Below are 57,671 nucleotides of genomic sequence, written 5' to 3' on the forward strand. Positions count from 1 at the left end.
TCGTGCCGATGATCGCGAGGCTGGCGATGACCGCGCGTGTGGCCGCGTCGAGGGTCGGCTGGTCGCGGGTGATCCACAGCGCGAACAGGCCGGCCGCGATGCCGAGCAGGCCGGCGCGCAATGGTGTGGCGGAACGGGGCGGGCGGTCCGGGACCGCGGCGATGCCGTCGATGGTGGAATTCATGATCGAATCCTCGTCGGGATGAGGGCCGGCGCCCCCGCTTGGCGGGTGACGCCGGCCGTCGGCCGGGCATTGGATTGGTACGCGCCCGGCCATTGGCCTGTGGTTTTGATAGGTGAAGCGTTACTTCTTCGGGGTGGCGCCGAGCAGACCGCCGAGCAGGTTCGTCACCGGCGCGAGCAGATTGTTCGTGCTGCCCGCGGCACCGGTCGAGCTGCCGGTCAGGCCGGTCGCGACGGTGCTGCTGCCGGTGGGCGTCGTCACCGTGCCGGCCGCGCCGCTCGGGCTGGCCGTGCCGAGCGCGCCCAACGCGCCGGCCGGCGACGTCAGCGAACCCGTCAGCGTGCCGACGGGGCCGCTCGTCAGCGCACCGCCGAGGTTGCCTGTCAGGCCGCCGCCCGGCGTCGTGACCGTGCCGGTCAGGCTGGCGCCGAGCGGGGTCAGCGAGTTGACGAGGCCGGTGACCGGCGCAAGCAGGCCGCCGACACCCGAGCCGCTGGTGCCGCTGGTGCCACTCGTTCCACTCGAGCCGAGGCCGCCGAGCGCACCCGTCACCGTGCCGAGCAGGCCGGTGATCGGCGCGAGCGGGCCGCCGCTGGTGCCACTCGTGCCGCTCGTTCCGCTGGTGCCGCCCGATCCGCTCGAGCTGCTGCCGCCGCCGAGGCCACCCGTCAGCGTACCGAGCAGACCGGTGATCGGCGCGAGCGGGTTGGTGCCGCTGCTCGAGCTGCCGCTGGACAGCAGGCCGCCGGCCGACGCCACCGTGTTGCCGAGCTGGGACACGCTGCCGCCGGCGCTCGTGCCGACCGGGTTGCCGGTCGCGCTGCCGACCTGCGAGCCGGCCAGGCCGAGGCCGCTGCCGAGCGTGCTCAGCAGGCGGCTGAGCGGCGCGCCGAGCAGGGTCGCGTTGCCGAGCGTCTGCGTGGCGCCCGGCGTCGTGACGCCGCCGGTCAGCGTGTTCGTGATCGGGTTGATCACGCTGCCGAGCTGCGTCTCGAGTTGCTGGACCGGCGCGGTGTTCAGCGCCGTGTTCAGCGCCGATGCGGTCGAGTTGACGGCGGTGCCGACCGTGTTGACCAGATCGCCGACCAGCGTCGTGGCCGGCGCGAGCGGCGACAGCGGTCCGCTGCCGAGGCTCGTCACCGCGTTGCCGAGGTTGTTGACCGCGCCGCCGGCGCCGGTCAGCAGGCCGGTGGTCGACGTGAGCGTCGGGCCGAGCGGGTTCGGCGACACGCCGATCGAGCCGAGGCCGGCCGCGACGCCGCTGCCGAGCGACTGCACGCCGTTGCCGAGGCTCGTGACGGCGTTGCCGATGCTGGTGGCCGTCGTCGGGCTCGTGCCGGGGACCTGCACGCCGCCGATCTGGGTACCGCCGTTCGCGACTGTCGTGCCCAGTCCCGTGACGAGCGTGCCGGTTTGCTGGAGGACGTTGCCGAGCGGGGTGACGTTGCTGGAGGTGCCTGAGGTGCCGGAAGTACCCGAGGTGCCGGACGTACCCGAGGTGCCGGAAGTGCCCGATGTACCGGAAGTACCCGACGTACCGGAGGTGCCCGAGGTACCGGAAGTACCCGACGTGCCGGAGGTACCCGACGTGCCGGAAGTACCCGACGTGCCGGAGGTACCCGAGGTGCCGGAAGTACCCGACGTACCGGAAGTGCCCGAGGTACCGGAAGTGCCCGACGTACCGGAAGTGCCGGAAGTGCCGGAAGTGCCGGAAGTGCCGGAAGTGCCGGAAGTGCCGGAAGTGCCGGAAGTGCCGGAAGTGCCGGAAGTGCCGGAAGTGCCGGAGGTGCCGGAGGTGCCGGAAGTGCCTGAGCTGCCGGAAGTACCCGACGTACCGGAAGTACCCGACGTGCCGGACGTACCCGAGGTGCCGGACGTACCTGACGTACCGGAAGTGCCCGACGTACCGGAAGTACCCGAAGTCCCCGAAGTCCCCGAAGTCCCCGAACTACCGCCTCCCGACGTCCCCGACGACCCCCCACCGGAAGTCCCCGAACTACCGCCACCGGACGTCCCCGTCGACGTGTTCCCGGATGCTCCCGAAGTCCCCGAGGTCCCCGAAATGCCGGACGTTCCCGACGTGCTCGGCTTGACCGACGGCGTGACCGGCCCGTCGACCGAGCCGCATCCGTAGAGTGTGACGAGCGACAGGACGGCCAGCGATACCGTCGTTTTCTTGAAGTAATGGTGCATGGTGCCCTCGACATTGGAAGTTGTGCCGAGGGCCATTACTGCAAATTCCGCGCCATGACATCTTTCACGCGACGCACCGGCGCTTTGTTGCGGAAATCGGGAATATCGGCGCGATTTAAACGGAGGAATAGCGGTTTCGCGAGATGGGCATACCAAGCGCGCCAATCCGCCCGCTGCGATGTTCCCGTAAGGCGCCGTAACGCGCGGCGCGATGTTACGTAGCGTTCGTTCCGATGCGACGCGACGCGGGGTGGCCGTGACCGGAACGCCGACTCTTTGACGAAACCCCCGCGTGCCGCGAACATGACGCGAACCCACCCGGCCGCGGCCGGCGCCGAAGCGGCCGCGACTTCACACAGGACACCGACATGAGCGAACAGGACAGGGAACAGGGCAAGGCACGCCGCGCCGAAGTCATGGGCGACGCATTCGTCGAGCGCGCGATGCGCGACCTCGACGGATTTTCGCGTCCGCTGCAGAACTGGCTGAACGAGCACGCATGGGGCAGCACCTGGCAGCGCGACGGCATCGACCTGAAGACGCGCAGCCTCTGCACGTGCGCGATGCTGGCGGCGCTGGGCCGCAGCACGGAGCTGAAGGGCCACGTGCGCGGCGCGCTCAACAACGGCGCGAGTCTCGTCGAGATCCGCGAGGTGCTGCTGCACAGCGCGCTGTACGCGGGTGCGCCGGCCGCGGTCGAAGCGTTCCGCAGCGCACGCGAGGTGATCGCGGAACTCGGGCTGTCGCTGCCCGACGACGAAGCGTGACCGACGCGCGGTGCCCGCCCCCGCAGTGCCGGCGCGCCGCCATCCTCCGCGCGAGCGCCCCGTCTACCCGATGACGCTCAATGCTCGACGTGCGCGCCCTGCGCCGGCACATCGACCGGTGCGGCGGCAACCTCGAGCAGCCAGTCCGCGGTCGCGTCCGGAATCGTGACGGGCAGCATGTGTCCGCCTTCGACGACCGTCAGCCGCACGCGCGCCGACTTGTTCGCCAGCGCCTCGCCGTGCACGCGCCAGTTCAGGATCGGATCGGCGCGGCCGTACAGCACGTCGACCGGCAGCGCGAGCTCCGCGTAACGTCGCTCCATCGCGGGCAGGTCGACGGGCGCCGACAGCAGGTCCGTCGCCGTTGCGTAGAACACATGCGGGCGCAGCCCGAGCAAACCGCCGCCCTTCACCGGGAAGTCGCGCGGCACGGCTTCCGGCGCGAACACCAGGGCGACGGCCTTGCGGCCGGTCAGGATCGTCAGCGGCACCGCGAAGGTCCACGACACGAAGCGGCGCACCAGCGGCGACGGCAGCATCAGCGGCTTGAACGGCGCCGGCGGCGCGCTCTGGTCGTGCGACAGCGGCGCGATCAGCGCGAGCCGGCTCACGCGCTCCGGATGGTTGAGGCCGACCGCGAGCGCGATCGCGCCGCCGAGCGAGTGGCCGACGAGCACCGTCCGGTCGAGCTTCAGCGCATCGAGGAACGCGGCGATCGTGCGGGCCTGCGCGAACACGTTCGCCTGCGAGCCGGCCCCGCGCAGCGAACGGCCGGCGCCGGGCCGGTCGACGAGGATCACGCGATGGTGCTGCGCGAGCAGCGTGAGCGGCAGGTACGCGAAGTTGCGCCACTGCCCGGCGAGCCCGTGCACGAACACGAGCGGCGGGCCGCTGCCGTACTCGACGTAGTGGATGCGATCGCCGCCGACGTCGACGAAGCGGCCTTCGGGCGGAAACGCGCGCGTCACGCGGCGCGCGATGAAGCCGGAAAACAGCGCGAGCACGGCGAGCACCACGACGACGCCGAGCAGCACGTTCTGGATCAGATGAAGCGTATGGCTCATGTCGGCCTCAACGGGTTTCGAGTACGGGTTCGGCAACCGGCGCGGCGGCCGGGCCGGCTGTCGCGCGGCGTTCGAACTTCATCGCGGAATCGGCGAGTCCGCTGAACTTGAGCGATGCGAGATCGAGCACGTAGTTCTGGTGGAATTTCCAGGGCTTGCGGTGCCCCTGCCTCGGCAGGATGCCGGCCGCGCGCTGGATGTAGCCCGAGCTCAGGTTCACCGCCGGCACGTCGCCGAGGTCGCCGGCGCCGAGCCGCGGCACGCAGGTGTCGTAGCCGTTCGCCCGCATGTGGTTGAGCAGCCGGCACACGTAGCGCGCGATCAGCTCGGCCTTCAGCGTCCACGATGCGTTCGTGTAACCGAACGACGACGCGAGGTTCGGCACGTCGCTGTACATCATTCCTTTATAGGACACGGTCTGCGGCAAGTCGACCGGGCGGCCGTCCACCGTGACGCGCGCGCCGCCGAGCATCTTCACCTTCAGCCCGGTCGCGGTGACGATCACGTCCGCGTCGAGCTGCTGGCCGCTCTTCAGCTGCAGGCCGGTCGGCGTGAAGCGCTCGATCTCGTCGGTGACGATCGATGCGCGGCCCGCGCGGATCGACTTGAACAGGTCGCCGTTCGGCACGAGGCACACGCGCTGGTCCCACGGCATGTAGCGCGGCGTCAGATGCTTGGCGACGTCGAAGTCGGGGCCGAGCTGCTTGCCGGCCGCGCGGATGATGAACCGCTTCGTCTGCTCGGGCTTGCGGCGCGACACGTTGTACAGGTACATCGTCAGCAGCACGTTCTTCACGCGCACGAGCCGGTGCGCGAGCCGCGACGGCAGCACGCGGCGCAATGCGTTCGCGATCCTGTCGCGTGCGGGCAGCGACACGATGTAGGTCGGCGAGCGCTGCAGCATCGTCACGTGTTTCGCGTCGGTGGCCATCGACGGCACCAGCGTGACGGCCGTCGCGCCGCTGCCGATCACGACGACGCGCCGGTTGGCATATGACAGGTCCTTCGGCCATTGCTGCGGGTGCACGATGCGGCCTTCGAACGATTCCATGCCGGCCCAGTCGGGCAGGTAGCCGCCGTCGTAGTCGTAATAGCCGCTGCACATGTAGAGGAAGCGGCACGTGTAGACGAGCGTGTCGACCGTACCGTCCCGCGTGCGCTCGATGCGCACCGTCCAGCGCGCGCGGTTCGAATCCCAGTCGGCCGCGACCACCTTCTGGCCGTAGCGAATCGTCTTGTCGATGCCGTACGCGCGTGCCGTGTCGCGGATGTAGTCGAGAATCGTCTGCCCGTCGGAGATCGCCTTGTCGCTGTGCCACGGGCGGAAGCTGTAGCCGAGCGTGAACATGTCGGAATCCGAACGAACGCCGGGATAGCGGAACAGGTCCCAGGTGCCGCCGATCGCATCGCGCGCCTCGACGATCGCGACGCTCGCGTACGGGCAGCGCTTTTTCAGGTGATACGCGGCGCCGATGCCGGACAGGCCGGCGCCGACGATCAGCACGTCGAGGTCGCGGCTGTCGCCGCAGGCGGACGGCGCGTCGCGCCCGTCGGTCGTCGTCGAGCTCATGCGAGATCCTTGGTCGGTGGGGTCGGGCGTGCGGCCGGCGCGTGCGTGCGTTCTGCCGCGGCGGCTGCCTTCGGGCACAGATTGCGTGCGCGGGCGCGGCGCACGTGGCGCAACACCAGCTGCTGGTAGCCGGCGCCGAGCAGCCGCGCGATCCGGTCGAGGCGCCGCGCATCGGCGCCGACCAGCACGCGGCGCGCATTGCGCTCGACGCCGGCGAGAATCTGCCGCGCGGCGTTGTCGGCCGTCGTCGCGTTGATCAGGCGGTTCGCCTGGCGGCGGTGGGTCGCTTCGTCCTGGCCCGTGAGCGCGTGGATGCTGGTGTCGACGCGGCTCGCATCGACGATGTTGGTCGCGACGCCGCCCGGATGCACGCAGGTCGCGCTGACCGGCGCGCCGTCGAGTTCCAGCTCCATCCGCAGCGCCTCGGTGAAGCCGCGCACCGCGAACTTGGTTGCGTTGTACGCGCTCTGCGTCGGCATCGCGACGAGCCCGAACAGGCTCGACGTGTTGATCACGTGCCCGTCGCCCGACGCGCGCAGATGCGGCAGGAACGCCTGCGTGCCGTGCACGACACCCCAGAAGTTGATGCCGACGATCCATTCGAGATCGGCGATGCGCGCGGTCTCGGCGCTCGCGGCCAGCGACACGCCCGCGTTGTTGAAGACCAGGTTGACCTTGCCGTGTTCGGCGCGCACGAAATCGGCCCACGCGAACACCGCGTCGCGGTCGGCGACGTCGAGCCGCCGCATGCTCGTGCGCACGCCGTGCTTGCCGCACGCGGCCGCCGTGCCGGCGAGACCGACATCGTTGACGTCGGCGAGCGCGACCTCGCAGCCGCGCCGCGCGAGCTCGACCGCGAGGCTGCGGCCCATGCCGGAGGCGGCGCCCGTGATCGCGGCGACCTTGCCGGAAAATCCCTTCATTCGTCTTCCTCCCGTTCCGCTTGCACTGCGCCGGCGGCGTGCTTATTGTGGTGATGTTCGTCACCACTTTAGTTTTCGGGTGTCCTGATGTCAAATAGCGAAATGGAGAAAGCACTCGAAACGGAAAAACGGGGGCGCGCGTACGGCGGTGTCGCGCCCGAGGTGCGCGCCGCCGAGCGGCGCGACGCGCTGATCCGCGCGGCGACGCGCGTGTTCGGCACGGTCGGCTTTCGCAAGGCGACCGTGCGGTCGATCTGCCAGCAAGCGAAGCTGAACGACCGCTATTTCTATGCGGCGTTCGACAGCACGGAGGATTTGCTGCGCTGCACCTACCTGCATCACGCGCAGCAACTGCACGACGCGGTCGAGCGGGCGGTGGCCGAGCGCGGCGGCGATCTGCGCGAGCGCGTCGACGCGGGGCTCGCCGCGTTCTTCGGCTTCCTGCGCGACCCGTGCGCGGCGCGCGTGCTGCTGCTCGAGGTGATGGGCGTGAGCGCGGACACCGACATGACCTACCAGCGGATGCTGATCGACTTCGGCAAGCTGATCATGGCGATCGGCGCGGCGCGCGAAGCCGTGACGCCCGCGGAGCGCATCGAGCAGCGGCTCGTCGGGCTCGCGCTGGTCGGCGCGATGACGAATGTCGGCGCCGCATGGCTGCTCACCGAATATCGCGATCCGGAGGCCCAGATGATCGCGAGTTGCAGGAAAGTGCTGCTGGGCACGTTGCGGGAAGAGGGGTAGCGCGAGGGCCAAGCGCCTGGCGGCGCCCGGATTGAAGGGTCGAAGCGCGATTCCGCGCATGTCGCGATTCGATCCATGTTTCGTCTTGGTGAATTCTCGCATGCAATCCGTAATGGTAATTAACGGGTGGGGATCTATATTAACAAGGCGCAGAATTTCACTAAGTTGTCGTTGGCTATATTCATTTTTGATTTTCAGGCTTGCGAATATCGATAATCGAATTTAAATGAAACAAGCCGGCGCGACGCCAATGAAAATTGACGTTGCGTCGGCCCTGCACGCGAAACGTGTCGCGCGCGTGCACTGCGAGATTACAAGCCCGTGTATGCGCCCCGGGTCCAGCCATCACCATCCCAGCACCATTCGGTTGTCGAGCCCCCACTGGTCGCATACACGCGGATATGCACGGCGCTCCCGCTCAACCAGCACGTCGCCGACACGTTGTCGCCGGCCTGGTTGAACGCCCCCGTGTACCAGTTCGACCCGTCGTAGCAGCGCTCGGTGATCTTGTTGCCGTTGGCCGTGTAGACGCGAATCGACGGCGTGGTTCCCCAGGAAATTGCGGCGGTTTGCATGTTCAAACTCCTTGATTGGAATAAGGCGGAGAATTGAAGCGTTTCGGTAAAACGCGATTCCGCGCATTACCGGGAATAAGGTTATATGAAAATCTCGAAAATCAATATGAGATTTTTTGTGAATAAATGGCGCGATTAATTCGGCGCGAGAAAATCCGTTGCCGCCGGCGCGGTTTCCGCGATCCGCGCCTTCATTGCGTCGATGAATGCGCGCACCGTCCGCGACGGCAACCGCGTCGACGGATACACCGCATGAATCCCCGCCAGCGCCGAACGCCAGGCGGGTAGCAGCCGGACGAGCCGGCCGGCCGCGATGTCCTCCGCGGTCGAGAAATCCGTCAGGAACCCGAAGCCGCCGCCCGCGAGCACGATCGCGCGGCAGGCCGTCGCGGTGTTCGACACGACCGGCGCGGTGCAGCGCACCGACGCATGGCCGCCGCTCGTATCGTCGAGTTCGAGCGTATGCGGGCGTGACGGCGTCGACAGCATCACGAACGGCAGCGCGGCGAGCGCGTCCGGATCGCGCGGCAGGCCATGTCGTGCGACGAACGCGGGGCTCGCCACCACCCATTTCTCGTATTGACCGAGCTGCACCGCGCGATAGTTCGAATCCTCGAGGCGGCCGAGGCGGATCGCGACGTCGAGGTTGTCCGCGACCAGATCGACGACGCGGTCGTTCGCGATCTGTTCGACGTCGAGCCCCGGATGCGCATCGCGCAGCGCGACGATCGCCGGCGCGACGACCAGCGCGCCGTAGTCGATCGGTACGCTCACGCGCAGCGTGCCGCGCAACGGTCCCGCGTCGGACGACACCGCGTCGAGCGCGCTTTCGGTGGCGCGCACGATGTCGCGGCACGCGTCGTAGAACGCGCGCCCCGCATCGGTCACGCTCAGCCGCCGCGTGGTGCGGACCAGCAGGTTCGCGCCGACTTCGGATTCGAGGCGCTGCATGTGCGTGCTGACGACCGTCTTCGCGAGGCCGAGCCGCTCGGCTGCGGCCGTCAGCGAGCCGGCATCGACCACCGCGACGAAGATCGCCAGCCGGTTCAGATTCACGTCGCGCAGGTCGGCCATCGTTGATTGTCCTATAGGAAAGGATAATGTTTCAGCGATTATCCGCCTTCTGGATGTGAGCGGCGAGCGCTACGCTGCGGGCTGGTCGTCGCCGATTCCCGGCGGCGCGAGATCCAGGAGCCTTTCCATGCCAGCCGCCAGCAAGCCCGTCCGTCCGGTTCGTGTCTATTCGTTCCCGCTGTCCGGGCATGCGCACCGCGTCCGGCTGTTCCTGTCGCTGCTCGGGCTGCCGTCCGACATCGTCGACGTTGACCTCGCGGCCGGCGCGCAGCGCGAACCCGCGTTCCTCGCAATCAATCCGCTCGGCCAGGTGCCGGTGATGGACGACGACGGCACCGTGCTCGCCGATTCGAACGCGATCCTCGTCTATCTCGCGAAGCGCTACGGCGACGCGCACTGGCTGCCCGACGATGCGGCCGGCGCGGCGACCGTGCAGCGCTGGCTGTCGTACGCGGCCGGGCCGATCGCATCGGGGCCGGCGGCCGCACGGCTCGTCACCGTGTTCAACGCGCCGCTCGATCACGACGCGGCCAAGCGCACGGCCGCGAAGATACTCGCGGTGATCGACGGCGAGTTGGCCGGCAAGCCGTTCGCCGCGGGCGCGCAGCCGACGATCGCCGACATCGCCGCCTACACGTACATCGCGCACGCGCCGGAGGGCGGCGTGTCGCTCGAACCGTATCCGCACGTGCGGGCGTGGCTCGCGCGCGTCGAGGCGCTGCCGGGCTTCGTCGGCATGCCGACGACCCGTGCCGGCCTGCTCGCCGCCTGACGCGCCACGACACGTATCCACGACACGTCTTTACCGGGAGAAACACGATGACCGCGCCGACCGCCGCCGTACCGGGCTGGGAACTCGACGTTGCGCCTTTTCATGCGGGCGAGCTCGCCGTGCAGCAGCGCGCGGGCGTGACGGAGGCTGCGGGGGCGGCCGGCCGGCGCGGGATCCGGCGCTTCATGCCGGACCAGCACCGGGCGTTTTTTGCGCAACTGCCGTTCTTCGTGCTCGGCGGCGTCGACGCGCACGGCCAGCCGTGGGCGACGCTGCGGGTCGGAATGCCCGGCTTCGTGACGGCGCCGGACGCGCGCACACTGCACATCGGCGGCGATGCGCTGCCCGGCGATCCGCTGGCCGGTGCGTGGCAGCCGGGTGCGCCGCTCGGCGGGCTCGGCATCGAGTTCGACACGCGCCGGCGCAATCGCGTGAACGGCGTCGTGCGTGCTGTCGACGGCGGCGCGCTGACGATCGCGGTCGAGCAGAGCTTCGGCAACTGCGCGAAGTACATCCAGGGTCGCAAAGCTACGTTCGTCGCGCGTGAAGGCGATGCGTCCGGCACGGCCGACGTGTCGGACCGCTTGAGTGACGCGGATCGCGCGCTGCTTGCGCAGGCCGATACGTTCTTCGTCGCGAGCGCGAACACGTCGGCCGATGCGGGCGCCGCGCGCGGCGCGGACGTGTCGCATCGCGGCGGCATGCCGGGCTTCGTGCGCGTCGACGACGCGTGCACGCTGACGACGCCGGATTTCAGCGGCAACCGCTTCTTCAACACGCTCGGCAACCTGCAGCATGATCCGCGCGCGGGGCTGCTGTTCATCGATTTCGACAGCGGCGACGTGCTGTATGTCGCCGCGCGGGCGGAGATCGTGTGGGACGGGCCGCTCGTCGCGTCGTTCGATGGTGCGCAGCGGGTCGTGCGGTTTCATGTGCGCGAAGTGCGGCGCACGCGGGGCGTGTTGCCGTTCCGATGGTCGGTGCCCGAGCGGGCGCCGCAGTTTGCGGCGATAGCCGACGGCTCGGCGAACGCGGGTGCGCAGGCGGCTTCGGAGCCTGCATCCGCATCGCCGTCCAACTGGCGCCCGCTGCGCATCGCGAAGATCGTCGACGAAGCGCGCGCGATCCGCTCGTTTCATTTCGAACCGGCGGACGGCGGCGCGCTGCCGGCCCATGAAGCCGGCCAGCATCTGACGCTGCGCATCGCGCTGCCGGACAGCGACGCACCCGCGATCCGCAGCTACACGCTCTCCGATGCACCCGGCGCACCGCATTACCGGATCACCGTGAAGCGCGAAGGACGCGTGTCGGCATGGCTGCACGACCACGCGCATGCCGGGATGACGCTCGATGCGCAGATGCCGCGCGGCCGCTTCACGTTCGACGTCGCGAGCCCGCGTCCGGCCGTGCTGGTGTCGGCCGGCATCGGCATCACGCCGATGTTCGCGATGCTGCGACGCGCGCTGGCGGACGACACGCCGTCGCGCCGCGTCGTGTTCGTGCACGGCTCGCGCGATACGGCCGACCGGCCGTTCGCGGCGGAGCTGACGCGCATCGCCGACACCGACGCACGCGTGGCGCTGCACTGGTTCGACAGCCGGCCGCAGCGCGACGGCGCGGCGCGGCCGGGCCGCATCGACGTCGCGCAACTGAAGCGCATCCTGCCGTTCGACGACTACGATTTCTACCTGTGCGGGCCGTCCGCGTTCATGCGCGATTTGTACGACGGATTGCGTGCGCTGAACGTGCCGGACGAGCGTATCCGCTTCGAGGCGTTCGGGCCGTCGAGTGTCGTGCGCAGTGCGGCCCGCGCGACGGGAGTGCCGTCGGTGGCGAGCGTGCCTGTCGTGTTCCGACGTTCCGCGCGCGACGCCGCGTGGACGCCTGCCGACGGCAGGCTGCTCGAATTCGCGGAAGGTCAGGGCGTGGCGGTGCCGTCCGAATGCCGGTCGGGGTCGTGCGGCACCTGTGCGACGCGCGTGCTGTCGGGGGCGGTCGATTACGTGCAGTCGCACGACGCGCCGGTCGAGCCCGGTTGCGCGCTGCTGTGCGTCGCTCAGCCTGCCGAAGGGGCCACGGAGCCGCTCGTGCTCGACCGCTGACGTGCGTGCGGCATGCGGTCGCACAGCCCGTGCTGCGCAAAAAACGCTCGCAACTGCTTCTTTTTCAGGAGGCCTGTCGGATCGACGATAGCGTCAACCGATAGAGGAAAGGAGCAACATCATGAAACTGTTCAGCATGATCCGCCTGGTTCTGTGGAGTTTCTTCGGCGTACGCAACAGCAAGGCGCACGCGTCCGATCTCGCGAACGTCAACTTCACGCTGCTGCCGTTCGTCGCGATCGTGCTCGCGGTGCTGGTCGGCGCGGTGATCTACGGCGTCGTCCATCTGGTCGTCGATCCGACGGTGACGATGCAGGGGTTCTGAGCGCTCGCCGAATCACGCGGGCTGCCATGCCCGCGTTCCCCCTCCCGCTTCCCGCCTTCCGTTTCGGCCGATTCTCCGGCCGTCAGCCCCGCCCGGGGTAAAATGCGCGCCACGCCGCGATGTCGCGCGCGACGGGCATTCCGCCGTTCCGACGAACGGCGCACGCAAAGGCCCGGCGCCCGCACCGCGGCGTTCGAAGCGTCCCCTGCATGACAACACCGCGCGACACAGCCGGTCGCCCGACAACGCACGCGATCCACGGATCGGCGGCCGCGTCGGCGCCCGGCGCGTCACCGGCATCCGATGTCCCATCCTGCGCATTCCCGATCGATCGGCACGCAAGCGGCCGGATCGCCAGGTTCGTCCGATGAATGTCGTGCCCGGCGGCTCGCCGGGTCATGCGCGAGGTCGCGCTTCGCGGCTGCATAACGTGTTTCGACAGGGTCGAGTGGCGAGTTTTCCATCCAGAACAATGACGGTGAATAGAACAACAGCGGCGCCCGCACGGCGGCGGCGCGCGAAGGTCGGCGCGGGCATCGGTCTCGGCATCACGCTTTTCGCGGCGCAGGCCGCCGCGGCACAGGGCGACGCGCCGGCTCCCGAAGCCGATGTGGCCGCCAGCGCGACGCTGCCGGCGATCGCGATCAGCGGCGAGCGCGGCGGCGCGTTTCGCGCGCGCGAAGCGTCGGTCGCGGGGCTCGACGACGCGCCGCTGCGCGACACGCCGGCCTCCGTCAGCGTCGTCACGCGCGCGCAGCTCGACGACCAGCAGGCCAAGCGCCTGAGCGACGTGGTGCGCAACGATGCGTCGGTCGTCAACGACTACGCGCCCGTTGGCTACTTCGAAGGATTCGCGATTCGCGGCTTCCCGGTGGATCTCGCGAGCGCGATCCGGATTGACGGGCTGACGGTATCCGGCGAGCAGAACGTGCCGCTCGAGAACAAGGAGCGCGTCGAGATCCTGAAGGGGCTGGCCGGCATCGACAGCGGCGTGGTCGCGCCGGGCGGCGTGATCAACTTCGTGACGAAGCGCTCGGCGAACGTCGCGAGCGTGACGACCGGCGTCGACAGCCGCGGCTCGACGTCGGCGGCCGTCGATCTCGGCCGCCGCTTCGGCCCCGACCACCAGTTCGGATTCCGGATCAATGCCGCGAAGGAGAACATGCACTCGTACATCGACGGCACGAACGGACGGCGCACGTTCGGCTCGATCGCCGCCGACTGGGACATCAGCCCGCGCGCGAGCCTGCAGTTCAACGCGGAATTCCAGCAGTGGATCCAGCGTTCCGCACCCGGTTACCAGCTGCTCGGCGGCACCGTCGTGCCGTCCGTCAACACGACGTCGAAGGCGCTCGGCACGCAGCCGTGGGCGAAGCCGGTGACGACCGACGCGCTGAACCTGAACGCGCGCTTCGACTACCGGTTCAACGACGACTGGAACGCCTACATCGCCGCGGGCCGCAGCCGCACGATGATCGACGACAACAGCGCGTTCGCGTATGGCTGCTATTACGCGCCGAGCTGCACGGCCGGCGCGACGTCGCCGTTCTTCTTCGGCGCGAACGGCGACTACGACGTGTACGACTTCCGCAGCCCCGGCGAATACCGCCGCAACGACGACCTGCGCGCGGTGACGACGGGCAAGTTCGCGACGGGGCCGCTGCACCACGAGCTGACGCTCGGCGTGAGCGTGCAGCGCCGCGTCGTGCACATGGCGAACGCCGTGTACGACTACGTCGGCAGCGAGAACATCTACGGGCCCGACATCGCGTTCGCGCCGTCGCCGAACACGGCCGGGTCGTCGTATCCGCAGCTCGATTCCTGGCAATACGGCGTGTTCGGGCTCGACCGCATCAGCATCGGCGATCATTGGCAGGTGCTCGCGGGCGGCAAGGAGGTGCTGCTGCGCCAGCGCAGCTGGAGCAGCCTCGACGGCGACGCGACGCACACCGACCGCTCGGTCTTCCTGCCGCAGGTCGCGCTCGTCTACAAGCCGGTGAACGTGCTGTCGCTGTATGCGTCGTACAGCAAGGCGCTGTCGCTCGGCGACCAGGCGCCGGTGCGCGCGACCAACGCGTATGCGTTCCTGCCGCCGGTCGAATCGCACCAGTTCGAGCTCGGCGCGAAATACGACTGGCTCGACCGGCTCAGCCTGACGGCCGCCGTGTTCTCGATCAGCAAGCCGTTCCAGTTCGCCGACCCCGATACGTCCGGCACGAGCTACACGTTCGTGCAGCGCGGCACGCAGCGCCACCAGGGGATCGAGCTCGGCGCAGCCGGGCGCGTGACCGAGCGGCTGTCGCTGACGGCCAGCGTCGCGGCGATTCGCGCGCGCGCGTACGATTCGGGTTCGCCGGCGTACGAAGGGCACCAGATCATCAACGTGCCGGCGCTGCGCGCGTCGCTGTACGCGGATTACGCGGTGCCGGGCGTCGCGGGGCTGAACATGCTGGGCGGCGTCGAGTACAGCGGCGGCCGCAACGCGAACGAAGAGGGCACCGCGCGCGTGCCGTCGTGGTTCGTGTTCAATCTCGGCGCGCGCTATACGACGAAGATCGGCGGCCATCGCACCGTGCTGCGTGTGTCGGTGGACAACCTGTTCAACAAGTTCTACTGGCGCGACGCGGGCGAGCAGCAGGGCGACGCGTATCTGTTCCCGGGCGCGCCGCGCACCGCGCGCGTGTCGCTGACCTATGATTTCTGATCGACCGGATCCGGCCGCGTGACACGCGGCCCCGGCAGCTAACCAGGAGAACACGGACGATGTCCCCACTCGAAATCGCCGGCGTGATCGTCAGCGCGCTCGCGATCTGGCTGACCGCGAAGCGGCGCATGCTGTGCTGGCCGGTCGGGCTCGCGTCGGTCGCGCTGTACGGCTGGATCTTCTTCGATGCGAAGCTGTATTCCGACATGCTGCTGCAGGGCGCGTTCGCCGTGCTGCAGGTGTACGGCTGGCGCCGCTGGATCGCGCAGCGTACGCTGGAGGCGAGCGGCGGCGCGGCGCCGGCCGGCGACGTCGCACCCGTCGCCGGCGTGCGGCCGCGGCAGATGCTGCCCGACCTGATGGCGGCCGTCGTCGGCAGCGCGCTGCTCGGCGGGATGATGGCGCGCTGGACCGACGCCGCGCTGCCGTTCGTCGATGCGTCGCTGACCGCGTTCAGCCTCGTCGCGCAATACTGGACCGCGCGGCGCTACATCGCGTCGTGGGGGCTGTGGATCGTCGTGAACGTCGTGTACGTCGGGATGTTCGTGTTCAAGGAACTGTATCTGACGGCCGGGCTCTATGCGCTGTTCATCGCGCTCGCCGTGATCGGCTGGCGCGACTGGAGCCGCACGGCCGACGCGCTGCGCGCGAGCGCGAACCCGGCGGGCTGATTCACGGGCCGATTCAACTACGGAGCTACGTCGTTCATGTCATTTCCCCTCGAGCCGGACGGGCCGCTATCGCCGGACGTCGCACCGCCGCAGTTCGGTGTCGACGGCGAGCAGGCCGAACGCGACTGGCCGCTGATGACGCACGACGAGGTGGCGGCGCTGCTCGCGCGCATCGACGGCGCCGGCGAACCGGCGCGGCTGACCTGGCACAGTCCGCGTCAGTTCGCGGCGGCCACGCTGGTGCGGATGACAGACGGGCGCGCACTGTTCGTCAAGCGTCATCACGTAAGCCTGCGCGACGTCGCGGGGCTGGAGGAAGAGCATCGTTTCATCGCGCATCTGCGCGCGCGCGGGATGCCGGTGGTGGATGTGCTGGCCGATCGCAACGACGCGACGGCCTTTGCTTGCGGCGACTGGACGTACGAGGTGCATGTGGTCGCGCCCGGCGTCGACGCGTATCGCGGCGTGATGTCGTGGCAGCCGTTCACGCATCCTTCGCACGCTTACGCGGCCGGCCGCGCGCTGGCCGAGCTACATCGCGCGTCGGCCGGTTACGACGCGCCGGCGCGGCCCGTGCGCACGCTGCTGTCGAGTTTCCGCGTGCTGTCGTCCGACGATCTCGCGGGCGCGCTCGAACGCTGGGTCGACGCGCAGCCGCTGCTGGTACGCGCGCTCGGCACGCGCGACTGGCGCGGCGATGTCGCGGATGCGATCGGCCCGTATCACGCGCGCCTCGTGCCGCTGTTGCCCGGGCTGCCGCCGCTGTGGACGCACGGCGACTGGCATGCGTCGAACCTGCTGTGGACCGGCGCCGGCCCCGGCGCGCAGGTGCGCACCGTGCTGGACTTCGGCTTGTCGGATCGCACCTGCGCGGTGATGGATGTCGCGCTTGCGATCGAGCGCAACACCGTCGACTGGATGGCGCCGCCCGACGCGCGCCGCATCGAATATGCGCACATCGATGCGCTGCTCGACGGCTACGAATCGCTCGAACCGCTGAGCGACGATGCGTACGCGGCGCTGGTCGCGATGCTGCCGATCGTGCATACGGAGTTCGCGCTGTCGGAGGTCGCGTATTTCGGGTGCATCATCGACGCGCCGGCGATCGTCGATGTCGCGTACGACGGTTATCTGATCGGGCACGCGCGCTGGTTTGGTGAGCGAGACGGGCGGGAGTTGCTTGACTGGCTGGTGCGACGTCGGCGTGCGAAGCGGGGGAGCGTATAACGCGCGTGCCGGACTTCTCCACGGCACGCGTGTCGACTGTCCGAACTTCGTCTTTCTGCCGTGCGGTGGTCACGCCGCACCCTTCACTGAACCTGCCTGACCGCCGATGCGACACGCTGCCCGCTATCGCCGGGCAGCGCACACACCTCACCGGCATCAGCGTGTCGCGAGGCTGTCGTGATGGCCGGCCTGCGGCGTCTTCTCGCCGGCATGCACCGAAATCACGTGAAGTTCCTTGTTGCGCGCGATCATCTCGCTGGTCGGCGGGTACTGCGTCTTGCTCGTCGGCAACACACCGTCGTGTTGCGCCTGCTTCAGTTCGTTGTTGACTTCCGTGCGGGTCTTGCCTTGTGCTTGCGTTTGCGCGAACGCGGTTTGCGTGGTGATGCCGAGCGACAGCGTGGCGGTGACGAACAGTGCCGTGAGTTTTGTCGTTTGCATGGAGCTCTCCTTGATGAGGCCGCCGGGTGGCGATCCATGCATTCAGTATGCGAAAGCGGCCGGGCGTGACCGTGATCGGAAGATGAAAAGTGCGTCAGATTGCGCGATGGCCGGCGTGACGCAATCGTCATGTTCGGGTCATGCAAGTGAGGGGAGCAAAGCGGAACATGCAGTCAACTAGCGGCGGACATGTCGGGCGCATCGCCGCCGATATGCGATCCGGCCGCTGGCATGCGCATCGTTCGCCGCGAGAGTCTCAATAGCGGACGGGCCCGTCACGACTCTTCCATTCGTTTGTCAAATGAATCGCCTGTCTGTCCGCTCGTCCCGCCTCGTCATGCTTTTCGTCCCGCTTCTCGTCTCGCTTCTCGCAGGCTGCGCGTCCGTGCGCCCAGGCACCGGACCGGCCGCATCGACCCGTGCGGCAAAAGCAAAGCCCGTCGCCGACGAGTTGATGCCAGGCGAGCAGATCGACTACGCGGGACATCGCTGCGGCAATCCGAACCTGTACGTGAAGACGCATCCGTGCCTGTTTCCGCAGCGCAACGTCGCGCGCTGAATACCGTGGCCGCGTGAAAGACCATGCAAAAAAATTCTTCGTGGATTTCCGTAGACGTCGCTTGCCGACCCGGAGCGGCCCGTCGGATTTGTCGGTAGCGGCCACTCGCCACGGTTTCGGGATGTGGTGTGGTATCCGTAGGGACACGAGCACCTGCGCCCATCGGGACAAAATCCTCAAGTCCCCAGACACAGTCTTGCCCGAGAAAGTTTCGCCAAGTCGGGGGAGTAAGCTGAGCCACCGAAAACTCCCGCACACCCATCTGCCTCGATTCCGACTGGCGCCGTGTTGGTCAGAGCGATGCGTCTGGCGGAAAATCTTCATAAGACTTCGGGGCATAGCCCCAGACTCTGGCGACGCCGCCTCTCGCCTCAAATTCGAAACCTATTTCCGCGAGCTTACTCAAAACAAGCGCTGAGTGATCGATGGGCTCGTGCCTGACCGAAGCCGGCTCATGCAATCCGATATCAATCCACTCAACTCCCACGAATGGAAACGGCAGGTGGTAGAACCACTCGACATCCCATCTCGATACATGGCCATTGACCCACTTTGAACGGTAGGAAGGTCGCCATCCGTCCAGACCGCGCATGAAAGAAATCAGCTCGTTCCACTTTGTGTCATTGCTCAGCGCCCCTGCAAACTTGTTGCGCACCTGGGATAGAATTTTTGCCTTGTTGATGCCACGTGGCACGGCATCAGCCATAGGAAGCTCTGATTGCATTTACTCACCTGTGTCAATCGCCCGGGATGCGATACGCTTTCTCACGATTATCGACTACCGAAGCACTGGGTCGAGTGGCCGAAACTTGCCGGCAGGTGGCCCCAAAGCGGAGGCCGTAGCCGGCCTGCTTGCCGCCCGATGTAGTCGGGCGCATGCCGACCCGAAGCGGTCTTCCGGGGAACCCGATAGCGGACGTACGTCGATAACAATTGCGACTCTCGCTCAATCTGAACTTGCACCGATGAAAATCGTGGCATTCGAAGCACTTCGGAATATAAAGGCAAAGTCCCAAAAGACTGGATAGAACGGATGCCCTGCCTTAAGTGCGAACGCTTCGACACTTGTTGCCTTCGCCATCAAAAGACGCAATTCCAACAAAAGCTCGCCCAGCATTCCCGCTAGAACCTCCGATTCGAGAGCTTCTTTTGACGGTCCTGCCGAATTGTCGCCGGCATAGAGAAGACTGAATTTTACTGTATCGACGACCGACTCAACACCTACCTCCACGACATCAACTACGATTGCTCCTTCACCAAGTGCAGTCGAGATTAACTCGGCAGATTGATGAAGATTGGCGGCCGCAACCGTGTACGCCTTAAGAAACACACAGTAATTCAAACCACCGCCCCAAAGCTCTTCTGAAATTTTGTCCAATAGTACCTGATTCATAGGCGTCCCGTAGCGACACGATTACCGTCGACAAACTCTAGTCCCGGTTAAAAAATATCGAATGTCGTGTGGCGTATCGGCGATGATGACGCGCCAGCCTTCCGTCCTTACATGGCTCGACCGGAGCGGCCTCTCGATTCACTTGAAAGCGGTCGTTGGGTGCGGCGTTAGTCGAAATCGATTCTAAAAGCACACTCGTCTTCGTACTGCTGTTTGAGATCGATCAGAACTGAATTCGAGAGTGCGGTCGCCAACGCAACTTTCAGTTCCGGGGCGACGCCGTCAAGATGAAAGGAAAAGCTCCACCCCGATGACGTATCAACCCAAGACATGAATAGATCATCGCAGCCGGTTTTCCAAAACTGAACGTTCTTAATCGTTCCCGTAGATGCTTCATCGCTGATCTTGTCGAGGGGAATCGGGATCTGTTCGCCCTCGTCGCTCCAGTGCATAATTTGTCTGCTTTCGGGATTGAGAAGCAGAAATCCTAGAGGCTGAAGCATCGCCTCGATAAAGCGAAAAGCGTCCGGAAACGGCCTCTTCAGCAATACTGTCAATATGGGCTTCGCCATGGTGATAGCTAGATAAAACGTTGGTCGATCGCAGCCTAGTTGCAAGGGGGGACTGCTTTGCGCAGCGTCCATCATAGTTGATTGTTGACGCCTCTAATGAAGGTATCGAGCGACCTTTCTTGGCCGAACGCCGACGTTCCTCCCGAACGTTCCCCCCCGTAATCCGCGATGAACCAAAAAAAGGCCCGGCACTTCACGTGTCCGGGCCTAACGCGTGTTCGTGCCGTGCGGCAGCGAATCGCTTGCGTGGGTGTAAGGGGCATTGCCCGTCACGTTGTCGATCGTATCGAAGCGACCCATCGCGAAGCTGATCGGAACATGAAATTTTTGTCATGCAGGGGCGAATGCGTCGCGGTGTGACTCGCGTGATTCGCCTTCGATCGGTGACGAAACCGTCGTCGCACAATCACGATCTCACGGGCGCGCGCCATGCGGCGGCGGTTCGGGCTCGAACACCTTGAAGCCGTTGCAAGGTGAAGAGGTCTGAAAGCGGGCGTGTCCGCCCGCCCGCTTCGGGTCATACCTGCGCGAGCGCCTGATCGAGATCGGCGAGCAGGTCGTCGATATGCTCGATGCCGATCGACAGCCGCACGGTTTCCTCCTTCACGCCGGCCTTCGCGAGTTCGGCGGGCGATAGCTGGCGGTGCGTCGTCGACGCCGGATGCGTTGCGAGCGACTTCGTGTCGCCGATGTTGACGAGCCGCGTGAACAGCTTCAGCGCGTCCTGGAACTTCGCACCGCCGTCACGGCCGCCCTTCACGCCGAAGGTCAGGATGCCGGGCGCGCGGCCCGACAGGTAGCGCGCGACGAGCGGATGGTCGGGGTGATCGGGCAGTCCCGCGTAGTTCACCCATTCGACGTTTTCATGGCGCGCGAGATGCTGCGCGATCTTCAGCGCGTTGTCGCTGATGCGCTCGACGCGCAGCGCGAGCGTCTCGATGCCCTGCAGGATCTGGAACGCGTTGAACGGCGAGATCGCTGCGCCCATGTTGCGCAGCGGCACGACGCGCGCGCGGCCGATATAGGCAGCCGGCCCGAACGCTTCCGTATAGACGACGCCGTGATAGCTGACGTCGGGCTCGTTGAGCCGCTTGAAGCGATCCGCGTGCTGCGTCCACGGGAACTTGCCCGAATCGACGATCGCGCCGCCCAGGCTCGTGCCGTGGCCGCCGAGATACTTCGTCAGCGAGTGCACGACGATGTCCGCGCCATGTTCGAACGGGCGAAGCAGGTACGGAGACGGCACCGTGTTGTCGACGATCAGCGGGATCCCGTGGCGATGCGCGATGTCGGCGAGCGCGGCGATGTCGGTTACGTTGCCGAGCGGGTTGCCGACCGATTCCGCGAAGATCGCCTTCGTGTGCGCGTCGATCAGCGGCTCGAACGATGCGGGGTCGCGCGGATCGGCGAAGCGCGTCGTGATCCCGTATTGCGGCAGCGTATGCGCGAACAGGTTGTAGGTGCCGCCGTACAGCGAACTGGCGGACACGATGTTGTCGCCGGCTTCCGCGATCGTCTGGATCGCGTACGTGACGGCCGCCTGGCCCGACGCCAGCGCGAGTGCGCCGATGCCGCCCTCGAGCGCGGCGATCCGCTGCTCGAGCACGTCCGTCGTCGGGTTCATGATGCGCGTGTAGATGTTGCCCTGGACCTTCAGGTCGAACAGGTCGGCGCCGTGCTGCGTGTCGTCGAATGCGTACGCAACGGTCTGATAGATCGGCACCGCGACCGCGCGCGTGGTCGGGTCGGGGCGATAACCGCCGTGCACGGCGATGGTTTCGAGGCGCCAGTTCGATGCGGCCTGATCGGTCATGGGTGCTCCGTCTGTTGTTGTGGTGGTCGAGCGATTATAGGAGGACGTGCCCGGCTACCCTTAGAACGATTGGTTTGTTGCTTATGGTGGCGCGGCGCATAAAATGCCTTTTCCGCAAACAAGGGGTGCGCAATGAATCAGGATCATTGGAACCAGGTGGATGCGTATTTCTCCGCGACGCTTGTGCCGTCCGACGACGTGCTCGACGCGGTGCTGGCGGCGAGCGACGCGGCCGGGCTGCCCGCGATCAACGTCGCGCCGAACCAGGGCAAGCTGCTGCAACTGCTCGCGACGATCCGCGGCGCGCGCCGGATTCTCGAGATCGGCACGCTCGGCGGCTACAGCACGATCTGGCTCGCGCGCGCGTTGCCGCCAGGCGGCACGCTCGTGACGCTCGAACTGAACCCCGAGCATGCGAAGGTCGCGACGCGGAACATCCCGCGTGCGGGGTTCGCGGAAGTCGTGACGGTGGTGGTCGGCAGCGCGAAGGACAGCCTCGCGCGGCTCGTCGATGCGGGTGAAGCGCCGTTCGATTTCATCTTCATCGATGCCGACAAGGACAGCAACCCGGTCTATCTCGACGCGGCGCTGAAGCTATCGCGGCCCGGCACGGTGATCGTCGTCGACAACGTCGTTCGTGGCGGGCGCGTGGCGGATCCGGACAATCGCGAGCCCGACGTGGTCGGCGTGCGCGACGGGTTCGCGCGTCTCGTGGCCGAGCCGAACCTCACGACGACGGCCGTGCAGACGGTCGGGCAGAAGGGTTGGGACGGGTTCTCGATCTCGATCGTCGGCAAGTGATGTGACGCGTCAGCGCGGGCTTGCTGCCGCATCGGCACGTCGATACAGGCGTGGCCATTGATCGTCGAGCAGGCCGTTGCACGTGCCACGCGTGGCGATGTCGTTGAGCAGGAAGCGTCGGCCGTCGAAGATCCACGATGCGGTCGAGCCGCAATCGCCGGCATTGCGCAGCCTGACCTTGCTCGACAGCGTCGCGCTGGTGCGGTCATAGCGGGCCTCGGTCAGCTCGTTCGGGAACGACGCCGGATCGAGTCCCGCGTTCGCGTTCTCGCCGAAATTCATCGCTGTCGGCGTGAATGGTGCGGTCCGTCGCACGCGATACCACAGGTCGGTGTGGTTATACATGCTGCTGGTCTGGCACGGTATCGCGACCAGCGCTTCGTCGGCCGAGATCGCCACCGCGCGCGACGCTTTCCTGCGGTCGCTTGCCGACATTTCGTCTTCGACATCGGCCGCGCATTGCTTCACGTCGCCGCCGAACTTCGCGAGCACCGCGTCGACGAGCGGGCGCTGCTCGACGGCCGACAGGTTGGCGACGGCCGGCGCCGGTGTGACCGCGGGCGGCAGTGCCGGCGCGGCCGGCACCGAGGACGCGGGCCGGTTGCCCGGGCGCAGCAGCGCCGTGACGGTGCCGACGCGGCCCTGCGTGTCGTCGATCAGCAGCAACGCGGCATTCAAGCCCGCCAACGGCATGCGTGCGGTTTGTGCCGATGCCGAATCGCCGAAGCTCAGCAACTGCGCATTGCGCGATGCGGTGAGCCATGCGGCAACCGTTGCAGGATCATTGGCCCGGACCCGGAACGGGTATGGGTCGTCACCATCGGGTTTCCCGCCCGATGCATGCCATTGGGCCGCCATCGCATCGAACGGGCGGCCGTCGGCGCGTGCGGTGCGCAGGTCCAGCGGCGCCGCCGCGTAAATGTCGAGCGATGCTTGCGCGTCCGGGCCGGCGTCGCGCGTCACGCGCAGGATGAGACGGGAGCGTGCGTCATTGATTTCGTCGCTATCGCTTTCGGCAATGCAACGGTTGCCGTTGTCGCAGACGACCGACCAGTTCTTGAAGTCGCGCTCGACCGGCGGCCGCGTGAGCGGACGAGCCTGGGCCACGATCGGCGAAACGGCGAGGAGGGCGGCGACGGCGAGCGAAAGGCGGTGCGACATGGCGGTTCGTATCGACTATGGATGGGCGGGCGGAAGATGTCGGAGTGCAAGCGCATCGTCAGCAAGCGGGGCACGTCGAAGGCTGCGGCGCATGCGGCGGCGCGCTTGACCGAACGGCATCGAGTATACCGCCGCAACGGGGGGTGATCGCGGCGACGACGCGTAGTGTGCGGGCACGTACGTTGCTGGCCTGCATTGGTCGGACGAGTGCAAATGCGAAAACGGCGCGACGCCCACCGGCATCGCGCCATTCCCTTTTCATCGATCGTCGACCACGTCACGCAGGAACGCATCGAGCATCGCCACGTCGCCCCACGGCCGCTTGTACTCGCGATCGTGTTCGGCATCGGCGAGCATCGTCTCGACGAGCGCGTGGATCGCCGGCCGGCGCGGCCCGTATTCGCTTTCGTTCGCGCTCATCTTCAGCGCGAGCAACGCGTCGAGTTCCGCGCGCACCGCCGGCTCGTGCACGGTGCCGGCGACGAGATCCGCGAAGCGCATCGGCGGCATCCCGAGCCCCATGTCGATCCAGCGCACCGCGAGCAGCGGCCGCAGCACGTACAGGTATTTCTTGTAGCGCACCGTGTCGCCTTGCAGGTAGCCGCGAAAGTTCTTCTTCGCCATCGCGAGGTAGTGGTGACGCCCACGCACCGGCGAGAAGAACGCCGACGCCAGCGACCTGAGCCGCGGCGCCCAGCGCGCATCTTCGCGATACACGACGGGCGAGTCGAGCCATTCGAGCAGCGTCGGGTTCGAGCGGCGCAGCAGCTGCAGCGCCTTGCACAGCTCCCAGCCGCTGACGTCGAGCTCGTCGTCGAGCGGCCGCTCGATCACGTCGCGTTGCGGTTCGACGCTCAGGTACCAGTCGCGTCGATGCGCATACACGAAGCGCACGTCGTAATCGCTGTCCGGCGACGCGAACCCCCAGCCGCGGCTGCCCGATTCGCACGCGAACAGCACGCTCACATCGTGGCGGCGTTCGACTTCCGCAAGTTCCGCCATCACGCGCGCCCGTACGGCCGGATCGACCGGGTGCGCGCTTCGCACGGGTGTCAATTTTTCCGTTTTCATTGTTGTCGTTTCCTTTTCGTCGTGCGCGGCCGCCGGCCCTCGGCCGCGCACCGCGCTATCCTTTCACGCACACCACCTGCCGCAGCGTATGCACCACTTCGACGAGGCTGCGCTGGGCCGCCATCACCGCATCGATGTCCTTGTAGGCCATCGGAATTTCGTCGACGACGCCCGCGTCCTTCCGGCATTCGACGCCGCGCGTCGCGTTCACCTGGTCGTCGACCGTGAAGCGGCGCTTTGCTTCCGTACGGCTCATCGTCCGGCCCGCGCCGTGGCTGCACGAGCAGAAGCTTTCCGGGTTGCCGAGCCCGCGCACGATGAAGCTCTTCGCACCCATCGAGCCCGGAATGATCCCGAGCTGCCCCTTCTGCGCGGACACCGCACCCTTGCGCGTCACGAGCACGTCCTCGCCGAAGTGGCGCTCGCGCTGCACGTAGTTGTGGTGGCAGTTCACCGCATGTTCGTCGACCGAGAACGGCTTCGCGATCACGCCGCGCGCCGCGCCGATCACCGCATCCATCATGGCCTGCCGGTTGCGCCGCGCGTAGTCCTGCGCCCAGCCGACCGCTTCGACGTAATCGTCGAAGTGCCGGCTGCCCTCGGCGAAATACGCGAGGTTCCGATCCGGCAGGTTCGCGATGTGCTGCCGCATGTCGGCCTGCGCGAGTTCGATGAACAGGCTGCCGATCGCATTGCCGACGCCACGCGAGCCGCTGTGCAGCATGAACCACACGTGGTCCGCTTCGTCGACGCACACTTCGATGAAGTGGTTGCCGGTGCCGAGCGTGCCGAGATGCGCGTAGTGGTTCGTCTTTTCCAGCTTCGGATACTTGTCGACGATGCGCTTGAAGCCCGGCAGCAGCGACTTCCACGACTCGGTCACGGCGGCCGGCCTGCGCTCGCCCCATGCGCCCGGATCGCGACGGCCCGGCGCGCGGCCGTGCGGCACCGCACGCTCGATCGCGCTGCGCAGCCCGCCGAGCGAGTCCGGCAGGTCCGCGGCGGTGAGCGTCGTGCGCGCGGCCATCATCCCGCAACCGATGTCGACGCCGACCGCGGCCGGAATGATCGCGCCCTTCGTCGGGATCACGCTGCCGATCGTCGAGCCCTTGCCGAGGTGGACGTCCGGCATCACCGCGACGTGGCTGAAGATGAACGGCATCTGCGCGGTGTTGCGCAGTTGCGCGCGCGCTTCGTCCTCGACGGCGACACCTTGCGTCCACATCTTCACCGGCTTGCCATTCGCCAGTTCCATCACCTGAAAATCGTCGTTACTCATTTGCATCACCATTCATTCGTTCATTCGTCCGGCGCGGCACGCATGCGCCGCGCCGGTTCATCCATCACGCGCCCTTGATGCTGACGAGTCCGTTCAGCACCTGGTCGAGGCCGCCGAACACCGAGATGCGGTCGATCCGTTCCGCGACGCGCTCGAGCGTTTCCAGCTCCTTGAGCCGCAGCGCGGTCGGGTTCTCTTCCATCACCTTCGCGGTGTTCAGCAGCGAACGCGTCGCTGCCGTTTCCTCGCGACGGCGAATCACGTTCGCCTGCGCGGACTTCTCCGCTTCGACCACCTGCGCGAGGATCGTCTTCATGTCGCCCGGCAGCACGATATCCTTCACGCCGACGCTGCGCACGTCCACGCCGGAATGGCCGAGGCGTGCACGCACCTGCGTGATCACGACTTCGTCGATCGACTGCTTGTCCTCCAGCAGTTCGTCGAGCGAGCGCGTGCCGACCGCCGCCCGCAGCGCGAACTGCAGCTCGCGATACAGGTGCTCGACCGGCTTCTGCAGCTGGCCGAACGCATGCAGCACGTCCGCATAGCACCACGTCGCCGACAGGTTCAGCCGCAGCGCGACCTTGTCGCGTGTCAGGATTTCCTGTCCGCCGACTTCGAGTGCCTGCAAACGCAGGTCGACGAGTTCGACCGCGACGTCGCGGTTGAAGCGCCAGAACGCTGCAACGCCCGGTTCGAGCAGCCGCTCGATCTTGCCGTCGATCTTCAGCATACCGACGTGATACGCCGGCACCTGCGCCAGCAGCACGCCCGTCAGGCCCGCCACGCCGCGCGCACGCAGCGCCGGTTGCGCGATGCGCTTCGCGAGCGCGGCCGGCAGCATGCTGTCCTGCGCGAGATCGACGCGCTCCAGCCGGTGCGCGATTGGGCCGCGCCAGTACAGCCGACGCGTGCCGGGCGGCAGGATCTCGACGAGCACGTCGTCTTCGTAACGTAGGCCCGCTTCGTCGTCGCCCAGATCCATCGCGACGAAGTAGTGCGCGAGCACGTCCGGTGCGTCGTGACGCAGGTAGTCGGCGAGCGCGGCATCGGCGAGCGGCGCGTCGAGACGCGCGGTCTGCACCGACAGACGCTTGAACGGATCGAAGGCCTTGAACACACCCGGTTCGAGCACCTTCACGAAATCGCCCTCATTCATCAGCAGCGCGCGTTCGTTCTTTTTCACCACATGACGCTTCCACATATTCTTGTCCTTTTCTTCAATGGCCGCCGGGCGACACGCATCGCACGGATCGGGGTGCGACGTGATCGGGCGGGCGGCGCGGAGGTCCGGCGCGGTCGCACGGCGACGCATCCTGCATCGCGTCGTCGTGCGCATTCGCGCGGGCCGTCCGGCCGCCCGGCCGATCGCGCGGAACCGCAACCGGTCCGACGCGCGGCGGGCCTGTCGGCCCGCACCGGCGGGTACTGCTTCTATCAATAGACTGTCCTTCCGGACAGTGTTCGAGCGGGATTCGAACCCGCTACACACCGGCTTGCGCCGGCTGCTCTACCCGAATGAGCTACCGAACGGAGGGCGCCCCGGGATTCGAACCCGGGCGAAGTGCCAGTACGCGCCCGTTTGCCTTCGTCTGCCCATGGCGGCATGCGCGACCGCGACGAACGAGGTTCGGCGGCGGCGCACCAGCAGGGCTTTGTGAACCCTGGCTCGTGGGCCAGCGGGACATCCGGCGCTTTCTATTTAGCGAGGAGCGTGCCAGCGGGCTGGGTGGGTGACGAGAAATTCCCTCAAACCTTTGAAATAAAAGAATAATTTGTGATTTTCGTCGGCGCCTACGGAATCCGCCCGCGTCCACCTCCTCACCCAATTCCGATACAATCGGATCGCTTCTTATCCCATAAGATAAACATGCGCAAGACCGTCGCCATCGGCTTTCTCGGCACCGTGCTCGACCAGGGCGGCCGCGCGCCGCGCCGTTACCGCAAGTGGCGGCCGACCGTGTCGCTCTGCATGCAGCCAGACTTCGCGATCGACCGGCTCGAACTGCTGCATCCGCCGGGCCACACGCGCCTCGCCAATCAGGTGCGCGACGATCTCGCGCATCTGTCGCCGGATACCGAGGTTCGCCTCACGCCGGTCACGATCCGCGATCCGTGGGATTTCGAGGAGGTCTACGCGACGCTGCACGACTTTGCGCGCGCCTATCCATTCGATCTGGACCGCGAGGACTACCTGGTCCACATCACGACGGGCACGCACGTCGCGCAGATCTGCTGGTTCCTGCTCGCGGAAGCGCGCTACCTGCCCGCGCGCCTCGTGCAGACGGGGCCGCCGAAGCAGACCGACGAAGGGCCGAGCGGCCCCGGCACGGTGTCGGTGATCGATCTCGACCTGTCGCGCTACAACCGGATCGCGCAGCGCTTCACGCGCGAGCGCGACGAAACGGTGTCGTTCCTGAAGGCCGGCATCGCGACGCGCAACGCGCGTTTCAACGCGCTGATCGAGCAACTGGAGCGCGTGGCCGTGCGCTCGCGCGCGCCGATGCTGCTCGTCGGTCCGACGGGCGCCGGCAAGTCGTTTCTCGCGAAACGCGTGTACGAGTTGAAGCGCGGCCGCCATCGGCTCGCAGGCCCGTTCATCGAGATCAATTGCGCGACGCTGCGTGGCGATGCTGCGATGTCGACGCTGTTCGGTCACGTGAAGGGCGCGTTCACGGGCGCGCAGTCGGCACGCGCCGGGCTGTTGCGCGCGGCGGACGGCGGCCTGCTGTTTCTCGACGAGATCGGCGAACTCGGGCTCGACGAGCAGGCGATGCTGCTGAAGGCGATCGAGGAGAAGCGCTTCCTGCCGGTCGGCGCGGACGTCGAGACGACCAGCGATTTCGAGCTGATCGCGGGCACGCATCGCGACCTGCGGCAGATGGTGGCGGCCGGCACGTTCCGCGAGGATTTATATGCGCGGATCAATCTGTGGACGTATGAATTGCCGGGGTTGGCTGAGCGCCGCGAGGACATCGAGCCGAACCTCGAATTCGAGCTTGATCGATTCGGCCGCGAGCAGGGCGAGCAGGTGCGGTTCAACGTGGAAGCGAAGCGGCGCTATCTCGCGTTCGCGGCGTCGCCGCGCGCGGCATGGGCCGGCAACTTCCGCGAGCTGTCCGCATCGATCACGCGGATGGCGACGCTCGCCGATGCGGGGAGGATTACCGAGGCGATTGCCGAACAGGAGGTCGAGCGGCTGACGCGCACGTGGTCGTCACCGGGCGGCGCGGGTGCATCGGATGGCTACGTCGACGCCGTGTTCGGAACGCGTGCGGCGGAACTCGACTTGTTCGACCGCGCGCAACTCGAACGCGTGCTCGACGTGTGCCGCGTGTCGGCAAGCCTGTCGGAGGCTGGGCGCACGCTGTTCGCGGTATCGCGGCAGAACAAGAAGCAGCCGAACGATGCGGACCGGCTGCGCAAGTATCTCGCGCGCTTCGGGCTGGATTGGGAGGGCGTGCGGCAGGTGCTGGACGCGAAGTAGTCGAACCACCGCGATATTCACCGCTCACACGCGGCAGAGCGCGATGATCTCCGCACTGGCTGCATCATCGAACGGCGCGCCGTCCCAGTCGCCGCACCACGCAGCCGACGAGAAACCGGCGGCCGCGACCCGTGCCTGCAGTTCGCTTTGCGCGATGAAACGCAGCCGGCTCGCGCTCTTCACGTGCGTTTCGTCACGGTGAAAGCGGTAGACGGTGTCGAACGACACGATCGGCCCGTCGACCGCGGTGACCGCGTGGTGCAACTCGACGATGCCGAATTCGGGCGTATTGATGCGGGATACGGACGCCTGTGGTGTCCACGCACGCCACGGCTCGACACGCGGGTTGCGGGTTTCGAACAGGAAGCGGCCACCATCGGCTAGCACGCGCCGCACGCAGCACAGCGTCGCGTCGATCTCCGCGTCGGTCAGCAGGCACTGGAACGCGTGCCCGGTCATTACGACGACGTCGAATGGCGCGCCGCGCGGCAGGCCGTCGAGGCCGCACGCGAACCAGCGCACGGCGTCGGCGCCCGGCTGGCGTCGCGCATGGCCGATCATCGCGGGCGCGGGATCGATCGCAACGACGTCGTGTCCGGCCGACGCAAGCCGCCGCGCGAACGTGCCGGTGCCGCAGCCGAGATCGAGGATGCGTTGCCGCGCGGCGCCGATGCGCGATGCGTAGAACGCGAAGTCGCGATCACCGGCATTGAACCGGTCGTAGACCGCGACGAGGCGCGGGTCGGTATAGAGGCGTTCGCCGGCAGGCGCGGCGCCGGACGTCATGCGAAACGCGCGGGTCAGCGCTGCTGCACCGCGACGCGCAGCCCGAGCGCGATGAAGATCGAGCCGATGATCTTCCCTTGCCAGCGCGTGAGCCATGCGAGCCGCTTCACGACGCGCCCGAGCGGGCGGATCGAGCACGCGATCAGCGTCGTGTAGAGCGAGCTCAGCACGACGAAGATCAGCCCGAGCACCGCGAACTGCACGAACGTCGAGCCGCGTTCCGGATGCACGAACTGCGGCATGAACGCGAGGAAGAACAGCGCGGTCTTCGGGTTCAGCACTTCGGCGGGAATCGCCTGCAGGTACGCCTTCAGCGGCGTGACGGCCGCCACCTTCGGCAGCGACGGATCGGACGACGGCCGGTCGAGCAGCGCACGCACGCCGAGGTAGATCAGGTACGCGGCGCCGACCAGCTTCACGACGTTGAACGCGAGCGCCGACGTCATCAGCAGCGCCGACAGCCCGACGGCCGCGAACAGCGTATGCACGAAATCGCCGCTCGCGACGCCGAGACCGGTCAGGATGCCGGTCTTGCGGCCGCCCTGTACGGTGCGGCTCAGCACGAGCAGCACGGCGGGGCCGGGGATCAGGAACAGGCCCAGGACGACGGCCGTGAAGGTGGTCAGCGTGGTCAGGTCGAACATGGCGGCTCCAGCAAGGTGGGCGCAGCGGCGGGGGAGGATCGACGCATTGTATTCGGTTCGCCGTGCGGTTGTCGGCGTAGCTGAACCCTGTCAGTTGCCCGCGAGGCGAAACGCGTCGGCCATGCGCTCCTGTTCCCGCGTGGAAAGCGCGAGTCGTGTCGCGAGCGTGGGCCATTGGCCAACGATGTCGCGGAAGTCGTCGATGATCTCGTCGGCATCCTTCAGGCTCAGCCGAAAATATTCACATACGTCGCGGGCGAGTTCGAGGTCCAGCGCGTTATCGGCTTCCGTGATGTTGAGCTTGAGGCCCTCGGCTACGGCAACGGGATTCATGTCGTAGGCTGGGGAGAGTCGCCAGCCCGCACCGGGTTCGAGAATGAACCCGTGATTGCGAAGATGATCGTCGGTATTCGAGACCAGAAGGTTGAAGACGATCCGGGTCCATAGTTCGCGCAGGTCGGCATTCGGTTGCGCGCCGTGTCGCATGAGGACTTCCGCCAATTCCAGGTAGCTGACGCCGGTGGATGCATCGTCGCCGTCGACATGGCCGGTCATCGTCATGGCCGATGCAAAATGCAGCCGGCCACCATCGGGAGTCCGATCGAAGCGTCGCACCAGGAAGCAGTGATAGTCGCTGGCGAATTTTCGCGCTTGGGCTTGGGCGACGTTCAGGCCGCAGCCGACCGCCAGTGCATTGACGACCATTTCCCAGCCGCCTATGTCGTAGTCGTCTCGCGCGCTCGGGAACTTCGCGATATACAGATGCCCGAGATCGTCGGCTACGCTGGCTTTCGGTCTCGCGCCACCGAGCGAGCCTCCGGGCGCGATGAGCATCGATAGCCAATCGCGACCGTCCGGGGCGATGTTGTCGACGTCTTCCTCCAGTGCCCGACTGGCTTGCTCCAGTTCGCGAATCTCGGCAAACGGTGGCGCGGCGAGATCGATACGGTCATCGAGAAATTCTCCAGCGTCGTCGAGCTTGTAGCGCAGTGCACCGACCCGATAGAGATCATGGACGCCGAGCAGGTAGTCCGACTCATGGAGTCGCGTGCCCTTCGGTCGAATGCCCGCACGAATGTCGCGCTCCAGCCGGCGATCCATCAGCATGCGGCCCCACCGATCGGGGCTCGAATCGGCGAACGCGCCGAACGCGTTCCGTGGCGGAAGTGGGTATTGCGGCCCTTCGAAGAGGCCGATTCCGGGGTCGAGCTGCACGCCGGCAAGCTCCGGAGAAGCCAGCGCAGCCGCGTCGTACCGGAATTCGAACCGTTCGCTGGCACGTGTCTGTCGACCGTGCAGAAGGCCGAGCTTCAGCGGAGTGGGCAGACCGCTCCAGTCCGCATAGACGGAGATGGTCGTCATTTCCTGGTTGTCCCCCCGTGCCGCTTGCCGACGGGTTTCAGCAATGCGGCCAGCTCCGCTGCGGTCGTGCCGCGATTGTCATCAGGCACTGCGCGATCGGATGCCGGGGTTGCTGTTTCCTCGACTTGGGACGTGGATGAGACGCGCGCGCGCCTGTCGGGTGTGCGCGACGCTGCGGCGGTCGCCGGGGGCGCGACTCGCTTCGGGCGCCGTGGCGATGCGAGGCGGCTGTCCTGAAGCTGGCGGCCGAGCGGATCCGTGGCGGCCAGCTGTTCCAGATCGCCCTCGAGTCCGAGCGTCTGCATGACGGAAAGATAGGCTCCCATCGTCACCCCCGAACTGCCTGCTTCGAGGGAGCGCAGCGTCATCGGCGACATGCCGGCGCGCTCCGCGACCTGCTTGGCCGTCAGTTTTCGGCGCAGACGTGCCAACTTCAACCGCTCGCCGAGGTCGGCGAGCAGCCGACTGGATGCCGGCAGGAGCGGGGCAGTTTTCTTGGCCATGGTGGGAGCTATTATTTCATCACTTTTTATGTGATAACGCCAAAATAATAGCACTTCGATGGGTCGTAAGCGGGGGTTTGATCCGGTAGCGCAAGAGGAAATGTAAATATTCTGGCTTTTTATATGAAAAAACACCGAAATATTGACATTTTCTCGATCGCGCGAGCCAGCGCCGAACGCGGTTTATACCGGGACGCCCGGGGGCACTTCGCCTGCAGGGCGCACTGGGGCTCGTCCGCCCGCACCCCCCGTCATCCACCCAGCTCCCTCGCCAGATAGTCCACGAACGCGCGTATCCGCGCGGACATCTGATGCCGTTGCGCATACACCGCGTAAATATCTGCAGCCGGCGTCTCGTAATCGGGCAGCACGACGACGAGGCGCCCGTCGGCCAGGTAGTCGCGGATATCCCATTCCGCGCGCATCAAAATCCCGTGCCCGTCGAGCGCCCACTTCACCGCGATCTCGCCGTCGTTCGTCGTCAGGTTGCCGTTGATCCGCACGGCCTCCGTGTTGCGCGCCGCGCCGCGTCCGCCCGTCAGCCGCCAGATCCCGTAGCCTTCATCGCCTTGCCGGATGCCGATGCAGTTGTGCCGCGTCAGCTCGTGCGGCGTGCCCGGTGTCCCGTGTCGAGCGAGATACGCGGGCGCCGCGCACAGCAACCGGCGGTTCGGTGCGAGCCGCCGCGCGACGACGCGCGTGTCGGGCGGCTCGCCGAAGCGGATGCACACGTCGAACGCGTCATCCGTCAGCGGCGGCGGCATCACCGACAGCTGCAACTGCACCGACACTTCCGGATAGCGCGCGACGAAGCGCGAGATCGCCGGGCCGACGTGGCTGCGCCCGAAGCCGAGCGTCGCGTTCACGCGCAGCAGCCCCTTCGGCCGCTGTTTCGCACTACCGAGCAATTCGCCCAGTTCGTCCATCTGATCGAGGATCCGGCGGGCGTAGTCGAGATACACGTCGCCTTCGGGCGTCAGCATCATGCGCCGTGTCGTGCGGTTGACGAGCGTCACGCCCGCGCGGCGCTCCATCTGCGTGAGCCGCTTGCTGACGGCCGCCGCGGTCAGCCCGAGTTCGCGCGCGGCCGCGCTCAGGCTGCCCGACGCGGCCAGCGTCGAGAAGAAGCCGAGATCGGCCGGCTGGACGGTATCCGCCATGACGGGATTCATGAATCAAAGTTAAAGATGGTTTGAGTCTAGCACCGGTTCCCGTACTGCCGGTTCGGTAAAGTGCATTCACGCTTACGATCAATCGAGGATGTCAGCATGAAGACCTACCGTATCGCGACCATTCCCGGCGACGGCATCGGCAAGGAAGTGGTGCCGGCCGGCAAGCAGCTGCTGGAAGCGCTGGCCCGCGGCAGCGACCGCTTTGCGTTCGAGTTCGAGGATTTCGACTGGGGCGCCGATTACTATCGCCAGCACGGCGCGATGATGCCGGCCGACGGCCTCGACGCGCTGCGGGGCAAGGACGCGATCCTGTTCGGCTCGGCGGGCGACCCCGACGTGCCCGACCACGTGACGCTGTGGGGCCTGCGCCTGAAGATTTGCCAGGGCTTCGACCAGTACGCGAACGTGCGCCCGACGCGCATCCTGCCCGGCATCGACGCGCCGCTGAAGCGCTGCGGGCCGGACGACCTGAACTGGGTGATCGTGCGCGAGAACTCGGAGGGCGAATACGCGGGCGTCGGCGGCCGCGTGCACCAAGGGCATCCGATCGAGGCCGCGACCGACGTGTCGATCCTCACGCGCGCCGGCGTCGAACGCATCATGCGTTTCGCGTTCCGGCTCGCGCAGTCGCGTCCGCGCAAGCTGCTGACCGTCATCACGAAGAGCAACGCGCAGCGTCACGCGATGGTGATGTGGGACGAGATCGCGAAGCAGGTCGCGCAGGAATTCCCCGACGTCACGTGGGACAAGGAACTCGTCGACGCCGCGACCGCGCGCATGGTGAACCGCCCGGCGTCGCTCGACACGATCGTCGCGACGAACCTGCACGCGGACATCCTCAGCGATCTCGCCGCCGCGCTCGCCGGCAGCCTCGGCATCGCGCCGACCGGCAACATCGATCCCGAGCGCCGCTATCCGTCGATGTTCGAGCCGATCCACGGCTCCGCGTTCGACATCATGGGCAAGGGCCTCGCGAATCCGGTCGGCACGTTCTGGTCGGTCGTGATGCTGCTCGAGCATCTCGGCGAGACGGACGCCGCCGCGCGCGTGATGCAGGCGATCGAGGCCGTCACGGCGGACGCGTCGCTGCATACGCGCGACCTCGGCGGCAGCGCGAGTACCGCGCAGGTGACGGCGGCCGTCTGCGAGCGCGTCGCGAACGCGGCGGTCGTCGCCTGACGGTAACGAGGACGGCAACGGCCGCGCGCGTGCGCAGCCGTTCGCCGTCGGTTCACCGTCCCTGAATTTTCTGCCTGCGACTCGCGCATTCGACGCGAGCCGGGCGCCGGTGCGCACGCGTCGTCGTGACACCGGCCGGCACCCACCGGGCACGCGCGCACTGCGCACGGCTCGACCTCCAAGGAGGAGACACATGCAAGCGGATCTTGAAACCCGTGTCGCGCGCAAACTGATGTGGCGCATCATTCCGTTCGTGATGCTGCTTTACTTCGTCAGCTTTCTCGATCGCGTCAACGTCGGCTTCGCGGCGATGACGATGAACAAGGCGATCGGCCTGTCGCCGACCGCGTTCGGATTCGGCGGCGGCCTGTTCTTCATCGGCTACTTTCTGTTCGAAGTGCCAAGCAATCTGATTCTCCACCGCGTCGGCGCACGCATCTGGATCGCGCGCGTGATGATCACGTGGGGCATCGTGTCCGCGGTGTCTGCGTTCGCGGCCGGCCCGACGAGCTTCTACGTGCTGCGCTTCCTGCTCGGCATGGCGGAAGCCGGATTCTTCCCCGGCATCATCCTGTACCTGAGCCTGTGGTTTCCGGCGAAGCAGCGCGCGGTGGCCGCCGCGTGGTTCATGGCGGCCGCGCCGATCTCCACGGCGATCGGCGCGCCGCTGTCGGGCGCGATCATGCAGATGCCGCCGATGTTCGGGCTCGCCGACTGGCAGATGCTGTACATCATCGAAGCGCTGCCGGCGGTCTTGCTCGGCTTCGTCGTGCTGAAGTGCCTGACCGATTCGCCGTCGAAGGCCGCGTGGCTGCGGCCCGACGAGCGCGACTGGCTGATCGCGAAGCTGAAGACGGAAGCCGACGCGCGCCACACGCATGCCGGGCATACGGCCGGCGCGTGGCAGGCGCTGCGCGACCCGCGCGTGCTGGCGCTCGCGCTGATCTACTTCGGCACGTCGGCGGGGCTCTACACGCTCGGCCTGTGGGCGCCGCTGATGGTCAAGCAATTCGGCTTCACCGCGTTGCAGACGGGCTTGCTCACCGGCATCCCGAGCGTCGCGGCAGTCGTTGCGATGATCGTCTGGGCGCGGGATTCGGATCGCACCGGCGAGCGCACGTGGCACGTCGTGATTCCGTGCGTGCTGGCCTGCGTCGGCTTCGTGTTCGCGGGGCAGGCGAGCACGGCGCTCCTGACCGTGCTCGCGCTGGTCGTCGTCAACATCGGGATCAGCGCCGCGAAGGCGCCGCTGTGGGCGATGCCGAGCGCGTTCCTGTCAGGCGCGGGGGCGGCCGCGGGGATCGCGATGATCAACTCGATCGGCAACCTCGGCGGTTTCGTCGGGCCGTTCGCGATCGGCTGGCTCAAGCATGTGACGGGCGGGTATGCGGCCGGGCTGTACGTGGTGGCGGGCACGCTCGCGGTGTCGGCGGTCGTTACGCTGATGCTCAGTCGCAAGGAGGCGAGGGCGCAGGTCATGACGGGAGCGCAGCAGCATCATTGAAGGCTGCGCGCGTGCATTCGCCGGTTCGGGCATGTGTTACGCGTTGAACCAGAACCACAGGCCCGGGATGCTCAGCAGAAGGTGCAGCGGGAGCGCGATGCGGAATGAAGTTTCCGGACGCTGGTCCGGTTTCGACGTGTGGGCCACGAGACAACCGACGCCGACGGCTAGCGCCAGGACGGAGACAGTGGCCATGCTCCGCAGGCCGAAGCCGAGAACGCCGACACCTGCGTAAGGATCGGTCATCGAGTTGGCATAGCCGTAGCACATCACCAGCGCGACGATTTCAATGACCGCGAGCCACGCGAGAAGAGAGCCGAGTCGTGTTGTCATGTTGTTTCGGGTGTCGTTCCAGGTTGGCGAAAAGCCTCGAGGATACACGGCGTGACGACGTCCCCGGCTACGGCGCGATCGAAGCGGGCGCGTCAATGGGCGGGAAGCGCCACACGGCGAGGCCGTTCACGTGGATGACGGTGCGAGGCGCAGGTCGTTCGAGAAACCCTGGGCGCAAGCTCGATCGGAATCCTGCATTGTCTTCGGAGTGAAATGTTTTTGTAATCTACGGGGCGGCGCGACTGGAAGAAATATTCAATAAAGCACCCTAAAGAAAGGGCGGGGGCTTGCCGTTACCCTTCCTCGGTAGTTCATAAAAGTCTTACTAAATAAAGCAGTACAACCACACGACCAAATAACCGAGGATGCACGGCCGGCGAAGCCGCGTGCTTGATCAGAAGATGGGACGCACCGATTCGAAGGGGCGCGTGGGCATCGGGAGCCGGCGCGTACTGTGCTTTTGCCTGGCCGCGGCGGGACTGCTGCCGCATTGCGCGGCCGCTGCGGGCATCGTCCCGGACGGCGGCACGCCGACGAGCGTGTCGAACGCGCCGAATGGCCGGCAGCTCGTGAATCTCGCGCCGGCTGTCGCCGGCGTATCGAACAACACGTATTCGTCGTTCAACGTGACGACCGCCGGCGCAACGCTGAACAACGCCGGCATCAACGCGCGCACGATCGTCAACCAGGTGACGAGCACGAACCGGAGCCTGATCGAAGGCGAAATCGCCGTGGCGGGGCCGCGCGCGAACGTCGTGCTCGCCAACCCGAACGGCATTACGGTCAACGGTGGATCGTTCGTCAATACCGGGCACGTGGCGCTGTCCACTGGCAATGTGACCTTCAACGACCTGCAGATCGCGCCCGGCGTCATTCAGCGCAACGTCGTGCTCGATACGTCGACCGGCACGATCGTCGTCGGTCCGGGCGGCTTGGCCGGTGCGTTGATCGGGCTGGATTTGATCGCGAAGAACATCGTCGTCGACGGTCCGATCAACAACACGTTCTCGTCCGCGACCGCCGGCGCGCGCCTGCTCGCCGGCCGCAGTCGCGTCGAGCTGAACACGGGGCTGTCGCCGAACGACAACGCCAACGACTGGCTCTCGCGCAGTGCGACCACGGATCCGGACACCGCATCGTCCTACGCGATCGACATCACCGCCGCGGGCAGCGTGACGAGCGGCCGCGTGCAGTTGATTGTCACGGACCGCGGCCCCGGTGTGCGCAGTGCCGGCGCGATGAATGCGTCGCTCGGTGATTTCACGCTGGCATCGAACGGCAACGTCGAGATGTCGCATGCGAAGATCGGCGTCGCGCGCGACCTCGACGTTACCGTGCAGGGCGGCATCGCGCTGAACGACACCGAAATGAAGTCGACCGGTGGCCACGCGAATTTGTCCGCCGCCGATGCGATCGCGTTGACCGGCAGCAGCCTGATGGCTTCGGGCAGCATAAAGCTGAATGGCACGCGGATCGCGCTGACGCCCGACGATGCGATGAAGGGTGCCACCGTGGCGTCGACGCAAAGCGGCGTCGTGCTCAAGAGCGCGGCGGACATCGTGAACATCGGCTCGCTCGTGCAGGGGCAGACCGCGATCGACGGGGATTCGGATTCGGCCGGCGCGGTGACACTGAATGCGGCGGGGCGCATTCTGAATCAGTCGCTGCCGCAGACGCAGATCGGCATTCTGTTCGGCGTGCAAGGCGACGTGTCGCTGACCGCGGGTGCCGATGTCGTCAATCAGAATGCACGGATCCTGTCGAACCGCAACGTTTCGATCGACGCGGGCGGTGACCTGCAGAACATCGTCGACCACAGCACCGGCGTGCGGAATGGTGCGGTGGTCGGCTTCTCCGACCAGGGCGGCCGCTTCCTGTTCCTCAAGCATCGTAGTGACGGATTCACCGTCGATTACGGCGGGCTCGACGACGCATCGAAGCTCGCGTACATCACGGCCGACGCGGGGAATGTATCGGTGCGTGCCGCGAACGTGACGAATATCGGCGGGTCGATCCTGTCGAATGGCGGCGCAATCGACATCGCCGCGCGTGACAACATCCTCACGCAGGCCATTTTCACCGGGCAGGCATCGTACCGACGCTCGTGCTTCGTGTTCTGCCGCGCGAGCGCATCGTCGAGCGTGCAGGCGTTCGGCGGCGTGATCGAGGCCCAGTCCGACATTCAGCTGAAGGCCGGCACGCAGATCACGAACACTGGTGGAACGGTGCTCGCGCTCGGCGCACTGACGCTCGACGCGCCGAAAACGCTCGCGCAGGGCGTGCCGGGCTACACCGTGATCAACCGCAACCACGACCTGAAGGCATGGTTCGGCAATCGCTGGGCGGCCATTTATGCAGCCGACACCGGTGGCGTTTTCACTGGCGGAACCGGCAAGGTACGCCTGACTGGTGAGGCCGATATCGACGGCGGCGCGTACAGCGCGCCCGACGGGGCGGCGGCGGCGGGCGGCATCGTGACGATCCGGCCGCCCCATCGCGATCTCGTGACGGTCGGCAACCGCAATCACATGGGGCTCGTGTCTTGGTTCGGTCTGTGATGTCGCGCGCGCGGCTCCGCATTGCCGCACCACTCGCGCTGGCAATCGGCGCGACGTCGCCGTGTGCGTATGCGCAGCTCGCGGGTGCACTGCCGGCCGGCCCGCTGCCCGGTCTCGGCCCGGTGCCGTCCGGCTTCGCGGTGCCGCGTGCGGAGCAGGATCCCGCGCAGCGTTTGCTGCAGGAGCAGCGCGATAGACAGCGCCGCGACGAGATTGCGCAACCGCCGGCACAGATCGCGTTGCCCGAGCAACCGGCGATGCCGGATCTGCCGCAGGGCGCCGACATCGAGACGCTGCCGGACATCGCGCCGACCTTCGCGATCGATCGAATCGAATTCACCGGCGACACGATACTCGGGCAGCCGGAACTGGACCGCATCGCGGCGCCGTTCATCGGCAAGCAGCTCGGACGCAACCGCATCAACCTGCTGCTGCGCCGGCTGACCGAAGCATTCATCGCGCGCGGCTACATCACGACGCGTGCGTATCTCGGCCCGCAGAATCTCGCGTCAGGCACGCTGAAGATCAATCTCGTGGCCGGGCGCGTGGCCGCGCTGACGCTGAACGGCAAGCCATTGCGGCCGCGCGATCCGGACGAGAAGTGGTACGAAGTGCGGGGCGGTGGGCTACTGACGGAAGCCGGCACCGCATGGGCATTCGCGAGCGCGCCGGGCGACGTGCTGCGCCTGCCCGACCTCGAACAGGGCGTCGATCAGATCAACCGGCTGCGGCGCAATCAGGCTGAAATCCGGATTCTGCCCGGCGAAGCACCGGGCGATTCGATCGTCGCGATTTCGAACCGCTACGGCGATCGGCTTCATTACGATTTCGGCATCGACAACTACGGCAGCTCGCAGACAGGTACGACGCGCTATCGCGCCGGTGTCGAAGCCGACAACGTGATCGGACTGCAGGAGTCGTTGTCGTTCAGCTACGTCTGCACGACCGACACGAATGCGGTCGTGTTTTCCGCAGCGGTGCCATACGGGTATCAGACCTTCAGCTACACGGCGTCGATGTCCGAGTACCAGCAGGCGATCGGCGACGTCGCGCTGCTCGCGGGGCGCACGTTCAGCCAGATGCTCGGCTGGAACGACGTGCTGGTGCGGTCGCCGCGCGGGCGCATGAGCATCGACGTGACGCTCAACAAGCTGCGCACCGAGCGCGACGTCAACGGCATTCCGTTGTCGCCGCAGAACCTGACGGTGCTGCGCGTCGCTCTGAACGGGTTGTCCCGCTTCGTCATGCGCGATCAGGGTGCGGCAGCGACATGGGATATCGGCGTATCGCAGGGCTTGCCGTGGCTTGCGGCCAACCACGACGCATCCGAGATCGGCATCGACGACGCGCACAGTCAGTTCACGAAGCTCGATGCCACCGGCACGCTGCAATTCGCGCTCGGCAATCTGGCCGGATCCGCGTGGGCCTATCGCGGCACGCTGCGCGCGCAGTACAGCCGCGTTGCGCTGTTCGGCAACGAGCAGATCTTTCTCGGTGGCATGGGCTCGGTCCGCGGGTTTACCGAAGGCGGGATCGCGGGCGACAGCGGCGCGTTCGTGCGCAACGAGCTGGCCTGGCAAAACGTGCCCGCATGGCATGACGCACGCATCGAGCCGTACGTATTTCTCGATGGCGGAAAAACGCACCTGAACGCGCAGGGCGGCTGGCCGTCGCTGGTCGGCACGGGCGTCGGCACGCGCGCGCAATGGCGCCTGAAAGGTGGGACCGTGTCGGCCGAAGTGCTGGTCGGGCAGGCGCTGGCGCAACCCGCCGCACTCGGCAAGAAGGCAACCGTGCTGCTGGCAACACTCAACTGGACGGACTGATGGAGAACCTCATGAATCGCCTGTCGAACGGTCGCGAGATCGCGATGCAATCGAACCTGCCGGCGCGCATCCGCAAGATCAGCGTCGCACTCGTCGCGGCGGCGCTGTGCGGCGCCTTGGCACCACATGCATACGCGCTGAACAAAGCGGCGAAGAAGCCCGCCGACGCGACCGCCGCGCTCCCAGCCGACGCGGTGGGGAGCGTGAACGGCGTGCCGATCACGCAAGCGCAGGTCGACGAAGCGGTACGCCTGTCGAAGGCGCCCGATACGCCGGCGCTGCGCGCGGCACTGAAGAATCAGCTGATCGCCCGCGAGCTGTTTCGCCAGGCGGCGCTGAAGCAGCACTACGACACGAAGCCGCAGGTCGTCGCCGCGGTCGAGCAGGCGAAGGCGCTCGCGATGACGCAGGCGTATTTGCGGGATCAGGTCAAGCCGGTGCCGGTCACGGATGCGGACGTCAAGGCACGCTACGACGCGATCGTCGCGACGCTCGGCGAGAACGAATACAAGCCGAGCGTGATCGCTGTCAACGATGCGGACACTGCCAAACAAATCATCGCGCGGCTCAGAAAGGGCGAGGACTTCGGCGCGCTCGCGCGGGAGTTCAGCAAGGGGCCGTCGGCAGCACAGAGCGGTGCGCTGAACTGGATCTCGTTCAAGACGCCGATCGAGGCCGGTCATACGCAGAACTGGCCGCAGCAGCTCGCCGAGGCGCTCGTCAAACTGCCGCAGGGTGGCCTCACGCGCGAGCCAGTGCAGATCGGCGACATGTACTGGATCGTGCGCGCTGACGACAAGCGGCAGACGCAGGTGCCGACATTCGATCAGGCGAAGGACACGCTGCGGCAGCAACTCGAGCAGGTCGCGGTGGAGAAGGCGACCGCCCAGGTGGTCGCGGACTTGATCCGCAACGCGCGCATCCAGCAGTAGGCAGCAAACGACAAGTAGCACGCAGCAGCGTCGGACGACGATCCGGCGAACACGCATGCGATGCCGGGCGGGGAAATCCCGGCATCGTGCGGCGCCACGGTCGGCCGGCCGATGGCGTTCGGCGCGGAGCCATAAAACGAAGCGAACAACAGAAGATGAACACGTCCAAGCGTAAGACCTTGCAGCAGCTTGCCGAAGCAGCAGCGGCGCGAATCGGCGCGCGTGAGCAATCGATGGCCGGCGCACCGCGCTTTCTGGCGGGTGCGCCCGTTACGCGTTCGTATCGCTGGTGGCAGCGCGCGATCAGCGCGCTCGTTGCGCTGACGATGTTCGTCGGGCCGATCACGGTCACCGTCGAGCAGTGCCGCGATGCGGCTGGCGTGCTCGGCGCGGACAATCGCCGCATCGACGACGCTGCATGGCAGCGGCTGCTCGATCTCGCGTCGCTGCGCGTTCGCTTCTCGATGCAACTCGCGGCCGCCGCGCCGATTATCGACCCCGCGGCGCCGATCTCGTTTCAGCCGGCCATCACGCAGTCGACGGGGGCCGGTGGCGGCGTACCGATCGTCAACATCACCGCGCCGAACGCGGCCGGCATTTCGCTGAACCAGTATCAGCAATTCAATATCGATCCCGTCGGGCTGATTCTGAACAACAGCCTGATGTCGGGTACGTCGCTGACGGGCGGCAATGTGCAGGCCAACCCGAACCTGAACGGCCGCACGGCCAGCGTGATCGTCAACCAGGTCACGTCGACGGGCAGCGGGTACGCGAGCTTGCTGAACGGCCCGCTCGAAGTGTTCGGCGCACCGGCAACCGTCGTCATTGCGAACCCGAACGGAATCACGACGCGCGGCACGGGCTTCACCAACACGATCGGCGTCACGCTGTCGACTGGCGCGCCGCAGTTTCTGAGCGGGGTTGGGGGCACCCCGACCGACTTCGCGAACGCGAAGGCGATCGGCTACAACGTGACCGGCGGCCACCTGCAGATCGAGGGCAATGCCGGCGTCAATGGGCCCGGCGCAGGGATAGAGGGAACCGTCGGCACGATCGACCTGATCGGCGAGACGATCGGCATCAATGCACCGCTCTATGCGGGCACGCGCATCAACGCGATCGCCGGGCGTCAGTTCGTGGCGCCGGCCGCCGTCGATACATACGGCACGACCTACGGCACGACGTCGAACGGCACGGACAATTCCGCCGGGGCGATCAACGCAGCGAACGGCGGCGCGAACCGGTCGCTCGCAATCGACGCGACCGCATTCGGCGCGATGACGGCCGGCCAGATCCAGGTGATCAGCACTGCGGCAGGGATGGGCGTGCGTGCCGACGCGCAGCTCGCCGCGAATGCAGGTGATCTGCTGCTGTCGGCGAACGGCGACGTGGCGGTTGCCGGTTCCGCCGCGCAGCAGCAGGCGAAGATTGACAGCACGAGCAACGTGTCGATGACTGGCGCGCACATCGGGGTCGGCGGCTATGCAATCGACGCGAACGGTGACGTGACCTCGGCCGGGTCGATACAGTCCGGCGGCAAGCTTGCCGTTTCCGCAGGCGGCAACGTGAGCGTGGCGAATGCGCAGGCGAGCGGCAACATGACCATCACCGCCGGTGCGAGCGTGGCGCTTGGCGACGTACAGGGCGGCGGCGCGCTGTCGGTGACCGCGCACGGCGCGGACGGCACCGGTGACGTGAATCTGAACGGCACGTCGGTCGTGACCGGCGCCACGGCCGTGCAGGCCGGCCGCGACGTCAACGTGAACGGACAGACGAACAGCGAGACGCTGCTGATTACCGCGCAACGTGATGCGACGATCAATGCTGCGCTGCAGACCTCCGGCGATCTGGCATTGACCGCCACGCAGGGCAATGTCGCAACTCATGCTACGGTGAAGAGCGGCGGCGATCTGGCGCTGAAGTCCGGTCAGGACACCCTCGTCGCATCGCAGGCAACCGCACAGAACGCAGTCGGCGTGCAGGCGGGGCGCGACCTGAGCGTGAGCGGATCGCTCGCGAGCGGAACGACGTTCGCGGCCGATGTCACGCGCGATGCGTCGGTCGGCGGTTCGTTGATGGTTGGAACCGACGCGCGCATCGACGCCGGACGCAACGTCGACACATCGGGTGTCGTGATCGTCCAGCGCAACGGGACACTGAGCGCACGCAACGACATCACGGGAAGCGGTTCGATCGCATTCGGGCAGAACGGTGCGTTGAATGCGGCGCATGACGTTGCGTTGACCGGCAAGCTGCTCGCCAATGGTCTGCGGATCGACGCGGGTAACGACGTGACTCTTTCTACCGTCCAAGCGGGCGGTACGTTCGGCGTGACGGCAAACGGCGTCGCGGGTGGTGGAGACGTGACGTTCAACGGCAACGCGGCGGCGCTCGGCGCGACCGACGTGCATGCGGCGCGCGACGTGGTCGTGAACGGCACGCTCGCCGGCGGCGCGCAGGTCGCGCTGGCCGCGCAACGCAACGTAAGCGTCAACGGCGGCGGCACCGTGCAGGCCGTCGGCGATCTCGCGATGACGGCGGCGAGCGGCAGCGTTATGTCGGCCGGCACGTTGAACGGCGCGGGCGCGCTGACGGCGCAGGGCGCGCAGGATGTCGCGCTCACCGGCGCGACGACCGTAACGGGCGACGTGACCGCAACGGCTGGCCGCGATCTCACGATCGGCGGCGAACTGGCCGGGCAGGGTGTCGCGACGCTCACCGCCGCGCGCGACATCGTCGCCGCCGGCAACAGCGGCTTCGCGCAGGACACGGCGTTGATCTCGGGTCGCGACATCGACGTGACGGGTGCGTTCCAGGGGCACGCAGTCTCGATGACGGCGGCCGGTTCGATCGCGCTGAACGACGTGCAAGCCAACGCGGGGCTCCAGCTCGCGACACGCACCGGCGACATTCTGATCGGTGGCAACGTGAATTCGCTGATGAACGGAGCGATCGACGCGGCGCGCGACGTGACCGTCAACGGCACGCTGCGGACGGCGAGCGGCCTGGCCATCGGCGGCGGTCGCAACACGTCGATCGGCGGGACGGTCCAGTCGAACGGCGACGTCGCGCTGACGAACGCGGCCGGTTCGCTGGCGAGCACCGGCAATATCCAGTCGGGAGGCAACCTGTCGGTGATCGCCGCGCAGTCCGTGGATCTGGGCACGCAATCGACGTCGGCGCTCGGCAACCTGAGCGTGGACGCGGGCCGCGACCTGACGATGAACGGCTCGGTCGTGGCGCAGGGCAACGGCACGCTGAACGCCGTCGGCGCGATAGGCGGGGCGGCCGCGGTTGCGTTCGGGCTCGCGGCGAAGATCGGCTCGGGCGGCGATACGACTCTCACCGGCTCGCTGCGCGGCGGCAACGTGACGACGGCGGCCGGCGGATCCGCGACGCTGCATGACGTGCAAGCCGCATCGGCGCTTGCGCTCGGCGCCCAGACCGACCTGAGCGTGACGGGTGCGGTGACCGGTGGCGCAGACGTTGCGCTAGCTGCGGCGCGCAATATCAACATCAGCGGTTCGTTGCAATCGGCCGGCGATACGTCGTTGCGGGCGAGCGGCGGCAGCATCGGATCGACGGGCGCGATCGCGAGCAACGGCGCGCTCGACGCGCAGGCCGGCAGCGACATCAACCTCGGCGGCAGCACGACCGTGTCGCGCGACACGATGCTTGTCGCGGGACGCGACGTGAATGTGACCGGCACGCTGGCCGGGCAGGGGCAAGGGATCGTCAACGCGTCGCGCGACATCGTCGGCGCGGGCACGTTGACGTTCGCGCAACAGGCGACGCTCGACGCCGGGCGCGACGTTGCCCAGCGAGGGCTGATTCAGGGGCAGTCGGTCAGCGTGACGGCGGCCGGCAATGCGGCCGTGAACAACGTCGAGTCGACGGGCACGATCGCGCTACGCGCGAACGGCACGAACACCGCAACCGGCGCAGGCGATCTGCGCATCGACGGTTCGGTCGCCGCAGCGGGCGCGATCACGGCACTCGCGCAGAACGATGTTGCGGTCGGCGGCAAGGTCGCGAGTGGTTCGACGGTCGGCGTTACTGCGCAGCGGGACATCGCGGTGAGCGGCGCGATCGAGTCGGTCGGCGACACGGTGCTCGCTGCACGGCAAGGCAGCCTGAACGCAACCGGCGGCATCAACAGTGGCGGCAAACTCGATATCGCGACCGGCCTCGACCTGTCGCTCGGCGCGAGTACCAGCGCGATCGGCGATGCGGTGCTGACGGCCGGCCGCGATGCCGTGCTGAACGGCACGATGGTCGGACAGGCGAACGGCACGGTGACGGCCGGCCGCGACATCAACGGCGGCGGCAAGCAGGCGTTTGCCGCCACCGCAAACTATACGGCGCAGCGTGACGTTGCGCTGATGGGTGGCGTGCAGGCTGCTGCGGTCACGGTGATCGGAGGGAACAATGCATCGCTGCACGACGCGTCGTCGTCGACCACGCTGACGCTGACCGCGAGCGGCAATGCCGGCGCAGGCGATGCGGGTATCACCGGCGCGGCTTCGGCGCAGGGCGCGGCGAGCATTACAGGCGCGCGCGACGTCTCGGTCAGCGGCACGCTCGGCAGCGGCGATGCGCTGACATTGAGTGCGCAACGCAACGTGTCGGTCGGTGGCGGCGTGGAGTCGAGGGGAGATCTGAACACGACCGCGACGAATGGCAGCGTGCTGCTCACCGGCTCCGCGACGACCGCGGGCGCGTTCAACAGCATGTCCGGACTCGATACGCAGCTCGGCGGCCAGATCGCGGTGGCGACGCAGACCCGCGTGCAGGCCGGCCGCGATATCGCGTTGACCGGGGCACTCGCGGGGCAGCGTGACGGCGTGCTGAGCGCGGGGCGCGACATCAGCGGTGCGGGTTCGGCGGCATTCGCACAGGTGGCGGCGCTCGACGCGGCGCACGACGTCGCATTGACGGGCGCGCTGCAAGGCGCGAGCGTCAACGTCACGGGTGGGAACAATGCGGGGCTCGGCGCGGTCCAGGCCGTCAGCGGCAATCTCGACGTGACCGCCAAAGGCGGTGCGGGCGGCGGCGATGTGACGATCGGCGGGGCGGCAACTGCGTTCGGTGCGATGCAGCTGCAAGCCGCACATGATGTATCAGTTGCGGGCGCAATCAATACAGGCGGCACGACGACGATCAATGCGGCGCACGGTGTCGCGCTTTCGACGGTCAATTCGGCGGGTAATCTCGGCATCACCGTATCGGGCGGCAATGCGACGGCGGCAAGCCTGACGACGCAGGGCGACCTGAACGTCGGCGTCGCGCAGGACATTGCGGTCGCCGGACAGACCGTCGCGGGCGGCAGTGCAGTGTTGAACGCAGGGCGCGACATGACGCTGGCAGGCGGCATCGGTGCGCAGCAAAGCGGCACCTTGACGGCGGGCGGCTCGGTGAGTGCCGGTTCGATCGCGTTCGCCCAGCAGGCAACCGTCAATGCGGGCGGCAGTATCGCGGTCGCGGGGAGCATCGGGACCAACGGCGATCTCGCGATGACGGCCGGCAACGATCTGTCGGCGGGCTCGGTTCAGGCGGCCGGTGCAATCGCTTTGCAGGCACAGGGCCGTAACGGCGCCGGCGACGTGATGGTGAACGGCGCGTTCACGTCCGGCAAGGCGACGACGATCACGGCCGCGCGCGACGCGGGCGTCGGCGGCGCGGTGTCGAGCGGCGGCGCGCTGAACGTGACTGCCGGACGCGACCTCGGTGTCGCTGGGGCGATCAATTCGACCGGGGATGCGACGCTGACTGCGGCGGCCGGCGATCTTGGCGTCGCAGGTCCGATCGTGTCGACCGGGAATTTCCGTGCAGATGCGGGTAGCGGACTGGCATTGCTTTCCGGCGGGCTCGTGAACGGTGATACGGCGTTGACGTCGGGCGACGCGATGACGCTCGGCGGCGCGCTGTTCGGTCTCGGCGGCGCAAGCATCAATGCCGGCGGCGCAATTGCGGGTGGCGCGGCACTGACGTACGGCAAGGACATCGCAGTCAATGCGGGCGGCGGCATCACGCTCGGCGCGGTTCAAGGCGCTGGCAAGTTCACGGCGGTGTCGGGCAGCGACATGTCGTTCGGCGCGACGACCGCGGTCGGCGATGTGTCGGCAAAGTCGAACGCCGGCAGCGTGACGTTCGGCGGGTTGTTGCAATCGGGCGGCAACGTCACGGTTCAGGCTGCGAACAACGTGTCGCTCGCGGGCGGTGCGGCATCGATGGGAACAGTCGATGTCAACGGGATCAACGGCAATGTGTCGGTCGCGGGCGTGTCGTCGAATGGCGACGCAACGCTGCATGCCGGGCAGACCGTCACGTTGAGCGGCAACAGCACTGTTGCCGGGCAACTGGGGGTGTCGGGCGGCAACGTTACGCTGAGCGGTTCGGCAGTCGGATCGAAGAACGTGACCGTTTCAGCGTCGGGGACGATCGATGCCGGAAATGCTTCGCTCGTCGCGTCGCAGAACCTGCAGGTGAACGGCGCGAACGTGACGCTCGGCAATGCGACGGTCGGCGGATCGCTCGGAGCGCAGGCGTCGAACCAGCTCACGCTGGCCGGCGGGAAGGCGGTGAACGTCGTCGGCAACGCGACGCTGACTTCGCAGAACGGGTTGTATAACGCCGCGAACGTGTTGGCCGGCTCGCTCGATGTATCCGCCGCGAACCTGACGAATGCGGCCGGTGCGTCGCTGGCATCGATCGGCACGACTACGATCAATGCATCGAGCTTCGCGAACGCCGGACTGGTGAACGGGACGACGACCAACGTCACCGTAGGCGGGGGGCTGACGAACGTCGGCGGATCGCTGATGGCCGTGAACGCGCTCAACGTCAATACCGGGACGCTGAACAACCAGAACGGGATCGTCTTTGCTGGCAACCCGCAGGCCGCGACAGGTGCGACCGGCGACGTGTCGCTGACGATCAATGGCGGGAACGGCGCGTTCTACAACGCGGGCGGACAGTTGCTCGCACAACGGAACATGGGGATCAGCGCGGTCAACATGGCGTTCGATCCGTCGCAGGGGACGATCAGCCAGGGCGGCAACCTGTCCATTACGGCGGGGTACGTGAATGTCGGCGGCACGTGGAATTACGGCGGGCAGGGCGTTTCGCTCACTGGGCTGAACGGGATCACGAACGACGGCATGATCACGGGCACTGCGCCGCTGACGCTGTCGGCTGGCGGCAGTTTCGAGAATCACGGGCAGGTCACCGGGTCGGACGTGACGTTCAACGGCGTGCTGAACAACGCGGCCGGGGCGGTGATGCATGCGGACAACATCCTGACGCTGAATGGCAACACGACGAACCGGGGGACCGTCGAGGCGGGCAATGTTCTCAACGTCAATGGCGGCAGCTACGACAACCAGGGCGCGACGACCCAGTCGCGTGGCGACGCGAATTTCAATCTGGGCGGCTCGCTGCTCAATACGGGCGGTTCGATATTCGCCGGACGGAACATCGGCATCTCTGCTGCGCAGGTGATCAACGACCAGACTGCTCCGCAAGGGGCCGTCACGACGACCACGCAGGTCAGCGATCCGTCGCTCCTGATGTCGGGGGCGGTCGGCACGGTGACCGCCGGCTACGAAAAAATCTCGGGTCATGAGCAAACGGTATCAGCGGCTTACGTGACGTCGTCTGCGACGCTCGGCGGCCTGCTGGCACCGACGGGCTCGACCACGAACAGCGGACTATTGTCGGCTTCCGATCCGGTCGCGACGTCCGGTACGGTGACGTTCAATCAGTACCACGTCCTTACCGGCACCAACGACCACGGCGTTTCGCAGGATTCGAACTACTGGTTTGTCGGAACGGGGCCTGCGGCCGGTGCACTCAAATCGGCGACGTTCACGTTGCCGACGGTCTATCAAACGACGACGAACCAGCAGGCCGGGACATCGGGCGTCATTTCCGCCGGCGGCTCGATCTCGTTGACCACCGGCACCCTGTCGAATCGCGGCGGGCAGATCGCGGCGCAAGGCGATATCTCGCTCAACGTCCAGTCGCTGAGCAACGGCGCGGTTGCGCCAACCATGACGGTCAACAGCACGACCTATGTCGACCAGACCCAATACGCGAACTTTCTGACGCAACTGGCGGCGCTCGGATCGATCGGGGTCCAGGGTACCGGCAACCCGACCGGGCTATTCAATTGCGACGGGGGCAATTATTGCCAGGTGGGCTCGCCTTACCTGCCGACCACGTTCCAGATCAACACGGGTGCAGCCGCGCCTGCTGCTACCGGCACGGTGACCTTCACGACGCCGACGGGCATGATCGCAGCCGGCAGCAACCTGACGGTCGGCGGCGGCAATCTGACCAACGAGGGGCTCCTGTATGCCGGCAACAACGTCGCCATTACGTCCGGCACGCTGACCAACCAGGGCGGCAACCAACAAAACTACGCGAGCCAGGTCGGTTGCGCATCCGGCGTGCCGAACTCGGCCTGCGGCAACGCCGGCCAACCGCGCGGCAACAACCCGACCACGACGACGTTCGGCTACAGCCAGAACGACGCGACGATCTACGCCGGCCACGATCTCGTCATCGCAGCCGGCCAGATCAACAACACGTACGGCAACCTGCTCGCGGGCCACGACATCGTCATCGGCGGTGTCGGCTCGACGGCAAGCTCGACCACGCCCGCGCAGAGCCTGAACAACACGTCCGGCAACATCGTCGCCGGCAATGACATCAAGCTCAACGTATCGGGTGCGATCACCAACACCCTGCCGCCACCCGTTCCGGTACACGAGAACTACGGCAAGCAGGAGCAGTACTCCGGCTGCATGACTGCCGGTGGCTATAAGGAAAGCTACTGCGAGGGTTATGTCGACCAGCAGTCGGGGAGCTCGTCGGTCATCAGCGCAGGCAACAACCTGCAGATCAACGCGGGCAGTCTGACGAACATCGGCAGCCTGATCGCGGCCGGTAACAACGCGACGATCGCGGTCGCAGGCCCTGTCGTCAACGAGGCGCAGGTGCTGAACGCCTACTGGCACTCACACTGGGTGCAGGAAACCGGCATGTTCAGCAGCGACAAGCGTCACGACATTTGGGCCTGCGGTACACCCGAGCAGTGCAAGGCGCTGTACGGCAGCGCGTACACGAGCACCGGCGGCACGATCGATCCGCCGACGCCGGTCGGCAACATCGCGGCGACCATTCAGGCGCCGAACTTGTCGATTTCGTCGAGCGGACAGATCCAGAACGTCGGTAACGTGATCGGCACGTACGTGTCGTTGACGGGCCAAAAGCTGATCAACGGCATCACGACGGCGAACACCTATACGCCGCGCGTGAACGCGCCGTCGCAAGTCATCTCGTTGAGTCCGGTGGATCTGCCGGGGCTGAACCTGTCGGTGCCGCGCGCGGTCGGTACTGGCAAGTTGCCGACCCCGGTCCCGGGCGCTGCGTCGTATGTCGATGCGTCGCTCGGCGGTTCCGCGATCGGCTCGCTCGGTCCGCAGGACCTCCTGAATAATCTGCCGTCGAGCCTTCAGCCGTCGTCGACGTTGTTCTATTACAACCCGCAGGAAGAGGACCTGCTGTTGCAGCAGGCTGCGTTGAAGCAGACCGGGAAGTCGAGCTTTGTCGACGGGCTCACGTACGACAGCAAGAACAACGTGTCGGTGACGACGCAGGAAAAGGAGTACCTGTACCAGAACGCGATCGACTACTCGAAGGCACACGACCTGCAACTCGGCGCTGCGCTGACGCATGAGCAGATCAATGCGCTCGACCGGCCGATGCTGTGGTATGTCGAGCAGACGGTGCCGGATCCGACGTGCCACGCGACGGGCACGGCGACGTGCCCGACGATCACCGCATTGATGCCGCAGGTGTATCTGCCGCAGGACACGCAGGCGCTGTCGGCGGGCGGCAATATCTCCGGACACGACGTCACGCTGAAGTTCAATCAGGACGGCAACGGCAGCATTCTCAACACGGGGAGCATCGCGGCGTCGGGGACGCTGAGCGTCGACACGCACACGCTGACGAACCAGGCGAATCAGGTCAACGTCGGCGAGATCTGGCAGAAGGTCGACGGCGGGTATCTGAAGACGACCGGCACGGTGGTGCAGCCGGGCGGGTTCATGAGCGCGGCGAACATGGAGTTGAATGTTCAGGCGCTGAATCAGATTGGTGGGGCGCTGCAGAAGCTGGCGGCTGACGGAACGATGGATCAGGCAGGCACCCAGGGCGCGCTTGCTGCACTTCAACATCAACTCGGCGGCAATTTCACGCAGACGGCAGTGAGCGACAACCTTCATCAGGATTTCGTGAAGGAAGGCGGCTCGTTCGGGATGATGCAGATCGCCTCGATGGTGGTTGCCGTTGCTGCAGCGATCATGATGCAGCCGGAAATCTCGGCTGCGATCGCGTCGATGTCGGGCGCTGCCGAAGCGGCAACCACGGCTGCGTTTATGGCAGCCGAGCAGGGGCTGACGGGCGCGGCCATTACCGCGGCGGCGAGTGCGGCGGGCGGTTCGCTGGCCGTTGGCGGCTTGGCCAACACGATGATCGCAGTCGGGTTGAGCTCGTTTGCATCGAGCGCGCTGGGGCAGGTTGTTGCTACGGGACAGATCGATTTCGGCGCGAGCCTGAAGAATGGCCTGATCGGAGCAGTGACCGCTGGGCTGACGAACGGCATCACGTTTGACAGCGGTTCGGGCTCGTTCGGGTTCAGCGCGAATGCTGCATTCGAAGGAAGTGCGCCGTCTCTTTCGGCACTGGCCGGTGTGCAGACGACTGGGAATGCGCTCGTGCCGCAGGCTGGTGCGGCGGCTGGATCGCTACCGACCGCAGCGCTGGCTTTCTCTGCCAATGCGGCGATTCAGGCCGGCACGCAGACGCTGATTGGCGGGGGAAGTTTCCTTGACAGTTTGCGAGACAGCTTCGTCAGGGACGTGGCGGCGGCTGCTGCTTATGCGATCGGGAATGCGAAAGATAGCGGAACATTTGGTGATGGGACACCGGGAGAGCTCGGCTATGTGGCCTCGCATGCGGCGCTTGGATGCGTAGCCGCGGCGGCCAGTGGTCAAGAATGTGCCGGTGGTGCGCTCGGCGGGGCCACAAGCGCGTTGGTTGCGCCATTTTTACGGGACAGTCTGTACGGCGGAACGCAGACGATTACCGTGACGGACAACGGTGATGGAACTCTTACGCAGGCGACGAGCTACGACAACGCCGTGTTCAACGCCATCACCGTGGGGAGTGCAACGCTGTCAGGTGGACTGGCAAGTGGGATCGCAGGCGCGAGCGCGCAGACCGGAGCGACGTGGGCGCAGAACGAAGCCTTGAACAACAGTCTGTCCGAGAAGGTCCAGCAACTGAAGAAGGATATTGTTAGCTGGGCTCAATGGACCTACGGTGATCCAATTGGAGATATCGGGCGCTGGACCACGCAGTTCGGTAGGCAGGTGCAGGCCGGTTCGCAACAAAAGATGTCAGAGTCGGGATGGTCCCTCGCGTTTCAAGGCATCTCGAATGGGTTAAGTGCGGTCCTCGGTGTCGGAGCGGGCTTGCCACCGGCTGGCCCCAGTCTGGCGCCTGCAGGAGTTGCGATCGGAACCGGGCCGATTGCGGCGCCGGTGGCTGGTAGCACGCCACCGAATGCGACGTTATCCAGCAATCAGAGTGGCGGTGGCAATGATGTAGATGTTGAAATTGCTCCCGGAAAGTTCGACTATCTGTTCGGAGGGGTCGACAGCGGTACGCATAATTCAGCTCGATCAAATCAATTGGCATTGGAAATGAAGCGACTTGGGGTGCCTGATACGGAGGCGGGGCGGGCAATGATCTCGGAACATCTGACAGAAGTGGCAAATACTAACGGTAACGTTTCTCGAACGTTTACAACTCAATACGGAAATTTTGAGGTTCGGGATTCCGTGTTTATCGGGCCGTCCGGGCAAGCCGCAAAGTTTGAAAGTACTTTTCAAATACTTCCGAACGGTGGGCGGCGGCTCAGCACTGTTATTCCGTTCAAAACGGGGAAATAGAATGGACTTTCCTACTAAAGCGCAATTTATGGAGAATTTCGGAATCGAGCCAATCCGGGAGGATCCATCTCTTTCACTCTGTCTCTACCGTCTCCGATCGCCACATGGGAATGTCGAAATGGAGATGTCCTTCAGCGGCGCCGCCGAGTCTTTTCAGTTTCGGCTTGAATGCGGTGGTCGTGAGGTGGTGTCTCTCGTGAGCGAGCGGGCCGAACGGATCGAGTTTTATCGTGAACAGGGAGGAAGTGGCATTCGCGCGGCATTCACTATACAGGGCGTGAATGCTGAAGCGATCGTAATCCTCGAGCCAGAAATTAGTTGTCGATGGTGGGTGCTACGGACCGAATAGCTCGAGAGCACGACCTTATCGTGCATGAGGATCTGTGAGCATTTGTCGGACTTGGATGCGCGGCCAATGACGCGACGGGCGGGCCTCCAGCAGAAGCTTGGCGCGCTGCAACCTCAGCTCAGCGGAGGGGGAAACGACTTTGAGCGACCACCTTCACGACGCATCCGTGGAGCCTATCCGAACCTTTGTGTGTGAGGCATAAACTGATGGCCGAGGAGCCACGTTATGCCACGCAAACGCAAGGAAGAAGTGACGATTGAGCCGGGCAAGGGCTTGAACCTGGACCCGGAACTGATCAAGCAACTGGTGCCCGGAACGCTGGATCGGGCGACGATCAACGAGCAGCTCGCTGCGGTCAAGAAGGCGATCTTCGAGCGCGCGCTGGGTGGCGAGTTGACGCACCACCTTGGCTACGAGAAGGGTGAAGCCAAACCGGGCGGCCGCACGAACCATCGCAACGGCACGAGCCGCAAGCGCGTTGCAACCGACGACGACCTGCTCGACGTCGAGATTCCACGCGACCGCGAAGGCACCTTCGATCCGGTGCTGATCGCCAAGGGCGAGCGACGCTTCACCGGCTTCGACGACAGGATCATCGCGATGTACGCACGCGGCATGAGCGTGCGGGAGAATTAGGGCTTCTTGCTGGAGATGTACGGCATTGAGGTGTCGCCGGACTTCATCAGCACCGTCACCGACGCGGTGATCGATCGATGAAGTGCGCGAGCGGCAACAGCGGCCGCTCGAGCCGATGTACCCGGTCGTGTTCTTCGACGCCTTGCGAGTCAAGATCCGCGACGAAGGCGTGGTGCGCAACAAGGCGATCTACCTGGCGCTGGGCGTGCGCCGCGATGGCACACGTGACGTGCTGGGCCTCTGGATCGAGCAGACCGAGGGGGCCAAATTCTGGCTTCGGGTGGTCAACGACCTGAAGCTGCGCGGCCTGCAGGACATCCTGATTGCCGTGGTCGACGGACTGAAGGGCTTCCCGGAAGCGATCAACACTGTGTTCCCGGAAACGACCGTCCAGACCTGCATCGTGCATCTGATCCGGAACTCGCTGGACTTCGCCAGTTGGAAAGACCGGAAATCGGTCGCAGCGGCGCTCAAGGAGGTCTATCGGGCACCGTCGGCCGAAGCGGCCGCCGTGGCGCTGAATGCGTTCGACACGAGCCCGTGGGGTACGAAATACCCACCGATTGCCGCCCTCTGGCGACGAGCCTGGGATCAGGTGATTCCGTTCTACGCCTTCGCGCCCGATATCCGGAAAATTGTATATACGACCAATGCGATCGAGTCGCTGCACATGCAGCTTCGAAAGATCATCAAGGCGCGCGGCCACTTCCCGTCGGACGAGGCCGCGCTCAAACTGATCTGGCTGGCGCTGCGCAACGTCGTGGCCAAGTGGACCGGTTCCCGGCACGATTGGAAGAGCGCATGACCCAGTTCGCGCTGCTTTACCCGGAACGATTCAACATTGGAGTCTGAATCTCAACCCGCCTCACACACGAAATTCCGGATACCTCCGGGTTTGACTTCATCGCCCGAGCCAACGGCCGAACGAGCGGGCTTGCGGAGCCCCCGAACAAAGCCCCTGGAAAATTCCCTCGACAAAACCCCCTAAAGAAATCCCCACCACCGCCGTTACCTTCCTCGGTAGCTCAAAAAAAGTATTACCAGAGCCGTAGAACCAAACCACACGACCAGATAACCGAGGGGGCGCCCGGCCGGCGAAGCCGTGCGCAGTATCAGAAGATGGGATGCGCCGATTCGATGGGACGCGCAGGCACCGAGGGGCGGCGCGTCGTCTTCCTTTGCCTTGCCGCGGCATGCCTGCTGCTGCATGCGGTTCTCACCGTTGCGTGCGCGTTCCCGCGCGACCACACCTCCACGCTCGTGTCCGTAGTGCCGAGTATCCGGCAACCGACGACCGCCTCATCGTCCTTCCCCGACACATCACACCACGCACCCAACGTCGCTCGAGGAGGCCCACGCAACACACCGGAAAAGTAACGCGATTCGAATCTGGACCACAAAAAAACGCACAAAAAAATCGAGGATTGAATTGAACAAGCATTCCCTTTGTCTGCTGGCGGCAGCCGCGATCTCGGTATTCGTCGTCGCCGGTTGCGGCGGCGGCGACGGCTCGTCGAACGCAAGCAGCGGCACGCCCGCCAACACCGGCGGCGCCAATAACGCAGGCAGCGCACCGGCCGTCGCGTCCACGCCGCTCGCGGCTCCGCCGGCGAGCGCCCCCGTCGCATCGTCGCAGCCGGTGACGGTCGGCGAAGCACTGCCCAGCCTGACGACCCCGCAAGCCGGTTCGACGGCCGCAACGGCAACCGGCCCGGTCGGGATCTGGTCGGCATCCGGCAACCTCGGCTACTCGACCATCGCCTTGGTTGACCCGCGCAACAACCTGAGCACGCTCAATCTGCTCGGATCGTTCGTGATGTCCGACGATTTCACGAATCTGACCGTCAACGGTTCGACGTGGTCGCTCGCGCCGGGTATCAACTTTGCAGGAACGAGCGGCATCGTCACGAAGATCGATTCGGGCTCGGGCGCATACAGCCCGCAGCAGACGTTGTCCGGCACGATCAGCCGCAACGGTACGGCGTCGAATTTCACGTGGACCTATAACGCCGCAAACGCACTTGCCGTCACGCAGGACAGCGTGGTGGGCACCTGGGCGACGACCAACGCATCGTTCGCGATTGCATCGGGCGGTACGCTGACCGGCACGCTGAGCGGTTGCAACCTGAGCGGCACGCTGCTGCTTTCCACGCCCGGCTCGAACCAGAACATGTACGACATGACGGTGACGGCCTCCGCATCGACGGGCTGCAAGCTGCCGGCCGGCGTTCCGCTGTCGGGCAGCGCCGCGATCATGTTCGTGCCGATCACGGGAACCAACGGCTTCAAGCGCTCGATCCTCTACGTGCTGCGCGCGGCTGATTACAGCTTCATCGCGTACGGTCAGGTGATCAAACAATAAACGCACGGTCGCACCGCACGCGGCGCGTCG

40 protein-coding genes, 1 tRNA gene and 1 pseudogene (1 of these 42 running past the window's edge) are annotated in these 57,671 nt (G+C 66.3%); 19 read left to right on the forward strand and 23 right to left on the reverse strand.

What is annotated here, in order from left to right:
- Together BAMB_RS26970 and BAMB_RS36295 are read right to left on the reverse strand one after the other, a co-directional pair.
- A protein-coding gene (locus BAMB_RS26970; RefSeq protein ID WP_011660324.1) for an isoprenylcysteine carboxylmethyltransferase family protein crosses the window boundary here: on the reverse strand, positions 1-184 show its beginning. 1,100 nt of this gene lie to the left of the window's left edge; only the first 184 of its 1,284 coding nucleotides appear in the window; the start codon lies at positions 182-184; the stop codon falls past the left edge of the window.
- A 120-nt stretch (positions 185-304) separates the two neighbouring features.
- A complete protein-coding gene (locus tag BAMB_RS36295) occupies positions 305-2,377 on the reverse strand; it encodes a collagen-like triple helix repeat-containing protein (RefSeq protein WP_082089686.1) in 2,073 nt (690 codons plus the stop codon).
- 368 nt (positions 2,378-2,745) lie between these two features.
- Between BAMB_RS36295 and BAMB_RS26985 the strand changes: the two genes are divergently transcribed.
- The gene (locus tag BAMB_RS26985; protein WP_011660328.1) at positions 2,746-3,144 is read left to right on the forward strand and encodes a carboxymuconolactone decarboxylase family protein; all 399 of its coding nucleotides are present in this window, start codon (positions 2,746-2,748) and stop codon (positions 3,142-3,144) included.
- A 77-nt stretch (positions 3,145-3,221) separates the two neighbouring features.
- Here the strand turns inward: BAMB_RS26985 and BAMB_RS26990 are convergent, their stop codons facing one another.
- Genes BAMB_RS26990 through BAMB_RS27000 form a run of 3 tightly spaced genes read right to left on the reverse strand, consistent with a single transcriptional unit; the run spans position 3,222 to position 6,701 of the window.
- The gene (locus BAMB_RS26990) at positions 3,222-4,208 is read right to left on the reverse strand and encodes an alpha/beta fold hydrolase (RefSeq protein WP_011660329.1); all 987 of its coding nucleotides are present in this window, start codon (positions 4,206-4,208) and stop codon (positions 3,222-3,224) included.
- A 7-nt stretch (positions 4,209-4,215) separates the two neighbouring features.
- Entirely contained in the window at positions 4,216-5,778 is a 1,563-nt protein-coding gene (locus tag BAMB_RS26995; protein WP_011660330.1) for a flavin-containing monooxygenase, read from the reverse strand.
- Complete coding sequence (locus tag BAMB_RS27000) at positions 5,775-6,701, reverse strand: SDR family NAD(P)-dependent oxidoreductase (protein ID WP_011660331.1); 927 nt, start codon at positions 6,699-6,701, stop codon at positions 5,775-5,777. Before BAMB_RS27000 ends, BAMB_RS26995 begins: the two co-directional genes overlap by 4 nt.
- A gap of 87 nt (positions 6,702-6,788) precedes the next feature.
- Between BAMB_RS27000 and BAMB_RS27005 the strand changes: the two genes are divergently transcribed.
- Positions 6,789-7,445 (forward strand): TetR/AcrR family transcriptional regulator, encoded by a 657-nt coding sequence (locus BAMB_RS27005; RefSeq protein WP_006750782.1) that lies wholly within the window; start codon positions 6,789-6,791, stop codon positions 7,443-7,445.
- Positions 7,446-7,756: 311 nt separating this feature from the next.
- On the opposite strand, the gene BAMB_RS27010 is transcribed toward BAMB_RS27005, so the two are convergent.
- Both BAMB_RS27010 and BAMB_RS27015 read right to left on the reverse strand, forming a co-directional pair.
- Positions 7,757-8,020, reverse strand: coding sequence for a fucose-binding lectin (locus BAMB_RS27010; protein WP_011660332.1), 264 nt, complete (start codon positions 8,018-8,020; stop codon positions 7,757-7,759).
- Positions 8,021-8,155: 135 nt separating this feature from the next.
- On the reverse strand, positions 8,156-9,094 hold the full coding sequence (locus BAMB_RS27015; RefSeq protein WP_011660333.1) for a LysR family transcriptional regulator: 939 nt from the start codon (positions 9,092-9,094) through the stop codon (positions 8,156-8,158).
- Positions 9,095-9,221: 127 nt separating this feature from the next.
- Here BAMB_RS27015 and BAMB_RS27020 point away from each other — a divergent pair, with 127 nt between their 5' ends.
- The 6 genes from BAMB_RS27020 to BAMB_RS27045 all read left to right on the forward strand — a co-directional run bounded on the left by BAMB_RS27020 (position 9,222) and on the right by BAMB_RS27045 (position 16,895).
- Positions 9,222-9,866, forward strand: a complete 645-nt coding sequence (locus tag BAMB_RS27020; protein ID WP_011660334.1) for a glutathione S-transferase family protein — start codon at positions 9,222-9,224, stop codon at positions 9,864-9,866.
- 47 nt (positions 9,867-9,913) lie between these two features.
- Positions 9,914-11,968 carry a pyridoxamine 5'-phosphate oxidase family protein gene (locus BAMB_RS27025; RefSeq protein WP_011660335.1) on the forward strand — a complete coding sequence of 685 codons (2,055 nt, stop codon included), beginning with the start codon at positions 9,914-9,916 and terminating at the stop codon, positions 11,966-11,968.
- Positions 11,969-12,089: 121 nt separating this feature from the next.
- Positions 12,090-12,293 carry a DUF2970 domain-containing protein gene (locus BAMB_RS27030; RefSeq protein WP_006750787.1) on the forward strand — a complete coding sequence of 68 codons (204 nt, stop codon included), beginning with the start codon at positions 12,090-12,092 and terminating at the stop codon, positions 12,291-12,293.
- A 472-nt stretch (positions 12,294-12,765) separates the two neighbouring features.
- Entirely contained in the window at positions 12,766-14,997 is a 2,232-nt protein-coding gene (locus BAMB_RS27035; RefSeq protein WP_011660336.1) for a TonB-dependent siderophore receptor, read from the forward strand.
- Between the two features lie 59 nt (positions 14,998-15,056).
- Positions 15,057-15,668 (forward strand): nicotinamide riboside transporter PnuC, encoded by a 612-nt coding sequence (pnuC, locus tag BAMB_RS27040; protein WP_011660337.1) that lies wholly within the window; start codon positions 15,057-15,059, stop codon positions 15,666-15,668.
- A 36-nt stretch (positions 15,669-15,704) separates the two neighbouring features.
- Positions 15,705-16,895, forward strand: a complete 1,191-nt coding sequence (locus BAMB_RS27045) for a phosphotransferase enzyme family protein (RefSeq protein ID WP_011660338.1) — start codon at positions 15,705-15,707, stop codon at positions 16,893-16,895.
- 156 nt (positions 16,896-17,051) lie between these two features.
- Here the strand turns inward: BAMB_RS27045 and BAMB_RS27050 are convergent, their stop codons facing one another.
- The 5 genes from BAMB_RS27050 to BAMB_RS27065 form a co-directional block, all read right to left on the reverse strand.
- On the reverse strand, positions 17,052-17,336 hold the full coding sequence (locus BAMB_RS27050; RefSeq protein ID WP_011660339.1) for a DUF4148 domain-containing protein: 285 nt from the start codon (positions 17,334-17,336) through the stop codon (positions 17,052-17,054).
- Positions 17,337-18,187: 851 nt separating this feature from the next.
- Positions 18,188-18,619, reverse strand: a complete 432-nt coding sequence (locus BAMB_RS34550; RefSeq protein WP_011660341.1) for a DUF6678 family protein — start codon at positions 18,617-18,619, stop codon at positions 18,188-18,190.
- A gap of 222 nt (positions 18,620-18,841) precedes the next feature.
- Complete coding sequence (locus BAMB_RS35600; RefSeq protein ID WP_011660342.1) at positions 18,842-19,288, reverse strand: hypothetical protein; 447 nt, start codon at positions 19,286-19,288, stop codon at positions 18,842-18,844.
- Between the two features lie 167 nt (positions 19,289-19,455).
- Complete coding sequence (locus tag BAMB_RS27060; RefSeq protein ID WP_011660343.1) at positions 19,456-19,935, reverse strand: hypothetical protein; 480 nt, start codon at positions 19,933-19,935, stop codon at positions 19,456-19,458.
- Between the two features lie 442 nt (positions 19,936-20,377).
- On the reverse strand, positions 20,378-21,673 hold the full coding sequence (locus BAMB_RS27065) for an O-acetylhomoserine aminocarboxypropyltransferase/cysteine synthase family protein (protein ID WP_011660344.1): 1,296 nt from the start codon (positions 21,671-21,673) through the stop codon (positions 20,378-20,380).
- A gap of 132 nt (positions 21,674-21,805) precedes the next feature.
- Between BAMB_RS27065 and BAMB_RS27070 the strand changes: the two genes are divergently transcribed.
- The gene (locus tag BAMB_RS27070; RefSeq protein ID WP_011660345.1) at positions 21,806-22,474 is read left to right on the forward strand and encodes an O-methyltransferase; all 669 of its coding nucleotides are present in this window, start codon (positions 21,806-21,808) and stop codon (positions 22,472-22,474) included.
- A 9-nt stretch (positions 22,475-22,483) separates the two neighbouring features.
- Here BAMB_RS27070 and BAMB_RS27075 read toward each other — a convergent pair whose 3' ends face one another.
- The 5 genes from BAMB_RS27075 to BAMB_RS27095 form a co-directional block, all read right to left on the reverse strand.
- Positions 22,484-23,635 carry a DUF1176 domain-containing protein gene (locus tag BAMB_RS27075; protein ID WP_011660346.1) on the reverse strand — a complete coding sequence of 384 codons (1,152 nt, stop codon included), beginning with the start codon at positions 23,633-23,635 and terminating at the stop codon, positions 22,484-22,486.
- Positions 23,636-23,893: 258 nt separating this feature from the next.
- Complete coding sequence (locus BAMB_RS27080) at positions 23,894-24,706, reverse strand: nucleotidyltransferase domain-containing protein (protein WP_011660347.1); 813 nt, start codon at positions 24,704-24,706, stop codon at positions 23,894-23,896.
- Between the two features lie 55 nt (positions 24,707-24,761).
- Complete coding sequence (locus tag BAMB_RS27085; RefSeq protein WP_011660348.1) at positions 24,762-25,985, reverse strand: RtcB family protein; 1,224 nt, start codon at positions 25,983-25,985, stop codon at positions 24,762-24,764.
- Between the two features lie 64 nt (positions 25,986-26,049).
- Positions 26,050-27,189 (reverse strand): slipin family protein, encoded by a 1,140-nt coding sequence (locus BAMB_RS27090; protein WP_011660349.1) that lies wholly within the window; start codon positions 27,187-27,189, stop codon positions 26,050-26,052.
- 256 nt (positions 27,190-27,445) lie between these two features.
- Positions 27,446-27,518, reverse strand: a tRNA-Cys gene (locus tag BAMB_RS27095).
- Between the two features lie 337 nt (positions 27,519-27,855).
- On the opposite strand from BAMB_RS27095, the gene rtcR reads away from it, so the two are divergent.
- Positions 27,856-29,472 (forward strand): RNA repair transcriptional activator RtcR, encoded by a 1,617-nt coding sequence (gene rtcR / locus BAMB_RS27100; RefSeq protein WP_011660350.1) that lies wholly within the window; start codon positions 27,856-27,858, stop codon positions 29,470-29,472.
- 24 nt (positions 29,473-29,496) lie between these two features.
- On the opposite strand, the gene BAMB_RS27105 is transcribed toward rtcR, so the two are convergent.
- From BAMB_RS27105 to BAMB_RS27125, 5 genes are all read right to left on the reverse strand, one after another.
- Positions 29,497-30,258 (reverse strand): class I SAM-dependent methyltransferase, encoded by a 762-nt coding sequence (locus BAMB_RS27105; protein WP_011660351.1) that lies wholly within the window; start codon positions 30,256-30,258, stop codon positions 29,497-29,499.
- Between the two features lie 14 nt (positions 30,259-30,272).
- Positions 30,273-30,902, reverse strand: coding sequence for a LysE family translocator (locus BAMB_RS27110; RefSeq protein ID WP_011660352.1), 630 nt, complete (start codon positions 30,900-30,902; stop codon positions 30,273-30,275).
- 90 nt (positions 30,903-30,992) lie between these two features.
- A complete protein-coding gene (locus tag BAMB_RS27115) occupies positions 30,993-32,264 on the reverse strand; it encodes a type II toxin-antitoxin system HipA family toxin (RefSeq protein WP_011660353.1) in 1,272 nt (423 codons plus the stop codon).
- Entirely contained in the window at positions 32,261-32,767 is a 507-nt protein-coding gene (locus BAMB_RS27120) for a helix-turn-helix domain-containing protein (RefSeq protein WP_011660354.1), read from the reverse strand. The genes BAMB_RS27115 and BAMB_RS27120 overlap by 4 nt, the downstream gene beginning before the upstream one ends.
- Positions 32,768-33,018: 251 nt before the next feature.
- Positions 33,019-33,927 carry a LysR substrate-binding domain-containing protein gene (locus BAMB_RS27125; RefSeq protein WP_041491599.1) on the reverse strand — a complete coding sequence of 303 codons (909 nt, stop codon included), beginning with the start codon at positions 33,925-33,927 and terminating at the stop codon, positions 33,019-33,021.
- Positions 33,928-34,035: 108 nt separating this feature from the next.
- Between BAMB_RS27125 and BAMB_RS27130 the strand changes: the two genes are divergently transcribed.
- Both BAMB_RS27130 and BAMB_RS27135 read left to right on the forward strand, forming a co-directional pair.
- A complete protein-coding gene (locus BAMB_RS27130) occupies positions 34,036-35,118 on the forward strand; it encodes a tartrate dehydrogenase (protein WP_011660356.1) in 1,083 nt (360 codons plus the stop codon).
- Between the two features lie 193 nt (positions 35,119-35,311).
- Complete coding sequence (locus BAMB_RS27135) at positions 35,312-36,622, forward strand: MFS transporter (RefSeq protein ID WP_011660357.1); 1,311 nt, start codon at positions 35,312-35,314, stop codon at positions 36,620-36,622.
- A 36-nt stretch (positions 36,623-36,658) separates the two neighbouring features.
- Here the strand turns inward: BAMB_RS27135 and BAMB_RS27140 are convergent, their stop codons facing one another.
- On the reverse strand, positions 36,659-36,955 hold the full coding sequence (locus BAMB_RS27140; protein ID WP_011660358.1) for a hypothetical protein: 297 nt from the start codon (positions 36,953-36,955) through the stop codon (positions 36,659-36,661).
- Positions 36,956-37,356: 401 nt separating this feature from the next.
- On the opposite strand from BAMB_RS27140, the gene BAMB_RS27145 reads away from it, so the two are divergent.
- The 7 genes and pseudogenes from BAMB_RS27145 (at position 37,357) to BAMB_RS27175 (ending at position 57,641) form a co-directional block, all read left to right on the forward strand.
- Positions 37,357-39,513: a filamentous hemagglutinin N-terminal domain-containing protein gene (locus BAMB_RS27145; protein WP_041491600.1), complete on the forward strand. Its 2,157-nt coding sequence runs from the start codon at positions 37,357-37,359 to the stop codon at positions 39,511-39,513.
- A complete protein-coding gene (locus BAMB_RS27150) occupies positions 39,513-41,339 on the forward strand; it encodes a ShlB/FhaC/HecB family hemolysin secretion/activation protein (RefSeq protein ID WP_011660360.1) in 1,827 nt (608 codons plus the stop codon). The genes BAMB_RS27145 and BAMB_RS27150 overlap by 1 nt, the downstream gene beginning before the upstream one ends.
- Positions 41,340-41,350: 11 nt before the next feature.
- Positions 41,351-42,271, forward strand: coding sequence for a peptidylprolyl isomerase (locus BAMB_RS27155; RefSeq protein WP_045554998.1), 921 nt, complete (start codon positions 41,351-41,353; stop codon positions 42,269-42,271).
- Positions 42,272-42,426: 155 nt separating this feature from the next.
- On the forward strand, positions 42,427-54,294 hold the full coding sequence (locus tag BAMB_RS27160) for a two-partner secretion domain-containing protein (RefSeq protein ID WP_082089687.1): 11,868 nt from the start codon (positions 42,427-42,429) through the stop codon (positions 54,292-54,294).
- A 1-nt stretch (position 54,295) separates the two neighbouring features.
- A complete protein-coding gene (locus BAMB_RS35605; protein WP_011660363.1) occupies positions 54,296-54,643 on the forward strand; it encodes a hypothetical protein in 348 nt (115 codons plus the stop codon).
- Positions 54,644-54,868: 225 nt separating this feature from the next.
- A pseudogene (locus tag BAMB_RS33165) lies at positions 54,869-56,131 on the forward strand (IS256 family transposase).
- Between the two features lie 577 nt (positions 56,132-56,708).
- Positions 56,709-57,641: a hypothetical protein gene (locus tag BAMB_RS27175; protein WP_011660366.1), complete on the forward strand. Its 933-nt coding sequence runs from the start codon at positions 56,709-56,711 to the stop codon at positions 57,639-57,641.
- Positions 57,642-57,671 lie beyond the last annotated feature (30 nt).

Origin of the sequence: Burkholderia ambifaria AMMD (assembly GCF_000203915.1) — a bacterium.
In the GTDB taxonomy this organism is placed as follows: domain Bacteria; phylum Pseudomonadota; class Gammaproteobacteria; order Burkholderiales; family Burkholderiaceae; genus Burkholderia; species Burkholderia ambifaria.

Excerpts from the sequence above, each read along its gene's own strand:
- BAMB_RS36295 (WP_082089686.1), bottom strand. The coding sequence starts at position 2,377 with ATGCACCATTACTTCAAGAAAACGACGGTATCGCTGGCCGTCCTGTCG.
- BAMB_RS26985 (WP_011660328.1), top strand. The coding sequence starts at position 2,746 with ATGAGCGAACAGGACAGGGAACAGGGCAAGGCACGCCGCGCCGAAGTC.
- BAMB_RS26990 (WP_011660329.1), bottom strand. The coding sequence starts at position 4,208 with ATGAGCCATACGCTTCATCTGATCCAGAACGTGCTGCTCGGCGTCGTC.
- BAMB_RS26995 (WP_011660330.1), bottom strand. The coding sequence starts at position 5,778 with ATGAGCTCGACGACGACCGACGGGCGCGACGCGCCGTCCGCCTGCGGC.
- BAMB_RS27000 (WP_011660331.1), bottom strand. The coding sequence starts at position 6,701 with ATGAAGGGATTTTCCGGCAAGGTCGCCGCGATCACGGGCGCCGCCTCC.
- BAMB_RS27005 (WP_006750782.1), top strand. The coding sequence starts at position 6,789 with ATGTCAAATAGCGAAATGGAGAAAGCACTCGAAACGGAAAAACGGGGG.
- BAMB_RS27010 (WP_011660332.1), bottom strand. The coding sequence starts at position 8,020 with ATGCAAACCGCCGCAATTTCCTGGGGAACCACGCCGTCGATTCGCGTC.
- BAMB_RS27015 (WP_011660333.1), bottom strand. The coding sequence starts at position 9,094 with ATGGCCGACCTGCGCGACGTGAATCTGAACCGGCTGGCGATCTTCGTC.
- BAMB_RS27020 (WP_011660334.1), top strand. The coding sequence starts at position 9,222 with ATGCCAGCCGCCAGCAAGCCCGTCCGTCCGGTTCGTGTCTATTCGTTC.
- BAMB_RS27025 (WP_011660335.1), top strand. The coding sequence starts at position 9,914 with ATGACCGCGCCGACCGCCGCCGTACCGGGCTGGGAACTCGACGTTGCG.
- BAMB_RS27030 (WP_006750787.1), top strand. The coding sequence starts at position 12,090 with ATGAAACTGTTCAGCATGATCCGCCTGGTTCTGTGGAGTTTCTTCGGC.
- BAMB_RS27035 (WP_011660336.1), top strand. The coding sequence starts at position 12,766 with ATGACGGTGAATAGAACAACAGCGGCGCCCGCACGGCGGCGGCGCGCG.
- pnuC (WP_011660337.1), top strand. The coding sequence starts at position 15,057 with ATGTCCCCACTCGAAATCGCCGGCGTGATCGTCAGCGCGCTCGCGATC.
- BAMB_RS27045 (WP_011660338.1), top strand. The coding sequence starts at position 15,705 with ATGTCATTTCCCCTCGAGCCGGACGGGCCGCTATCGCCGGACGTCGCA.
- BAMB_RS27050 (WP_011660339.1), bottom strand. The coding sequence starts at position 17,336 with ATGCAAACGACAAAACTCACGGCACTGTTCGTCACCGCCACGCTGTCG.
- BAMB_RS34550 (WP_011660341.1), bottom strand. The coding sequence starts at position 18,619 with ATGCAATCAGAGCTTCCTATGGCTGATGCCGTGCCACGTGGCATCAAC.
- BAMB_RS35600 (WP_011660342.1), bottom strand. The coding sequence starts at position 19,288 with ATGAATCAGGTACTATTGGACAAAATTTCAGAAGAGCTTTGGGGCGGT.
- BAMB_RS27060 (WP_011660343.1), bottom strand. The coding sequence starts at position 19,935 with ATGATGGACGCTGCGCAAAGCAGTCCCCCCTTGCAACTAGGCTGCGAT.
- BAMB_RS27065 (WP_011660344.1), bottom strand. The coding sequence starts at position 21,673 with ATGACCGATCAGGCCGCATCGAACTGGCGCCTCGAAACCATCGCCGTG.
- BAMB_RS27070 (WP_011660345.1), top strand. The coding sequence starts at position 21,806 with ATGAATCAGGATCATTGGAACCAGGTGGATGCGTATTTCTCCGCGACG.
- BAMB_RS27075 (WP_011660346.1), bottom strand. The coding sequence starts at position 23,635 with ATGTCGCACCGCCTTTCGCTCGCCGTCGCCGCCCTCCTCGCCGTTTCG.
- BAMB_RS27080 (WP_011660347.1), bottom strand. The coding sequence starts at position 24,706 with ATGAAAACGGAAAAATTGACACCCGTGCGAAGCGCGCACCCGGTCGAT.
- BAMB_RS27085 (WP_011660348.1), bottom strand. The coding sequence starts at position 25,985 with ATGAGTAACGACGATTTTCAGGTGATGGAACTGGCGAATGGCAAGCCG.
- BAMB_RS27090 (WP_011660349.1), bottom strand. The coding sequence starts at position 27,189 with ATGTGGAAGCGTCATGTGGTGAAAAAGAACGAACGCGCGCTGCTGATG.
- rtcR (WP_011660350.1), top strand. The coding sequence starts at position 27,856 with ATGCGCAAGACCGTCGCCATCGGCTTTCTCGGCACCGTGCTCGACCAG.
- BAMB_RS27105 (WP_011660351.1), bottom strand. The coding sequence starts at position 30,258 with ATGACGTCCGGCGCCGCGCCTGCCGGCGAACGCCTCTATACCGACCCG.
- BAMB_RS27110 (WP_011660352.1), bottom strand. The coding sequence starts at position 30,902 with ATGTTCGACCTGACCACGCTGACCACCTTCACGGCCGTCGTCCTGGGC.
- BAMB_RS27115 (WP_011660353.1), bottom strand. The coding sequence starts at position 32,264 with ATGACGACCATCTCCGTCTATGCGGACTGGAGCGGTCTGCCCACTCCG.
- BAMB_RS27120 (WP_011660354.1), bottom strand. The coding sequence starts at position 32,767 with ATGGCCAAGAAAACTGCCCCGCTCCTGCCGGCATCCAGTCGGCTGCTC.
- BAMB_RS27125 (WP_041491599.1), bottom strand. The coding sequence starts at position 33,927 with ATGGCGGATACCGTCCAGCCGGCCGATCTCGGCTTCTTCTCGACGCTG.
- BAMB_RS27130 (WP_011660356.1), top strand. The coding sequence starts at position 34,036 with ATGAAGACCTACCGTATCGCGACCATTCCCGGCGACGGCATCGGCAAG.
- BAMB_RS27135 (WP_011660357.1), top strand. The coding sequence starts at position 35,312 with ATGCAAGCGGATCTTGAAACCCGTGTCGCGCGCAAACTGATGTGGCGC.
- BAMB_RS27140 (WP_011660358.1), bottom strand. The coding sequence starts at position 36,955 with ATGACAACACGACTCGGCTCTCTTCTCGCGTGGCTCGCGGTCATTGAA.
- BAMB_RS27145 (WP_041491600.1), top strand. The coding sequence starts at position 37,357 with ATGGGACGCACCGATTCGAAGGGGCGCGTGGGCATCGGGAGCCGGCGC.
- BAMB_RS27150 (WP_011660360.1), top strand. The coding sequence starts at position 39,513 with ATGTCGCGCGCGCGGCTCCGCATTGCCGCACCACTCGCGCTGGCAATC.
- BAMB_RS27155 (WP_045554998.1), top strand. The coding sequence starts at position 41,351 with ATGAATCGCCTGTCGAACGGTCGCGAGATCGCGATGCAATCGAACCTG.
- BAMB_RS27160 (WP_082089687.1), top strand. The coding sequence starts at position 42,427 with ATGAACACGTCCAAGCGTAAGACCTTGCAGCAGCTTGCCGAAGCAGCA.
- BAMB_RS35605 (WP_011660363.1), top strand. The coding sequence starts at position 54,296 with ATGGACTTTCCTACTAAAGCGCAATTTATGGAGAATTTCGGAATCGAG.